This window comes from Vibrio sp. R78045 (assembly GCF_042466085.1).
Taxonomy (GTDB): domain Bacteria; phylum Pseudomonadota; class Gammaproteobacteria; order Enterobacterales; family Vibrionaceae; genus Vibrio; species Vibrio cyclitrophicus.
The window spans coordinates 1095761-1153431 of the sequence record NZ_JAXHBS010000018.1 but is presented as its reverse complement, the minus strand read 5'-3'; the positions used below and the strand labels follow the sequence as shown (position 1 = coordinate 1153431).

At 43.2% G+C, this 57671-nt stretch carries 45 protein-coding genes, 1 other RNA gene and 1 riboswitch (2 of these 47 running past the window's edge); of the genes, 27 read left to right on the top strand and 19 right to left on the bottom strand.

Going from position 1 to position 57671, the window contains the following annotated elements; all coding sequences use genetic code 11:
- The 5 genes from SJY39_RS26995 to SJY39_RS26975 form a co-directional block, all read left to right on the top strand.
- Positions 1-10 carry the 3' portion of a DUF2787 family protein gene (locus SJY39_RS26995; RefSeq protein WP_098413489.1) on the top strand. 434 nt of this gene lie to the left of the window's left edge, so 10 of the gene's 444 nt are visible here — the last part of the coding sequence; its start codon lies beyond the left edge, outside the window; it ends in the stop codon at positions 8-10.
- 127 nt (positions 11-137) lie between these two features.
- A complete protein-coding gene (locus tag SJY39_RS26990) occupies positions 138-698 on the top strand; it encodes a tyrosine-type recombinase/integrase (protein WP_372275480.1) in 561 nt (186 codons plus the stop codon).
- Positions 699-1025: 327 nt separating this feature from the next.
- Positions 1026-1586 carry a DUF3223 domain-containing protein gene (locus tag SJY39_RS26985; protein WP_372275478.1) on the top strand — a complete coding sequence of 187 codons (561 nt, stop codon included), beginning with the start codon at positions 1026-1028 and terminating at the stop codon, positions 1584-1586.
- Between the two features lie 21 nt (positions 1587-1607).
- Positions 1608-2528, top strand: coding sequence for a DUF1837 domain-containing protein (locus tag SJY39_RS26980; protein ID WP_372275476.1), 921 nt, complete (start codon positions 1608-1610; stop codon positions 2526-2528).
- A gap of 8 nt (positions 2529-2536) precedes the next feature.
- Positions 2537-5065, top strand: coding sequence for a DEAD/DEAH box helicase (locus SJY39_RS26975; RefSeq protein ID WP_372275474.1), 2529 nt, complete (start codon positions 2537-2539; stop codon positions 5063-5065).
- 49 nt (positions 5066-5114) lie between these two features.
- On the opposite strand, the gene SJY39_RS26970 is transcribed toward SJY39_RS26975, so the two are convergent.
- Positions 5115-5789: an inovirus Gp2 family protein gene (locus SJY39_RS26970; protein ID WP_372275473.1), complete on the bottom strand. Its 675-nt coding sequence runs from the start codon at positions 5787-5789 to the stop codon at positions 5115-5117.
- 337 nt (positions 5790-6126) lie between these two features.
- Positions 6127-7584, bottom strand: coding sequence for a LysR family transcriptional regulator (locus tag SJY39_RS26965; RefSeq protein ID WP_372275471.1), 1458 nt, complete (start codon positions 7582-7584; stop codon positions 6127-6129).
- 169 nt (positions 7585-7753) lie between these two features.
- Between SJY39_RS26965 and SJY39_RS26960 the strand changes: the two genes are divergently transcribed.
- Positions 7754-8377, top strand: coding sequence for a hypothetical protein (locus SJY39_RS26960; protein ID WP_372275469.1), 624 nt, complete (start codon positions 7754-7756; stop codon positions 8375-8377).
- Positions 8378-8410: 33 nt separating this feature from the next.
- On the opposite strand, the gene SJY39_RS26955 is transcribed toward SJY39_RS26960, so the two are convergent.
- The 3 genes from SJY39_RS26955 to smpB form a co-directional block, all read right to left on the bottom strand.
- Positions 8411-9661 carry an integrase domain-containing protein gene (locus SJY39_RS26955; protein WP_372062799.1) on the bottom strand — a complete coding sequence of 417 codons (1251 nt, stop codon included), beginning with the start codon at positions 9659-9661 and terminating at the stop codon, positions 8411-8413.
- Positions 9662-9857: 196 nt separating this feature from the next.
- Positions 9858-10224: a transfer-messenger RNA gene (gene ssrA, locus SJY39_RS26950) on the bottom strand.
- A 66-nt stretch (positions 10225-10290) separates the two neighbouring features.
- Positions 10291-10776 carry an SsrA-binding protein SmpB gene (smpB, locus tag SJY39_RS26945; protein WP_004735156.1) on the bottom strand — a complete coding sequence of 162 codons (486 nt, stop codon included), beginning with the start codon at positions 10774-10776 and terminating at the stop codon, positions 10291-10293.
- A 119-nt stretch (positions 10777-10895) separates the two neighbouring features.
- On the opposite strand from smpB, the gene SJY39_RS26940 reads away from it, so the two are divergent.
- Complete coding sequence (locus SJY39_RS26940) at positions 10896-11324, top strand: SRPBCC family protein (RefSeq protein ID WP_010438915.1); 429 nt, start codon at positions 10896-10898, stop codon at positions 11322-11324.
- A gap of 3 nt (positions 11325-11327) precedes the next feature.
- Positions 11328-11639, top strand: coding sequence for an RnfH family protein (locus tag SJY39_RS26935; RefSeq protein ID WP_010438916.1), 312 nt, complete (start codon positions 11328-11330; stop codon positions 11637-11639).
- A gap of 199 nt (positions 11640-11838) precedes the next feature.
- Here SJY39_RS26935 and bamE read toward each other — a convergent pair whose 3' ends face one another.
- From bamE to nadK, 3 genes are all read right to left on the bottom strand, one after another.
- The gene (gene bamE, locus SJY39_RS26930) at positions 11839-12198 is read right to left on the bottom strand and encodes an outer membrane protein assembly factor BamE (protein ID WP_010438918.1); all 360 of its coding nucleotides are present in this window, start codon (positions 12196-12198) and stop codon (positions 11839-11841) included.
- 167 nt (positions 12199-12365) lie between these two features.
- On the bottom strand, positions 12366-14030 hold the full coding sequence (gene recN, locus SJY39_RS26925) for a DNA repair protein RecN (RefSeq protein ID WP_010438921.1): 1665 nt from the start codon (positions 14028-14030) through the stop codon (positions 12366-12368).
- A 282-nt stretch (positions 14031-14312) separates the two neighbouring features.
- On the bottom strand, positions 14313-15197 hold the full coding sequence (gene nadK / locus SJY39_RS26920; RefSeq protein WP_010438923.1) for an NAD(+) kinase: 885 nt from the start codon (positions 15195-15197) through the stop codon (positions 14313-14315).
- 143 nt (positions 15198-15340) lie between these two features.
- Here nadK and grpE point away from each other — a divergent pair, with 143 nt between their 5' ends.
- The 5 genes from grpE (at position 15341) to dnaJ (ending at position 22593) form a co-directional block, all read left to right on the top strand.
- Positions 15341-15922: a nucleotide exchange factor GrpE gene (gene grpE / locus SJY39_RS26915; protein ID WP_010438924.1), complete on the top strand. Its 582-nt coding sequence runs from the start codon at positions 15341-15343 to the stop codon at positions 15920-15922.
- Between the two features lie 359 nt (positions 15923-16281).
- Positions 16282-17556: a dicarboxylate/amino acid:cation symporter gene (locus tag SJY39_RS26910; RefSeq protein ID WP_010438926.1), complete on the top strand. Its 1275-nt coding sequence runs from the start codon at positions 16282-16284 to the stop codon at positions 17554-17556.
- Between the two features lie 259 nt (positions 17557-17815).
- Positions 17816-18853: a polysaccharide lyase family 7 protein gene (locus tag SJY39_RS26905; protein ID WP_390243147.1), complete on the top strand. Its 1038-nt coding sequence runs from the start codon at positions 17816-17818 to the stop codon at positions 18851-18853.
- Positions 18854-19224: 371 nt separating this feature from the next.
- The gene (dnaK, locus tag SJY39_RS26900) at positions 19225-21138 is read left to right on the top strand and encodes a molecular chaperone DnaK (RefSeq protein WP_010438931.1); all 1914 of its coding nucleotides are present in this window, start codon (positions 19225-19227) and stop codon (positions 21136-21138) included.
- A gap of 306 nt (positions 21139-21444) precedes the next feature.
- A complete protein-coding gene (dnaJ, locus tag SJY39_RS26895) occupies positions 21445-22593 on the top strand; it encodes a molecular chaperone DnaJ (protein ID WP_372264258.1) in 1149 nt (382 codons plus the stop codon).
- A 129-nt stretch (positions 22594-22722) separates the two neighbouring features.
- On the opposite strand, the gene SJY39_RS26890 is transcribed toward dnaJ, so the two are convergent.
- Complete coding sequence (locus SJY39_RS26890; protein WP_010438935.1) at positions 22723-23154, bottom strand: type IV pilin protein; 432 nt, start codon at positions 23152-23154, stop codon at positions 22723-22725.
- Positions 23155-23256: 102 nt separating this feature from the next.
- Between SJY39_RS26890 and SJY39_RS26885 the strand changes: the two genes are divergently transcribed.
- The 7 genes from SJY39_RS26885 (at position 23257) to tadA (ending at position 30020) form a co-directional block, all read left to right on the top strand.
- Positions 23257-23757, top strand: a complete 501-nt coding sequence (locus SJY39_RS26885) for a GspH/FimT family pseudopilin (protein WP_010438937.1) — start codon at positions 23257-23259, stop codon at positions 23755-23757.
- Positions 23735-24337, top strand: a complete 603-nt coding sequence (locus SJY39_RS26880) for a PilW family protein (protein ID WP_010438939.1) — start codon at positions 23735-23737, stop codon at positions 24335-24337. The genes SJY39_RS26885 and SJY39_RS26880 overlap by 23 nt, the downstream gene beginning before the upstream one ends.
- Complete coding sequence (locus SJY39_RS26875) at positions 24334-25629, top strand: hypothetical protein (protein WP_102305939.1); 1296 nt, start codon at positions 24334-24336, stop codon at positions 25627-25629. Before SJY39_RS26880 ends, SJY39_RS26875 begins: the two co-directional genes overlap by 4 nt.
- Positions 25619-26029 (top strand): prepilin-type N-terminal cleavage/methylation domain-containing protein, encoded by a 411-nt coding sequence (locus tag SJY39_RS26870; RefSeq protein WP_016768353.1) that lies wholly within the window; start codon positions 25619-25621, stop codon positions 26027-26029. The genes SJY39_RS26875 and SJY39_RS26870 overlap by 11 nt, the downstream gene beginning before the upstream one ends.
- A 270-nt stretch (positions 26030-26299) precedes the next feature.
- Positions 26300-27862 carry an AbgT family transporter gene (locus SJY39_RS26865; protein WP_010438945.1) on the top strand — a complete coding sequence of 521 codons (1563 nt, stop codon included), beginning with the start codon at positions 26300-26302 and terminating at the stop codon, positions 27860-27862.
- 208 nt (positions 27863-28070) lie between these two features.
- Positions 28071-29360 carry a hemolysin family protein gene (locus tag SJY39_RS26860; RefSeq protein WP_010438948.1) on the top strand — a complete coding sequence of 430 codons (1290 nt, stop codon included), beginning with the start codon at positions 28071-28073 and terminating at the stop codon, positions 29358-29360.
- A gap of 87 nt (positions 29361-29447) precedes the next feature.
- On the top strand, positions 29448-30020 hold the full coding sequence (gene tadA, locus SJY39_RS26855; protein WP_371956769.1) for a tRNA adenosine(34) deaminase TadA: 573 nt from the start codon (positions 29448-29450) through the stop codon (positions 30018-30020).
- A gap of 83 nt (positions 30021-30103) precedes the next feature.
- On the opposite strand, the gene SJY39_RS26850 is transcribed toward tadA, so the two are convergent.
- Positions 30104-30238, bottom strand: a complete 135-nt coding sequence (locus tag SJY39_RS26850; protein ID WP_010438952.1) for a hypothetical protein — start codon at positions 30236-30238, stop codon at positions 30104-30106.
- Between the two features lie 352 nt (positions 30239-30590).
- A complete protein-coding gene (gene mltF / locus SJY39_RS26845; RefSeq protein ID WP_102305938.1) occupies positions 30591-32159 on the bottom strand; it encodes a membrane-bound lytic murein transglycosylase MltF in 1569 nt (522 codons plus the stop codon).
- Between the two features lie 329 nt (positions 32160-32488).
- Here mltF and purL point away from each other — a divergent pair, with 329 nt between their 5' ends.
- Together purL and SJY39_RS26835 are read left to right on the top strand one after the other, a co-directional pair.
- Positions 32489-36385 carry a phosphoribosylformylglycinamidine synthase gene (gene purL, locus SJY39_RS26840; protein WP_016784799.1) on the top strand — a complete coding sequence of 1299 codons (3897 nt, stop codon included), beginning with the start codon at positions 32489-32491 and terminating at the stop codon, positions 36383-36385.
- A gap of 253 nt (positions 36386-36638) precedes the next feature.
- Positions 36639-37172, top strand: coding sequence for a DUF3332 domain-containing protein (locus SJY39_RS26835; RefSeq protein WP_010438960.1), 534 nt, complete (start codon positions 36639-36641; stop codon positions 37170-37172).
- A gap of 98 nt (positions 37173-37270) precedes the next feature.
- Here the strand turns inward: SJY39_RS26835 and dapD are convergent, their stop codons facing one another.
- Positions 37271-38302, bottom strand: coding sequence for a 2,3,4,5-tetrahydropyridine-2,6-dicarboxylate N-succinyltransferase (gene dapD, locus SJY39_RS26830; RefSeq protein ID WP_010438963.1), 1032 nt, complete (start codon positions 38300-38302; stop codon positions 37271-37273).
- 505 nt (positions 38303-38807) lie between these two features.
- Between dapD and ushA the strand changes: the two genes are divergently transcribed.
- Positions 38808-40508, top strand: a complete 1701-nt coding sequence (gene ushA, locus SJY39_RS26825) for a bifunctional UDP-sugar hydrolase/5'-nucleotidase UshA (RefSeq protein ID WP_016792172.1) — start codon at positions 38808-38810, stop codon at positions 40506-40508.
- A gap of 71 nt (positions 40509-40579) precedes the next feature.
- On the opposite strand, the gene SJY39_RS26820 is transcribed toward ushA, so the two are convergent.
- The 5 genes from SJY39_RS26820 to SJY39_RS26800 form a co-directional block, all read right to left on the bottom strand.
- The gene (locus SJY39_RS26820; RefSeq protein WP_010438967.1) at positions 40580-41221 is read right to left on the bottom strand and encodes a MarC family protein; all 642 of its coding nucleotides are present in this window, start codon (positions 41219-41221) and stop codon (positions 40580-40582) included.
- A gap of 232 nt (positions 41222-41453) precedes the next feature.
- Positions 41454-42443 carry a GGGtGRT protein gene (locus tag SJY39_RS26815; protein WP_016790314.1) on the bottom strand — a complete coding sequence of 330 codons (990 nt, stop codon included), beginning with the start codon at positions 42441-42443 and terminating at the stop codon, positions 41454-41456.
- A gap of 24 nt (positions 42444-42467) precedes the next feature.
- Positions 42468-43160, bottom strand: coding sequence for an iron-sulfur cluster assembly scaffold protein (locus SJY39_RS26810; protein WP_016768344.1), 693 nt, complete (start codon positions 43158-43160; stop codon positions 42468-42470).
- A 194-nt stretch (positions 43161-43354) separates the two neighbouring features.
- Positions 43355-43438, bottom strand: a riboswitch (Fluoride riboswitch).
- 155 nt (positions 43439-43593) lie between these two features.
- Positions 43594-43887: a YebG family protein gene (locus SJY39_RS26805; RefSeq protein ID WP_010438976.1), complete on the bottom strand. Its 294-nt coding sequence runs from the start codon at positions 43885-43887 to the stop codon at positions 43594-43596.
- An 88-nt stretch (positions 43888-43975) separates the two neighbouring features.
- Positions 43976-44872 (bottom strand): LysR family transcriptional regulator, encoded by an 897-nt coding sequence (locus tag SJY39_RS26800; protein ID WP_016796884.1) that lies wholly within the window; start codon positions 44870-44872, stop codon positions 43976-43978.
- Between the two features lie 207 nt (positions 44873-45079).
- Between SJY39_RS26800 and SJY39_RS26795 the strand changes: the two genes are divergently transcribed.
- The 4 genes from SJY39_RS26795 to recD all read left to right on the top strand — a co-directional run bounded on the left by SJY39_RS26795 (position 45080) and on the right by recD (position 55973).
- Positions 45080-46030 carry a TDT family transporter gene (locus SJY39_RS26795; protein WP_016796885.1) on the top strand — a complete coding sequence of 317 codons (951 nt, stop codon included), beginning with the start codon at positions 45080-45082 and terminating at the stop codon, positions 46028-46030.
- 127 nt (positions 46031-46157) lie between these two features.
- Positions 46158-49634 carry an exodeoxyribonuclease V subunit gamma gene (recC, locus tag SJY39_RS26790; protein ID WP_016796886.1) on the top strand — a complete coding sequence of 1159 codons (3477 nt, stop codon included), beginning with the start codon at positions 46158-46160 and terminating at the stop codon, positions 49632-49634.
- 427 nt (positions 49635-50061) lie between these two features.
- Positions 50062-53736 (top strand): exodeoxyribonuclease V subunit beta, encoded by a 3675-nt coding sequence (gene recB, locus SJY39_RS26785; RefSeq protein WP_016799451.1) that lies wholly within the window; start codon positions 50062-50064, stop codon positions 53734-53736.
- Positions 53733-55973, top strand: a complete 2241-nt coding sequence (gene recD / locus SJY39_RS26780) for an exodeoxyribonuclease V subunit alpha (RefSeq protein WP_029189382.1) — start codon at positions 53733-53735, stop codon at positions 55971-55973. Before recB ends, recD begins: the two co-directional genes overlap by 4 nt.
- A 105-nt stretch (positions 55974-56078) precedes the next feature.
- On the opposite strand, the gene SJY39_RS26775 is transcribed toward recD, so the two are convergent.
- Positions 56079-56270, bottom strand: a complete 192-nt coding sequence (locus SJY39_RS26775) for a hypothetical protein (RefSeq protein ID WP_008223046.1) — start codon at positions 56268-56270, stop codon at positions 56079-56081.
- 279 nt (positions 56271-56549) lie between these two features.
- Positions 56550-57671 carry the 3' portion of an amino-acid N-acetyltransferase gene (gene argA / locus SJY39_RS26770; protein ID WP_010438993.1) on the bottom strand. Its footprint extends 216 nt past the window's final position, so only the last 1122 of its 1338 coding nucleotides appear in the window; its start codon lies beyond the right edge, outside the window — the gene reads right to left on this strand; the stop codon is at positions 56550-56552.

The following is a 57671-nucleotide window of genomic DNA, read 5'->3' as shown; positions in this document are numbered from 1 at the left end:
TAAGAGCTGAAAAGCATCCAAGTTCCCATTTTAGCAATTTGGGAACTTGCCACCCCTTATGGAACAAGGCTTTTCGTTTCTGGCCTGCTTTGAAGTTCCTCTAATCATCATTTTCATCGAAAAAAGGAAGCTGCGTTATGGCAGAAGTTCAAGCGGTGAAAAACCGTGACACAATCCAGCTCATCGGCCACTTATTAGAAATACGGCATAGTAAGCAAATGTCAGACATCTGGAACGTTGGTATCAATCTGGCTTTACGGATTTCTGATTTACTGGCGATTAAGTTCAGTGACATCGAAGAAGACCGTTTAACCATTCGTGAGTCTAAAACGGGCAAAGTGGCCCAGATAGCACTAAACCCTAGAAGCTTAGAAATCATCCACCGCATTAAAAAGGAAAATCCACACCACATCTACTTATTCCAATCTTACCGAAACCAACAAGCGATAAACAAAGCTGCCAGCCCATTGAGTCGTCGGGCTGTTAGCCAAGCGTTTTCATCGATTGGTGAAGAGATTAGTTTTCCTTTGGGGACTCATTCGATGCGAAAGACCAGAGGCTATCACCTATACAAAAGTACTAAAGATATTGCACGAGTGATGCGGATGCTTCGCCACAGTTCAGAAGGCGTCACGCTGCGCTACATTGGTGTGACACAAGATGATGTTGACAATGACTTTAGGGAGTTAGTGTTATGAATATAGAAAATATCACAGTTGTATTATTGAGTTGAGAAATGAACAAGAAATTTAGGTTTGGATAGTAGATAAGATTTAACAGCTTAGTCCTTAGTTAAGGTAGGGGTTATCTAACCTCTTTTTTTTGTTACTTTCCAACACTTCTTGAATGTATTCTTGTAAATCATCACCTTAATTTATAGGTAATTACCACGCCAGAGTATAAACAAAGCGACTTATCTGAGACAACTTCGACAACCTGAAGAATAACCACTCGTTATATGCAGCTATTGACTTTATTATGCAATAATATCATGCGCTTTTAGTTGCACACTGTGGAGGCTGGCAATGGCAAAACCTGTAGATCTTGAAAATGGTACTTGTTTTAAAACTCAATCTCAGGCGATTGCGTACTTTAAAGGTATCTTGAATTCAGAAAAAAAACAGGAAACTCGATATTCCAATGCACATCCATTGTTTTCTGATTTGCTCGCTCTATATAGAAGACACCCTGAATTCTCAATGAAGAGTGGGGGATTAGAAGTTCAAGAGTTTATTGCGAAAAATTCAGGACAATATAATACCAGGTGTTTTCATGCACTACATATCGATGGTTCGGAAGCAGACTGGAGTTATAAAGCCGCAGTTAACTCGCAAGGTAAATCTCGTTTTCAATGCTTTACTGATGCTGCTAGGTATCTTTTGGAGTCTAGTTCGTCTAATTTTCGAGACTCAAACTTCAGTTTAAATTGTAAAAAGTTCCTTGAGTTTCGCTGTGTTACACAAGATTCGATTCCTGATGATTGGGTATCTTCACCGGAGAAGCTCCAATACCGTTCTACACTTTCAAATCATATCTCTAAAGACTTTATTCAGTGGTATGAAAAAAATACAGAAACTAGTTCTTAGTGTCGGAGAAAAGACCAATAAATGAACATTAACCTTAACAATTATGTTTCTGTTGACAAAGCATCTTATGATTCTTGCATCGGCTGTATTGAACATAATTTCCCAATAGACGGGTTTAATACCAATGTCAGGTTACACTACCTAAAGTTTAACGGTAATGGGCAGCCAATGGTTAAAGCTTTAGCTAATTTACTTTATGAGTACATTATTGACTATTGTATTTCTTCAGCTAATCGCCCCGAAGTTTTGACTGCTCGTGATTCAGCAAGACTTACAAAAGAGGCTAGAAAGCTTTTTAGACACCCAAAAATAGATGATAGCAATCCAGATAGGACGGGGGAGGCTGGCGAGTTACTTCTATTCTTTCTCATAGAAGCGATTCTAGGTGCACCACAAATGGTATCGAAGATGGAGTTGAAAACCAATCATAAAGATGAGGTTAAAGGCTCTGACGGTATACATGCAAAATACGACTCTCACCAAGACATAGTCGATTTTTATTTTGGGGAAGCAAAGCTATATGTTGATGCCAAGTCAGCAATTCAATCTGCAATGAGTAGTATTGATGATTTTCATAGGGTTGACATGCTTGAGCACGAATTCACTATGGTTACCAAACATTTTAAATACTCGAATGCAGAAACACAAAAGGCCATATCTTCTTTAATCATCAGTGGTGAACCTGGACCTAACGCTAGGTTGAATCATGCTTGCCTAATTGGCTATAATTTCAAAGACTTTAGGAATCTTGATGGCTCAACCCCAAAATTAATCACTGAAGACTTTACTGAAAAATTCAAACAAGACGCTCAAAAACTGATCAAGTCGCTTCAATTGAAAATCAATCGTATGGAATGTAATCACCTTTCATTTGAGGTGTTTTTTCTTCCTTTCCCTTCGGTTGACGAATTCAGAAATGCTTTTAACAATGCTCTCGACTAAGGATTAGCATGAGTGACAAAATCGATATTCAAACTCTAGCTAAAAGACTAGAAAAAGCCAGCATATTAAATCAATTTCCGAAAGTTTTTGTACATAACGAAACTATAGATTTTACGAATAAAGAAGTTTCTGCGCTTGTCAGCTATGCATCAATTTTGTCTTTGGGTGAAGCCGAGAAGGTCAACAGGTCTTACAAAGTTATTACTCAGTTGTTGGAGCATACTAATGGTCGTGTCGAACTTGTTAAGGCTGCTGCAGAAGTAATTCTATCCCGAATTGGCAACTTTCCGGGTAGAGAGTTATTAAGACAGAGATACTCTCTTAATCGGAACATCCCAGCTCCGCTTCATCTAGAGATTATTGCCCGTGAAGCTGAAAATACGATCTGTGATGATAGAGGAGGTGAGATACAGTTAACTGATTTTCAAGTTCAACTATTCAATTCTTTGAGACAAGAACAGAATTTAAGCATTTCAGCACCCACGTCAGCAGGAAAGTCATTTGTTTTGAATCTATCTCTATCAGAACAAATAAATAGTCGAATTGGAGAAAGTATCGTATACGTTGTGCCGACTAGAGCTCTAATATCTGAAGTGTCGACACGAATAAGGGACGCGATAAAAAAAATTGGCGAGAATAAAGCTGTTATACGCACAACGCCTTTCCCTGTCGATCGTGACAAAGTTAAATCAAATGTCGTTTACATTTTTACGCAAGAGAGATTACTAAGTTTCCTTAGTGCTAAAGAAACTAAGCCACATATTGATACATTGATTATTGATGAGGCTCATGAGATTCAGAATGGGAAAAGAGGGATTATTCTTCAAACTGCTATTGATGCATCATTGACAAAATTTAATAACGTAAAGCTATTGTTTGCTAGTCCATTGATCGATAACCCAGAGTACTTCCTGTCCTTGTTCAATCGAACATCGAATGGTAAATACTTTACTGAGATTGTTTCCCCCGTAGCACAAAACATCATACTGATAGACCCTGTTGCGAAAAAAACAAAAATGTTGTCTGCTAGCATACTAGATGAAAATAACACAACAGATATTGGTGTGTTTGAGATACCGTTTAAGTTAAGGGGAAGTGGTGCTGAACAGATCGGTAGTTTTTCTCAAGCATTATCTAGTAGTGATACCGCCGTTATTTCTTTTTCAAACACTCCCAAGAATGCAGAAGACCGGGCTATTGCCGCAGCGAAAAGTGCGAACAGTATTGACATTAGCGCAAACCTGAAGATGTTTATTAGCTTTGTAAGAAGTGAGATTCACCCTAATTATGCGTTAATTGATTGTCTTCAAAAAGGAATCGCGTTCCATTATGGAAACATGCCCTCGTTGTTGAGGACTGGCGTTGAAAACCTCTTTAAAGCCGGAGACATAAAAATTATTTTTTGTACAAGTACTCTTCTTCAAGGTGTCAACTTACCAGCTAAGCATATTATTATAGAAAACCCTAGGTCAGGCGACGAACCAATGACAAGAGCTGACTTCCTTAACTTAGCAGGTAGGGCCGGAAGGCTATTACATGAATTTCATGGGAATGTTTGGTGTATTCGTCCGAATGAATGGGACAGTGAGTGCTATAAAGGAGATAAATTACAAACAATATCGTCCTCAATTAGTAATCTAATGGAAGATGGGGGAGTCGAACTACAAAAAGCAATGACCTCATTCGACTTAGAACTCTACAGAGATGATAATAAAAGAGATGAAGCTAACGTAGCTATAGGGAAATTGTACAACGATTATCTAGAAACAAATGATGTCACGTTTGTGGAAAAGTATCGTACCGATTCTAATTCAGAAGTACTAGATCGTACGGTAGACATTGTAAAGTCAATGAGTATTACTCTCCCGAATGAGATAATTAAAAACAACCGTTCTCTTAGACCTGATCATTTAGAGAGTTTATATTGCTACCTTAACCAACAAGATGCTTTGGAAGAATATTACCCTATAAATCCTTATTTTTCAGGGTCTAAAGCTAGGGTGGAAAAGATACTAGACATCTTACAAGAATGTTTTGAATGGAAAATACATGAAAACTATAAGCCATGGTTAAGCTTTTTGGCATATCAATGGGTATGGGGCAAACCTATTGGTCAAATCCTAAAGGAAAGGATTTCCTACCTAGAAAAAAATAAACCAAATCAATCAATTAACCCCTCAACTGAAATACGAAATTGCCTTAGATCTCTTGAATCAGATGTTCGGTTTAAAATGGTTAAATATTATTCTGCCTATGTAGAAGTTCTAAGGTACATAGCGGAAAAGCGTGTAGGAAAGCCAAGTGAAGATATAGAGGCGTATCATATATACCTTGAGTTTGGTTCATGTAAAAAGAGCGTTCTAAATCTTATGTCAATTGGTTTATCGAGGTTTACTGCTCTCCATTTAGACAAGAGTCTAAATTTTAATGATAACGAAGAACCTGAAAGTTATATTACACTTTTAAAAAAAACTAATATCCATAGCCTTAAGATACCTAAACTATGCATTGATGAAGCTATTTATCTGATTTCGTAGTTGCAATGTCCAGAGTCAGAAATCAGTTTCTGGCTCAATTCCAACTATGCTAAATCAATCCCTTCTTCGGATTACTGCATCCAAAGTTACGGCGACCATCACCAAGTATCTTGGTCTCATTTTTTGCCAAGTAAGCCAGCCTAACCGCTACTTCACCTAAATCTTTCTGAAATCGTGCTGGTGGGTGATTACGGTTCAACGTATACATTGGACGCTCAGGGATATGAACTAACCCTTTAATCTCATCTACGGTAAGCCCTAACGCACTAGCCCATGCTTTGTTTACCATACAAGCAAGAGTCCCCTCATAATGAAGCTTGCCTAATGGATAGTAAGCATCCTGATTGACCACTAATGCCACATGGTAATGTTCATTGTGACTCGTACTACGTTCCCTTACCCAAACGTAATTTAACGGACACGGGTGGATACGCTTCCCTTGTTTGGCTTTATTCATCTGATCTGTAGCGATCTGAGCATTTAGTGAAGCTAAAAACCGTTTCATCAAACCAACACCTATATTCACAAAACAGGTTGGTACATCACGTTCTAGTGGGTTATCAGAGTACCCCCCATTGTTAAGTATACGTAGATCAATTCGAGCGATGAGTACTCTTGGGTGGTTCGCTAGGGCTCCCATAACGGTGTCATTGATACGGGCAAGGTAGCGTTGGTTTAAAGAACCATACTGAGGTGGGATTTGAGCAAATTGAAACATGTTCATGAAAATCTCTCCTGTGTTGTTTGATTTCACATAGAAAGAGAATGATGCGTAACAATTTACATAAAACTGTTCTGTCGTAGCAGTGAGTGAATCTCTATTGCCTATAGCTAGAGATCTTAACTGACTAATCAACATGTACTGCATGCATCAGTAGTGTGGCTACTGAGTGTAGTACTGCTAGTAATGCTCATATAAAGATTGTTTGTTAAGTAGCTATATTACTAATCCACTGAGAGCATTGTTTCTTTCAAGGCTGTAGTACCTGAGTCATACCTATGGATAGTCGAAGATTGGATCTAGCTAGGGAGATTAGAACGGAAGTCACTCTGAAGTTATGTTACTGCAATGCCATTATGGAAAAGTAATTAACTGGTCTTGGCTGATCGAACTGTGTTGTTTCTTCACCAACTACAATGAGGCTCTCTTTTATCGGTTCTTCTGTTAGAACAGAGTCACTGAAGGGAATACCAATGACATAATATCCCAGAATTCCATCAGTCATTGTTCTAGGACGGATGCTGTATCTCCAAGGCTGGTCAATAGGATCTCCAACATGTTGCTCGATGAACTTGTACGCTTCCACAGCTTTAGCCCAAGAAATATAGGCGATAGCTAAAAGTAATGGGTTATTTTTCTTATCCTTATCCTTATCCTTATCCTTATCCTTATCCTTATCGTTTACCTCTTCATCAAGGCTGACCTCATATCCTAATGCTTCACTCGCCCAATGTAACTCTAGATGCCGCTGTTTATTTAAAGCTCGCTCAGTGATTTCAGAATACTTAAATACTTCAGGAAAAAAGTGTTCACTTTCAATAAGTGCCCGAAAAATTAGATTGCTATCAAGTGGTATTGGTAAAGAATCCAATTCATTGCCTATGACGCTTAATTCCTGTCTGTGATTATTCAATAGATGGTTGGCTAAGTGATCTGTTTTCGTAGCTAAGTGCACAGGTGAGTAGTTAGAAAGAAACTGAGCTAACTTTGTATCGCTTGATTCTACTTGGGTGCTTTTAATGCCTACATGATCAAAGCTCACGCTCATAGCTAGATTATAGGCATTCCTTTTTTTACTATTCTTAAGCTTATTGATGACATCGATTTCAAAATGATAGAGATCTTTTATGCTGTCGATTGCCCATAGGTGAGTGCATTGAACTCGTTGAGTAAAGGCTGGATGCCAAAGGTTCAAATAGTATTGGCTACAAATCTTTTTAGCCATTCCATTCATTACTGAGCCATTTACAACTAAATCTAGAAAGCCAAAATTATATAATTTTTTTTGATGGCTCCTTACTCGAACCGGACTCATTCCTGCGAGTCTTCCAATCTTTTTTCTACTGAGTGTATCAACGTAACCAAAGTCATCAGAGTGATAAATTAGCAATAGTAAAACTAATCTATTAGCGAGGTTGATTTTGCTTGGGAAATTTGTGCCCGATATGATTTGAGGTGCTAGTTTGCAGAATGGTGAGCTTTTATCGATGTTGTTAACTCTATCGATAGGCGGCGTTACTTTATAATGATAACTGTGACTACCCTTTGGTGTCTTCCTATCCCTCCTTACCAGAAGTTCTCCATACTCAAGTTCCTCGATAGCTTTACTTAACGTGCTCTGGCTTAGACCCAATGAAAGCCTTATTTCCTTAGTTGTGCTCTTTAGCTCAAAAGAGGAGGTGTTTGAGTATAGAAGCAGCTTAATCCAAACCATTTTAGCTTCAGGTGTTAAGGTTGTGATGTTGGAATTATTATCAAGACTTAGTAAGAAGTTTAGTATCAATTTGAGGCTGTTCATTAGGTAAATCCAGCAATAAAAGGGATTGGTAGTAGGTATTAAATAGAGATTGAATACTACGTATTTTACATGGTATTTAAAGCAGTACTCAAAAAACCTGATGATACTGTCACGTTAAAATTTCCTAAGTAAGTTAAGATGATGTGCTATGAATAATTGAGGGATGAGTATGAATGGTAAAGATGACTTACAATCTTGGTTAACCAAATCTAAGACTCAAGAACAGTGGGCTAAGGGGTACTTGCTAAAAAAGGCCAAAGGGCTCTCTGGCGTATATGGGGTTGATGTTGCTAGATCATGGTTAGAAGGAACGAGTGCGCAGGAGTTCCTTAAAGGGTTGAGTGTTAGTGATATATCCCATCGAGAGCTATTGAGAAGTGCTCGAAGTGCATGGCGAACGAAAGTAGCAAGGAAGAAGGTAAAACCAAAGTCTGTATCTATATCAAACGAGACCTACTCATTAGTAGAGTTAATGTCAAAAAAGCGTAATTCATCAATAAAAAACGTAGTTGAGAATCTATTAAATAGGTCGGTAAATGACGTGCACATGATTCAACAAGCGGAGTCGATTAAGGATAAGTTTGACAATATGAATCAAGAAATTGAGCGATTGGATAAACTTGTTGAAGAGTTAGAAACAAAACATGCAAAAGAAATTAGTGTTAAAAATTCTGAGATTAACGAGCTAAAGTTAGCAATAGAAAAAATGAAGAATGGGAATCAATCGTTAGATGTTGAAGAGCCGAAAGCTATCTATGCAAACAAACATAGAAAGGCTGTCGGTCAGTTTTAATCAGTTTATTAAACTGTGATTGAAGCTATAAAGCTAAAAGTTTTCACCAACAACTTTAATGGCTTTCCTACCCGTTAGTGAGCCAGTTCCTTGAGCTGCTGTTTCGATATGTTCACTCCACCAGTGCATCATAGGACGGCGGCGCTCTAGGTAATCAGTTCGATTGTACGTAGCACGTACTTCATTTTTATCGATATGAGCTAAGGCCGCTTCAATTAAGTCGGACTCAAAGCTTTGTTCATTGAGAGTTGTAGAGGCGAGGGCTCTTAGTCCATGAGCGTGAAGTTTTCCTGCATAACCCATACGTTTAAGTGCCATGTTTGCAGTTTGGCTATTCATCGCTTTCTTGGGGTCACTAGCACTAGAGAACACGTAGACGGAGTGACCAGATAATGCCTGCATGATTGTTAGGATTGCCAACGTTTGGTCTGTTAGTGGTATTCTATGTTCTTTGCGCTTTTTCATTCTTTCAGCAGGAATAATCCAGAGATTGTTTTCAAAATCAATTTCGTCCCAACGTGTACCACTGGCTTCACTTGGTCGCGCTAAAGTATGTAGTTGCCATTCAATAAGGCACCGTGTTTGGATTTTAATACTCGCTTGATTTAATGCGCTCATTAAGTCTGGAAGCTCAGCAGGTTCGATGGTAGCCATGTTCTTTTTGGATGGTGTATCGAAAGCTGCGCGAATTCCAGCAAGAGGGTTGGCGTGTACTAGGCCAGTGTTCACAGAAAAAATCATCACTTCATTGAGTCGTTGAGCGACTCTTTTTAGTGTTTCTAAGTTGCCTTTTATTTCTAGTGGGCGTAGTACTTTTATCACCATTGGTGCAGATATTTGGGATACCGGAGTTTTTCCCAAAGACGGGAAAAGGTGCAGCTCGAATGAGCGCCAAATATCATCAGCGTGATCCGGGGTGACTTTCTTCTTTTTCTTGTCAAACCAGCTCTCAGATACATTGCGTAATGTATGCACAGTGATGGCAATATTTTCTTCTTGTTTCTTTTGCCTATGTTCTTTGGGGTCGATACCTTGGCTAATCAATTCACGATGTTCTGCTGCAATTTTTCTTACTATCGCAAGTGATAGATCCGGATAGTTGCCAAGAGTCATACGAATTCGTTTTAGTGATACGGGGTGTTTATAGATCAGGCACCAGACTTTATTGGCGTTCTTCCTCACTCGTAGCTGTAAGCCGTTACCATCGTAAAGGTCGTAATCTTTATCTTTCGGTTTGGCTTGTTTTACTTCTGTTGCAGTTAGTTGTGTAACTCTTCTTGCCATAATCAACATCCCCATACAAAAATAGACACCCAAGAATGGCACCTTTTTGTTTTGGGTGTCTATCTGGGTGTTTATTATCTTGAGCTGTTACCGAACAAAAGTAAACCTCAGTGGATAGTGGTGGATTGTAAGTTGTTGATTTTAATAAGTTACAGGCACAAAAAAAGACGCCCGTGGACGTCTTTAAATGTTGAATTGGTGGAGCTGGCGGGAGTTGAACCCGCGTCCAAAAATCATTCATCATTGGTACTACATGCTTAGTCGATCTTTAATTTCACCAGCAACCTGCGAACCGACACGCTAGTTAAAGGCTAACCTGAATTATAATTCGCGCTTTTCCTCTCAGGTGGGAGAATCCGCGCTAGCTAGTTTGGGTTTGATCTCTTATTGGTCCCCGTCTTACGAGCGGAAGCTAGGGTAAGAGAGCTCTGAGCAGGTTATTAAGCTGCTAGTGCGTAGTTTTCGTCGTTTGCGACTATTTTTTTGCGGCTTTTAACGTGGCCAACCGCCCCACGGCATGCACCTCAGACTTCAAAATTCCTGTCGAATCCTAAATCAGCCCCAAGTGTTATTTGCATAGTACCAGAAAAGCTTTGCCTGTCTAGCACTGTGCGTTTAAGTGCTTAAAATTAACGCAAATTACTCTTCATAATTCGTGCTTTATCTCTCGCCCAATCTTTTTCTTTCATATCAGTACGTTTATCGTGCAGCTTTTTACCTTTCGCTACGCCAACTTTAATCTTCGCCCAAGAGCGAGACCAGTAAAGTGCGGTTGCGACAAGTGTCATGCCTTCACGGTTAATACGACCGATAAGGTTGTCGAGCTCTTTTCTCGACATTAATAGTTTACGGATACGTGTTGGGTTCGCCACGATATGAGTACTCGCTTGAGTTAGCGGAGTAATCGTCATACCACTGATGAATGCTTCGCCATCTCGGATGTATACGTAGCTTTCTGCGATATTGGTTTTGCCTTCACGTAGGGATTTTACTTCCCAGCCTTGTAGCTCAAGCCCCGCTTCTATCTCATCATCGATGAAATATTCGTGGCGAGCTTTCTTATTAAGCGCAATGGTATTACTACCGGCTTTTGATTTTGATTTATTCTTTGCCATAATGGCCTCATTATACGGAATGCGCCCTAGATGGGGAATCCTTTTTATTTGCGCTCTGGCCCAATACAATTAAAATTGCAGTTTGTGTTAATGTAACGCTGTCTTTAACAGGAGTCTATATGCCAAAGGTTACTCGTTCAGCATTAGTGTCTTTTAGTGCCGACCAGATGTTCAGCTTGGTCAATGATGTTGCTCGTTATCCTGAGTTTTTGCCAGGATGTTCTGGTTCTCGTGTGATCGAATCTTCAGATTCCGCGATGGTGGCTTCGGTTGATGTCTCTAAAGCTGGTATCAGTAAAACATTCACTACGTCGAATCGAATGGCGGATGGTGCTGAAATTTTAATGGAGCTGGTAGATGGCCCGTTTAAGAAGCTGGAGGGGGGCTGGTATTTCACTCCTCTAGACGACCAAGCATGTAAGGTTGAACTTAAACTAGAGTTTGAATTTTCTAGTCGAATGATTGAAATGGCATTTGGCAAGATTTTCAATGAACTGACAAGCAATATGGTCAGTGCTTTTACTCAACGAGCGAAACAGGTTTACTAAGCCATGACTATTGAATCAGATATGATCCACGTAGAAGTTGTGTTTGCGCTTCCACATGAGCAGCGTGTATTTACCTTAGTGGTAAATAAGAACGCGACCGTTGAAGAGATTATTGCGCAGTCTGGTGTTTTAGAGTTGTATCCAGAAATCGACTTGGCGAAAAATAAAGTTGGCGTATATAGCCGCAACGTTAAGTTAGATGCGACGGTTCGCGATAAAGACCGTATCGAAATCTATCGAGCATTGTTAGCTGATCCCAAAGAGATTCGCCGTAAGCGTGCTGAACAAGCAAAAGCGGCTGCAGCTAAATCGTAATGCTAAACAAATTTGAGTAAGAAGAGAGCTCGCTATATTGGCGAGCTTTTTTGTGTCCGTTAGCCTGAAAATGAAGATTAATTTGTTACAGGATATTAAAAAGCCTGCTCATGTGAGCAGGCTTTTGCGATTCTTACTTTGTCGGCTGAGAGCTTTGTCGACTGATAGCTTTTGACTGGAAAGCTTTGTTGGTTGAAAGCTAGCGAAGGCTTTCGAAGAATTCATCACTGGCTTCAAAATCACCATTGATCGTCACTAAGGTGCCCGTTGCATCAAAGTTAACAACAAGATTTTTTTGAATCGAGTCTTCATGGCCTTTTGTGTGGTGGTAAATGTAGTACCACGTATCTGGGTAGCCATTTTCGATAAGCATAGGTGAGCCCATAACGTAACGAACTTGTGTTTTTGTCATGCCAAACTTCAGCTGATCGACAGCTTCTTGTTCAACATAGTTACCCTGATTGATGTCAATTCGATAAACCAACTTCTCTAGTAGAGAGCAACCGGTCAACATTGTTAGTGCAAGTGGAACTGCAACTAACCACTTTTTAATTCGCATAGTCTGAGATCTTTCTTCGCTAAAATACTGCCTGATAATAAACAAGCTCCAGCAAGAAGTAAAAAGCTCCTTGCGCTTTGAGCTTGTTATGACTGGCAATTTTGAATTAAGTTGCAAAATTGCCAAGATTTTTCGGTAAATTATCAGAAAGTTGCTGAATATGTAACCTAAGCAGCGATTAATAACTCTTTTGCGTTGGCCAGTGTCGATTCGGTTATCTGGCTGCCACCAAGCAGTCGAGCAAGCTCTGAGACGCGTTGTTGCTCATCAAGCGTGTGCATTTGGGTCTCGGTTTTACCTGATTTCGTGTTCTTCGCTACAAACAGTTGTTGGTGACCGCAACCGGCAACTTGAGGTAAGTGCGTCACACACATTACTTGTGTCGATTCGCCCAGCTTACGTAGCATTTTTCCGACAACTGCTGCTGTTGGCCCACTGATACCCACATCGACTTCATCGAAAATCAGGCTTGGTGTGTCCACTTTTTGCGCTGTGATCACTTGGATCGCTAATGAAATACGTGAAAGTTCACCACCAGAGGCTACTTTAGCAATGGGCTGCATTGGTTGGCCTGGGTTGGTCGAAACAATGAAGGTCACATTATCCATACCCAATGGAGAAGGGTGTGTGTTGGTGTTGTTCACTTCAATGGCAAACTGTGCTTTTTCCATGCTCAGTTCGTGCATGCTTTGCGTGATCAGCTTGTTGAGCTCTTTTGCGTAACGAGTTCGAGATTTATGAAGCTTCTCTGATTTAGCAACGAACGATTGGTATTGGTTTTCTACCTCGTTTGCCAATTCATCCAATTTTTCATCGGAACAATCAAGCGCTTCAACTTGTTGTAATAAATCTTGGTGATGCTTGTAAAGCTCTTCTGGCAACACGTGATGCTTGCGAGACATCGACATCACTTTTGAGAAGCGTTCTTCAACGTAAACCATACGACCTGGATCGACATCAATGCTGTCTAGGTAGGTTCTTAGTTCACTGTTGGTCTCTTCAATCTGAATGATGGCTTCAGAGAGTAAGTTGGGCAGATCAACTAACCTTTCATCAAGTTCAGCTAATTGAATTAGGGAGTGATTGGCCGATTGCAGAATACTAAGCGCATTAACTTCTTCGCCTTCGTAAATAAGCTCGATAGCCTGCTGGCAGGTTGAGGCCAATTCTCCGCTATTGGAGAGGCGCTTATGCTCTTGTTCGAGGTCTTCATATTCTTCCTCCCCAATAGATAGCTCATTTAACTCTTTGATTTGATATTCTAGAAGCTGTTTTTGAGCTTGGTTTTGCTGGCTATTTTCACGTAACTCTTTTAAGTGGTTATCGGCTTGTCGCCATGCTTGGTAAGCATTACGTGTCGATTTCAATAGGTTTAAGTGGCCTGCGTATTGATCAAGCATGGCCATTTGGTGGTCGCTTTTCATCAGCTGGTGGTGCGCGTGTTGGCCATGAATGTTGATCAACAACTGCCCTAGTGATTTCAATTGTGAAAGAGGGACAGGACTACCGTTGATGAATGCACGAGAGCGACCTTCTTTGGAGATGGTTCTGCGTAGGATGCATTCACTGCCATCAAGCAGTTCATTGTCTTCTAACCAGCGTGTAGCGTGCAGATTGTTCTCAAGTAAAAAAGCGGCACTGACTTCGGTTTTATCTTCTCCTTGTCTTACCATTCCTGCATCAGATCTTCCCCCAAGACATAAGCCTAAAGCATCGATAGCGATAGATTTACCCGCACCCGTTTCACCGGTGATTGTTGTCATGCCTTTAGAGAGTTCTAGCTGTAAAGACTTAACAATAGCGAAATTATTAACACTTAAATGAGCCAGCATTTTTATTTACCTGTATAACTGAACAATACTGTATATAAGCTCAGTATATACTGTTTCTTTATACAGTAAAGTCGACAGGTGAAATTTTTTTGTGACAGATCTCAGAATTGAGGTTGCCTGTAGGCTACTGAAACCGCTATAGATTCCCAACTTAGTCTGGGCGTGAAGGGATGAGGTACATTAGGGCTATGAGGACTTATAAGGTTTCGACGGGCAAAAAAAAGGCTGACGAACATCGTCAACCTTTCAAATTCTCGTCTACTGCCAGAGTCGCTAATTCAATTAGAACAGCTTACTTGACCAGCCTAGTTTGTTACGTAGGACATGGTAGTAGTTGTAGTCTTTAGGGTGAATCAGCTTGAGTACATTCGGGCTTTGGTAAATGTGGATCTCATCGCCAGGAGAAACAGGCAGTGAAATTTGACCATCGCAGCTTACTTCCTGAGTGCCGCGGTTATCAGGCGATACGATAAGTTTAATACGACGTTTGCCATCAACCACTAATGGACGACTTGAAAGCGTGTGTGGGAACATTGGCACTAGCGAGATTGCATTGAGGCTTGATGACAAGATAGGGCCACCACCAGAAAGCGAGTAAGCCGTTGAACCCGTTGGAGTCGATACGATCAAACCATCAGAACGCTGTGAGAACGCAAAGCTGTCATCGATATACACTTCGAACTCGATCATGTGTGCGACTTGACCTGGGTGAAGTACGGCTTCGTTGAGCGCTGCGTTATGACTTTTTATTTGGCCATGACGATGAATTTCAGTCTCTAGTAGGAAGCGTTCTTCTTCCATGAACTCACCTTTGAGTACATCGATAAGTGCGCTTTGGAAGTTTTCAGGGTTGAGATCGGTTAGGAAGCCAAGGTTTCCTCGGTTCACACCGATGACTGAAATATCGAAACGCGACAATATTCTAGCCGCACCGAGCATATTTCCGTCACCACCCACAACAATTGCGAGATCGGCTCGTTTACCTAACTCAATCAGGCTAGAAAAATGTTCTTGTGGGATATCGTCCAAAATACTGGAGAGCCTATCATCAACAAATACTTGATAACCCTCAGTACTTAACCACTGATAGAGCTCTCTATGAGTCTGAATTGCTTGCTGATCTCGAGGTTTACCAATAATAGCGATGACTTCAAATGGCTTTTTCATAACGTTTCCAAACGAATTAGGCTTGAATCAAAATTCTTCATCCCCATAATAAAGGCAAGTTGAACGTCTATGCGAGTGTTTTATATCAATTTGAGGCGCAAACACGCCTGTCACTGGCATTGAAAACGAATTCTGGAGATATCATGAGCAACGAAGAAAACAAAGTAACCGAAGAAGAACTAGATCAGATCATTGCTGAAGCTGAGAAAGTTGAAGAAGCTGAACTGAATGAAGACGCGGCTGATGAGCAGGAATCAAAAATTGCTCAACTAGAAGCGGCACTGCTTTCTAGCGAATCTAAAGTGAAAGAGCAGCAAGATTCTGTTCTTCGCGCAAAAGCTGAAGTTGAGAACATGCGTCGTCGTAGCGAGCAAGAAATTGATAAAGCGCGTAAATTCGCTTTGAACAAATTTGCTGAAGGTCTACTTCCTGTGATCGACAACCTAGAGCGTGCAATGCAAGCTGCAGATGCAGAAAACGAAGTGGTTAAACCATTGTTTGAAGGTGTTGAGCTAACGCATAAAACATTCGTAGATACTGTTGCTAAATTTGGCCTTAAAGAGATTAATCCTGAAGGTGAAGTGTTCAATCCTGAATTCCACCAAGCGATGTCTATTCAAGAGAGCCCTGACCACGATTCAAACACGGTTATGTTCGTGATGCAAAAAGGCTACGAGCTAAACGGTCGTGTAGTTCGCCCTGCTATGGTAATGGTTGCTAAGTAATTTATCGTTAAGTGACTTTTAGCGGTCGCGAAATAATTCACTAATTAATGTGAAATGAGAAGAGAGGCTTATGCCTCTCTTTTTTTATGCCTATCACTTGAGAATCCACGTAAATAGTCATCATTGGTGCATTAAGAATGTCGTTCCTTTAATTTTACCCAGATTATTAATTTAGAGTTTTATATTATGAAACTAGTTGATATCTGTGAAATGTTTTGATGTCACATTTGTAATGTTTTTGTAAATAAATGCTTTTAATTGTTATCGTTGTATGTAAAATCCACTGCAATATAGCGATTTTGGTCGCATATATAACTATAAAAGTACAAATTTCAAACACAACAAACTGGAGAAGAACGATGGATAAATCGCTCTCAAGTAAGATTTTTGTAGGCTTGTTTGCTGGCCTACTTATTGGTACTGCTATTCAGTACCTATTCAGCGGTATTGCGGTATTCGATACTTACCTGCTTGGTTTAGCAGAAGGTGTCGGTGGGATGTTTGTCTCTTTGATCAAACTATTGGTTGTTCCGCTGGTATACGTTTCTATTGTATGTGGAATCGTTGAATTGAAAGACATCCGTTCTTTCGGTCGCCTAGGTGGTAAAACTTTTGCTCTTTACATTATCAACACCATCATCGCGATTTCTGCAGCTCTCACTGTTGGCCTTATTTTCCAACCAGGTGCAGGCGCAGACTTAGCGGGTACGATTTCAGAGACAGTTCAACTAACAACAACTGAAACTCCAGATATCTTCTCTCTAGTTGTAAATATCGTTCCTAGCAACCCTGTTCAGGCGTTTGCAAGTGGCGACATGCTACAAATTATCTTCATGGCAATTTTGACAGGCCTTGCTATTCAAGCGCTTGACTCACGTGGTGGTCCAGCGATCAAAACGTTCAAGATGGCTAATGAAATCATGATGAAGCTTATCGGCCTAGTAATGAGCCTGGCTCCGTTTGGTGTATTCGCACTGATGATTCAACTAGGTGCAACACTTGATGCAGACACGCTAATGTCGGTAGCTGGTTATGTAGCACTGGTTGTTGCAATGCTAGTGTTCTGGATTTTCTTCTTCTACCCAATGATGGTTGGCATCGCGACAGGTATTACACCTAAGCAATTCCTACGTGCAATCCGTGAGCAAATCCTTTTCTCACTATCAACAGCAAGTTCGAATGCGACAATTCCTGTAACAATGCGCACTCTAACTGAAAAGCTTGGTGTATCTAAATCAGTGGCTGGTTTCGGTGTTCCACTAGGCGCGACAATGAACATGTCTGGTGTATCTATTTACATCGCACTAGCGACAATGTTCGTAGCAAACGCATTCGGTCAACCAATCAACACTGCTGACATCTTTACTCTTGGTCTAACTATCTTGCTACTGTCTATCGGTGCTGGTGGTGTTCCGGGTGGCGGTGTTGTAATGGTCGGTGTTCTTTTGCACCAACTAGGTTTACCACCAGAAGGTCTAGCTATCATTGCTGCAGTAGACCGTATCAACGATATGTTCTGTACTTCTTCTAACGTAGTAGGTGATACAGCGGTTAACACTATCGTTGCTAAGTCTGAAGGCGCAATCGGCGTTGAAAAGAACGAAGAAACTGAACTACAGAAAGCAGAAGCTTAATACCTAATTAAGATTTGATAATTGGAAGCCTCGCTCAATGAGAGCGGGGCTTTTTTGTGTCTGTCATAAAGTGCGTCGGATCTGTTGAATTGGTTAGTCAATCGATAGGGAGTATCTGGTGTAAGTCTCATTTTTTATTTTTTCTGGCACCGTAATAGGCCATCAATTTTCAATATTTAATCTTGATCACATATAATAATACAATATTATTTTATTGTTTTGACAACCTACATTCTGACGACATAAAGGAAACCCAATAATGAAGTTGTCTTACCTTAGCTTACTGACGGCCACTCTTTTAGCTGTTCCAGCTCTCGCTTCAAATATCAATGTTGGTCAACAATTTGATCTTGACCCTGCAAAAGCACCAGCACAAAACTTTGATTTATCTAAATGGAAAATTAACTTACCTGAGTTAACGACCGAAGGATCTAGAAAAGGCAAAACGCTAGAGATCGGTAAGAAAGAACTGTCGAATGTAGACACACCTTACGTTCACCCGAAATGGTTCTACACTGATGCAGAATCTGGGGCGATGGTATTTGTGGCTCCGAATACGGCACCAACGACACCAAACAGTAAGAACACTCGTAGTGAGCTAAGAGCAATGCTGGCGGATAGTTACTCAGCTCCGAGTAACAACTTTGCTATTTCGAGCCATAAGAATGCAGAAGAGTTTGGCTCTATTGGCGGCCAAATGACGGCGACGCTTTCTGTCGATCAGGTGAGTACCAGTGGTAACTACAATAAAACAGGCGCATTTTCAGTCGTCATCGGGCAAATTCACGGCTCGGACAATGAACCTCTTAAAATTGTTTACCGTAAACTACCAGAGCATGAGCATGGTTCATTAACATGGAACTACGAGCTCAACCCGCCGAAAGAATTGAAAAACGCGAAAGATGAAAATGGAAAGAAACTTCGTAAAGACATTCGCCATGATGTATTTGGTCAATACAATTTGAAAAAGGGCAGTTCTGACCCTAGCGATGGCATTAAGTTAGGTGAAGTTTTTTCATATGATGTAAATATTAAAGATAACATCATGCACTTAACGTTTACTAAGAATCCAAACTCGTCGGATCCAATTGTGAAGACATATGATGTTGATCTGGCGAAAGGTAAATATCAAGGACACGACGTTGATCTTGGCTATGGTCAAGATCGGATGTACTTCAAAGCGGGTGCATACAATCAATGTAACACTAAGAAGTCGAGTTCGGCATGTGAGTGGCGTGGTATGGAAGCGGGTGACTACACACAAGCGAGCTTCTACCAGTTAATTCTCAATCAATAATATTGCGAATCCATAACTAACTGAACAAGCGTTATTTGAAAAAGACCTTCCTAGTGAAGGTCTTTTTTTATGTGAAATAGAATAGGGCGACTATTTTATTGCTGAAGGTGAACGCATGAATGTGTCAACTTTGGCGCCTTAAACCGTAAGGGATGAGCTACTTTTTCTTCTTAAGCAGAAAGATAGGGAAAAAATCAGATTTTTTTTACTTTTTCCCTTGAAAACCAGTTTGCAGCCCTTATCTATGGTGCATACGAAAGCAAATTACATTTGCACTTTAATTTTGTGTATTAGGGTTGATTCCCTGATTACCACCCCCACATATGTGGGTATAGCAAAAAACTAAATAATATATATTCGGAGATGGCCTGATGGGTAAAATCATTGGTATTGATTTAGGTACTACTAACTCTTGTGTTGCTGTTCTTGACGGCGACAAACCACGCGTACTAGAGAATGCTGAAGGCGAACGCACAACAGCATCGGTAATCGCATACACTGAAGGCGAGACGCTAGTTGGTCAACCTGCAAAACGTCAAGCTGTTACTAACCCTCAAAACACACTGTTCGCTATTAAGCGTCTAATCGGTCGTCGTTTTGAAGATGAAGAAGTTCAACGCGATATCGAAATCATGCCTTTCAACATTGTTAAGGCTGACAACGGTGATGCATGGGTTGAAGCGCAAGGCCAAAAAATGGCTGCTCCTCAAGTATCTGCTGAAGTTCTTAAGAAAATGAAGAAAACAGCTGAAGACTTCCTAGGTGAAGAAGTAACTGGTGCAGTTGTAACTGTTCCTGCTTACTTCAACGATGCTCAACGTCAAGCAACGAAAGATGCTGGTCGTATCGCTGGTCTAGATGTTAAACGTATTATCAACGAACCTACTGCTGCTGCTCTGGCTTACGGCCTAGACAAGCAAGGTGGTGATCGCACTATCGCTGTATACGACCTTGGTGGTGGTACATTCGATATCTCTATCATCGAAATCGATGAAGTAGAAGGCGAGAAGACTTTCGAAGTTCTTTCAACTAACGGTGATACTCACCTTGGTGGTGAAGATTTCGATAACCGCATGATCAACTACCTAGTAGATGAGTTCAAGAAAGAGCAAGGTATCGACCTTAAAGCTGATCCACTAGCAATGCAGCGTGTTAAAGAAGCAGCAGAAAAAGCGAAAATCGAGCTTTCTTCTACTACTCAAACTGACGTAAACCTACCTTACGTTACTGCTGATGCGACTGGTCCTAAGCACATGAACATCAAAGTGACTCGTGCGAAGCTTGAGTCTCTAGTTGAAGACCTAGTTCAACGTTCTCTAGAGCCACTAAAAGTAGCTCTAGCAGATGCTGACCTATCTGTCGGCGAAATCACTGACGTTATCCTAGTTGGTGGTCAGACTCGTATGCCTATGGTTCAAGCTAAAGTAACTGAATTCTTCGGTAAAGAGCCACGTAAAGACGTGAACCCTGACGAAGCTGTTGCAATGGGTGCTGCTGTTCAAGGTGGTGTACTAGCTGGTGACGTTAAAGACGTTCTACTACTAGACGTTACTCCTCTATCTTTCGGTATCGAAACGATGGGTGGCGTAATGACTAAGCTTATCGAGAAAAACACAACTATCCCTACTAAAGCGGATCAAGTGTTCTCTACAGCTGAAGACAACCAAAACGCAGTAACTATTCACGTTCTTCAAGGTGAGCGTAAACAAGCGACTTACAACAAGTCTCTTGGTCAGTTCAACCTAGAAGGTATCCAACCAGCACCACGTGGCATGCCACAAATCGAAGTAACATTCGACCTAGATGCTGATGGTATCCTGAACGTATCTGCTAAAGATAAAGCAACAGGTAAAGAGCAAAAGATCACTATCCAAGCATCAGGCGGTTTGTCTGAGGAAGAGATCGAAGCGATGGTACAAGAAGCAGAAGCTAACAAAGAAGCGGACAAAAAGTTCGAAGAGTTAGTTACTACACGTAACCAAGCTGACCAAATGATCCACGGCACTAAGAAGCAAGTAGAAGAAGCTGGTGAAGCTCTACCTGCTGACGAGAAAGAGAAGATCGAAGCGGCTATCACGGCACTAGAAGAAGTTAAGTCTGGTAACGACAAAGAAGCTATCGACGCTAAAGTTCAAGAACTTATGCAAGCTGCTCAAAAGCTAATGGAAATTGCTCAACAGAAAGCTCAAGCTGAACAAGCAGGTGCTGACGCTGGTGAACAATCTAAGCAAGACGACGATGTTGTTGACGCGGAGTTTGAAGAAGTTAAAGACGACAAAAAATAATTTTTCGTCGCTATAACACGTGATTTCTGCGTCGAAGGTACTCACTTACACTTACCTTTTGGTTGGTTAAGAAAGTCCGTGCCTTCTCCTTGAACTAACGTGTTTTAGCTTAGAAAAAGTCGTTTTTCGATTTCTAAATATACGGGCGTCAGAGGTAACTCTAACGCCCGTAAATTTGTATTTAGACTTGTCTATCTAGATAATAGCTTTATTCGGTATTTCAGCCGACAGAACTTTTATCTAGATTGATACACAGACTACTGAAGTGATCATTCGGTAGTAGCAATTATTTTGGTGACCTAGAACATGTCAAAACGTGATTTTTACGAAGTATTAGGCGTAAGCCGCGATGCATCAGAGCGCGATATTAAAAAAGCGTACAAACGCTTAGCGATGAAGTTTCACCCGGATCGTAACCAAGGTGACGATACTGCGCCAGAGAAGTTTAAAGAAGTAAAAGTAGCGTACGAGATCCTGACCGATCCACAAAAGAAAGCAGCTTATGACCAATACGGTCATGCCGCTTTTGAACAAGGCGGTATGGGCGGCGGCGGCGGTTTCGGCGGCGGTGGTCAAGGTGATTTCGGCGATATTTTCGGTGACGTATTTGGCGATATCTTCGGCGGTGGTCGTCGTGGTGGTGGTCAAGCGCGTGCACAACGTGGTTCAGATTTACGTTACAACATGGAGCTTTCTCTAGAAGAAGCGGTTCGTGGTGTTTCTAAAGAAATCGAAGTACCAACACTTGTTGAGTGTGATATTTGTGATGGTAGTGGCGCTAAAGCGGGCTCTTCAGCACAAACATGTGGCACTTGTCATGGCCATGGCCAAGTACAAATGCGTCAAGGCTTCTTTGCGGTTCAACAGACTTGTCCTACTTGTAATGGTAAAGGCAAGATCATCAAGGATCCATGTAACTCATGTCATGGCCAAGGTCGCAAACAGAAGACTAAAACGCTTAACGTTAAGATCCCTGCTGGTGTTGATACTGGCGACCGTATTCGTCTATCTGGCGAAGGTGAAGCGGGAGAGCAGGGCGCTCCAGCTGGCGACCTGTACGTACAAGTTCACGTAAAAGAGCACAACATCTTTGAGCGTGACGGCAACAACCTTTACTGCGAAGTACCAGTTAGTTTCACCATGGCAGCATTAGGTGGTGAAGTTGAAGTTCCGACATTGGATGGCCGTGTAAACCTTAAGGTGCCAGAAGAGACACAAACGGGCCGTATGTTCCGTATGCGTGGCAAAGGCGTTAAAGGCGTTCGTGGCGGCAGTGTGGGTGATCTAATCGTTAAGCTAGTGGTTGAAACACCGGTTAAGCTAAGCTCTCGTCAAAAAGAACTACTGCGTGAGTTTGAAGAAACATGCTGTGGCGAAGCAGCAAGCAAACATAAGCCAAAGTCTGAAGGTTTCTTCAGCGGTGTTAAAAACTTCTTCGATGACCTTACTAAGTAATTAGATCGTGGTTTGAAAATTTTAAAGCCTGCCTATGTGCAGGCTTTTTTGATCTTCTCGTTTAGTTAAAAAATGCAGCTATGTATATGCTTAGTCATTCATTACTCATACCAAGGATATTAACGTCTATTAGTTCCAGCAATTTACAGGGGATTCTTCACCTGAAGATTTGAGCGTCATTGTTTTGGGAGTGCCTAGGCAAGAGTCACCACTTTGCCCCTTAGTTGACTGTGCCGTGGCGGTTATTGTATATGCCATGCTGCTTGAACTTGCGACAGAAAATACATAGCGGTCACTTGGTGATTCACATATAGCACAAGCCCCTCCTGAAATAATACTGCCCCAGTTATAGACACCGTTGTATGACTGCTCAAGTGTGAGTTGTATTTTTGCCATATCAGCTAATGCTGCTGTTCTATGCGATTTAATGACATGTTCGGTATAGCTTGGGTAGGCGATAGCGGTTAGCACTCCAATAATAGCCACTGCGACCAATAGTTCGATCAATGTCATCCCTTTGCAACTTAAGTTGTTGTTGTTGCATTTATTTTTTCGAATCATCACGAGTAGTTCCTTCTCTATATTCAGCCTATTTTTCTTCGGTGGTAGCATCCTTGCAAGATTAAATACGGTTACGTATCGGTTTACATAGGAATTTGGGAAATGTCTCGCGGGTTTACCTTCTTAGAGCTACTCATAACCATATCAGTGCTCTCTATATTATTGGCTGTTGCCGCTCCAAGTTTTAGTTCTGTCTCGGAAACAGTGAAGATGCAACGGTTAGCTACTGAGTTGAATGGTTTTATGATGCAGGCAAAATCTGAGGCAGTTATGAGAAATACTGATCTTTGGGCTCATTTTTTAATGAATGGTAATTCAAATGACACCGGTGATTGGAAAATTGAATTGACCGAATTCGATATTCCGAATACTGGTACGACAATTCTTACACTGGAAGGTGCTTCATTTCGAAACGTAGATTTCACCGTTAACTACAGTTCTGAACAAATTAAATTTAGTGGAGTAAACGGTAAAGCTAAAGATGGCCATCTCTTATTTGATATGAACTCTAAGCCTTTAAAGCTTATAACATATCGTACTTCAGGAAGAATGAGAATTTGTGGTGTAGAAGGAGACTTTTATGGTTATCAGATCTGCACTTAGGAGGCAGCAGTTCGGTGCAACATTAGTCGAATTTATGATCTCTTCCATTTTGGGAATTGTCGTTATTGGAAGTGTGGGGTCGGTATTTATATCCGGACAAAACATCGCATCCGAGAGAAGTAAAGAATTATTACTATTACAACAAGTTTCAGGAGCTCTTCAATACTTTAAAGAAGATATCCAGCGTGCGGGCTACGATGGAGGGACAGGTGTATCTCTAAAATTATCAGGCTCCACCGATACTTTATATATTTCTCCTGATTCAAAAACGGTTGCATATGCTTACACTCATCAATCAGAGATTCGAAATGTCGCTTTTGTATTTGATTCAGGTTTGGTCAAGGTGTGTGATAGCCCCTCCAGTATCGTAAAAACAGTATCAGCGGCGATTAGTGGGTGCTCTTCTATCTTTGAGCCGAATCAAATTAGAGTCGTTGATTTTCATGCGAATCAGTCAAGTATTGAATCTCAAGGGGTTAGTTCAGGTATTACAACCATTATGATTTCTGCTGAATTAGTAGGAGATACGTCCGTTAATTATTCATCAAGTGTGATTGTAAAAAATAGGAATTGGCGATGAATAAAAATCAACAAGGTGCGGTTGTTTTACTTACAACAAGTGTATTACTAGTTACTGCGTTAATGTTGACTTTTGGTAGTTATCGCTCTGTTTTTTATCAAATAAAAAGATCTCAGAATGAAGTAGAAGCGCGCAAGCAACATTGGGAAGCAGAGGGAGGTCTAGAGTGTGGTTTTACATATATTGTTAATCAAAAATTGCAATCAATACCCAATAATTTAGCGACAGTTTGTAACTCGTATAGTTTTTCTTCCTTAAATGCTGACTTTACAAACCCTGAAATTTTGCTTTCTCAAGTTGGTCATAGCAGTGTTAATAAAAAAATAATCTTTTCATCTTCAGTTGGTTATGGAGCTATGAAGTCGACTTCTGATGTTATTTCTTTTGGCTCAGCACTTTTTTCACCACCAGACCCTGGTGAATTTGACTCGGCTGCTGAAGCTTATGAGTGTATCGGGGCAGTGGTTAAATATAGGTTTATTGCGACTGGTATTACCAATCATGGCGTAAGTAGTTCTATTGAATCTCCAGGAGCCGGGCATGATCCCACTAAGGATTGTAAGCCTTCTCATAAGACATCGACAGCTGTTAAATCAGGGATATGGGAGAACTCCTTTGGAGTGATAAGTTCTCATAATGTTGGGTTAGATATTCAGCGAGGTGACACTATCGACCCTTTTAAAGATTTTTTCGGAGTCGATAAAAGTAAGTGGCAAGAGGTTCGTGATGATGTAGATAACGAATTTATTAAAGTTTCAATGCCTTCTAGTAGTGTTGATTGCTATAGCCAATTTTCTGATTCAATAGTGAATGGACAGCCCAATAAAGTTTGGATTGATGGCTCTTGCCAACTAGCGCCAGTTGATGTGACGAATATTGTAAATTTACAGGCTGCACACCCGGGAACCGATTTGTTTTTACTTGTTCATGACGGTGTTTTTGGGGTCACTGGTTCTGGCGATATTAGCGGTGTATTTTTTCATTTTAATAATACTTACTCTCCCACTCCTTCTCAATGGGACTCGATGACGGAAGTGAAACCTTTTGTAAATTCAGTATTTAGTGACCTAATTAATACTATGTATGGTTCTTCAAGTACTCTTACGCCATATCATGCAACTTATGCGCAAGCTGGCGCATTCAGTTTCACGGGGGGACAATTTTTTGATACAGAAGGGCAAATGGCGCTATTTAATAACTCTCTGAATTTTTCATTCAATTCAGATGTTATTGATGAGTTCGAATTTTCACCTAAGCCAAGATGGCAAAAAGGTTCATGGAATGATTTATAAGCAAAAAGGTTTTAGCCTAATTGAAGTACTCATTTCATTTTTATTGATAGGAGTCGGTTCGCTAGGGCTAATTAAGTTACAAACATATGTTGAGCAAAAGTCTGACTTTGCTATTCATAGTGTAGAAGCTTTGAATTTGGCTGAAAATAAGCTGGAATGGTTTAGAACTCGAGGCGCATCTGCCGCTTTATCGAGTATAACGCCTGCGGATTTTGCTACGGATATTGTTGATGGCATGGATCACTCGCATTTTAAATATCAACTTGATTGGACAGTGACGAACAGTTTATCCGGAGCGCTGAAGACCGTTCAGATAACAAGCTCATGGGAAGACCGGTTTGGTAATAATCAAGAGATCGAATTACATACCATGATTTCTAAATACAGCGAGTTCGATTGATTGGGTTTATAACTTCAATGTCGTGATAGTTTGCTCTTCTCGGACATTCTTTATGTACCAGTTAAAACTCTGTATATGGAATGGTATGTTTTGTGTTTTTATATTGTTGCTGTTGTATGGTATTTTTGCAAAATATGTCTCCATTTATGGAAAATAAGATGGAATCTTGTGCTTTTTAATGACGACTTTAATAGAATATGTGCTGCACCAATAGGCCATGGTCCAAACTTATATTAGGCCTAAACAAACAACATCACATATGGAGTTACCATGAGTAACCAAGCCGTAAAAAAAGCACCATCGACTGAGAAGATCAGTGGAATGGACCGCTTTCTAAACTTCATTGAACGCGCCGGCAACAAAATTCCAGATCCAGCAATTCTGTTCTTCTGGGCTCTAGTTATTGTATGGGTAGCATCTGCACTTTTGTCGAATCTTTCATTCGATCTAATCAACCCTCAAACGGGTGCTGCTCTAGAAGTTAACAACCTACTCACTGGTGAAGCGCTTGCTAGCTTCCTCGCGAATATGGTTACCACGTTCACAGGTTTCGCACCTCTAGGCATCGTACTTGTTGCTATGCTAGGTGTTGGCGTTGCTGACTCTTCAGGCTTCATTACGACTGGCCTTAAGAAGATGCTTAATTTCACGCCAGCTAAGCTATTAACGCCAATGCTAATCTTGGTTGCTATCGTGTCTCACACAGCAGCAGATGCAGGTTACGTTCTAGTCATTCCTCTTGGCGGCATCATCTTCCACGCAGCGGGTCGTCACCCTCTAGCGGGTATTGCAGCAGCGTTTGCTGGTGTATCAGGTGGTTTCTCAGCGAATTTCATTCCTTCAGGTATTGATCCGCTACTAGCAGGTTTCACTCAAACCGCGGCAAACGTTCTTGACCCTGCATACGTGGTTAACCCTCTAGCGAACATCTTTTTTACTGGCCTATCTTCAGTTCTAATCGTTGGTATCGGTTGGTACGTAACAGAGAAGGTTATTGAGCCTCGTCTTGCTAACACACCTGTTGATGAAGATGCAGAACAGGCACCTGACCTAGGTACATTCACAGCGATTGAATCTAAAGCATTCAAATTTGCTGGTTGGGCAATGGTTGCGGGTATTGGTCTACTTATCGCAGCTTTGGTTCCTGAAAACTCAGCACTTCGTTCGCCTGAAGGTGAACTAACAGCGTTCTCAGCGCCAGTAATGAAGTCTATTGTTCCTCTGATCTTCATCCTGTTTATTATTCCAGGTATCGTCTACGGCCGTGTAGCGGGTACTTTCAAGAATAGTAATGATGTTATCAAAGCAATGTCTGAGACAATGGCAACGATGGGCGCGTACATTGTAATGTCGTTCTTCTGTGCTCAGTTCCTATCTGCATTCGCTCAATCAAACATCGGTACTATGCTGGCACTTTATGGTGCAGAAGGCTTGAAAGCGATGGACCTTCCAGGTGAAGCAACGGTTGTTGGTATGATTCTACTAACGGCTGCAGTTAACCTTCTTGTGGGTTCAGCTTCAGCTAAGTGGGCTCTTATTGGTCCTATCTTAGTTCCTATGCTAATGGTTGTGGGTATCTCTCCAGAGCTATCTCAAGCGGCTTACCGTGTTGGTGATTCAGTGTCTAACATCATCTCTCCATTGATGGTGTTCTTCCCACTGGTTGTTGTTTACTGTCAACGTTACGTTAAGTCGACAGGTATCGGTACTCTAGCTTCTCTAATGATGCCATTCTCGATTGCTATGCTAATCGGTTGGTCAATCTTCTTGCTAGCTTACTGGGCTCTTGGTATCCCACTAGGTATCCAAGCTCCTTACACTTACACAATGTAAGCTAAGTAAGAAAAGCAAAAAGTTAGTAAGATAAAATCATCGAAGCCTGCACCAAAATGTGCGGGCTTTTTTTTTCGCTATTTTTGTCTATTTTTTATATCTAAGACTTTTTATATCCACAACTTTTTATATTCAAAATCAAGACACTCAGCTTATACTCCGGATTACGGCTAATTGTTGGTCGGTAAAATTAGGAAATCCAAGCCACATGAAGATTCTGCTTTTAGTGGGGTTAATTGTTTTAAATGGTCTGTTTGCCATGTCAGAGATTGCACTGGTAGCAGCAAAGAATAGTCGGTTGAAACGCTTAGCCGAAAAACATCGCTCCGCTCAGGTTGCTCTCGAGCTTAAAGAAAATCCCACTCGTTTCCTTTCAACCATTCAGATTGGTATTACAGTGATAGGCCTACTCAGCGGTATTGTGGGTGAGGCGACCCTATCTGCGCCACTGGCCGTTCAACTTGAACTCTGGGAATTCGACCCTGCACAAGCAAATATCCTGTCTACTGCGATCGTCGTTGTTGGTATTACTTATTTCGCGATTGTTGTGGGTGAGTTGGTGCCAAAGCGTTTTGCTCAATCCCAAGCTGAAAACATCGCCGTGTTAGTCGCATTGCCTATCTTCTGGTTATCTAAAATCGCGACACCATTTGTGTTTGCGTTGTCTGCTTCAACCGAAGGTATTCTCAAATTAATGGGACGTGGTGGTGAAGAAGATAGTGTCACTGAAGATGACATTCATGCCCTAGTGAAAGAAGGCTCTGAATCTGGTGTGATAGAACGTGGCGAGCAAGAGATGATTCGTAATATCTTGCAGCTTGATGATCGTCTTGTGAGCTCGTTGATGACCCCACGGCGAGATGTCGATTTTCTGGATATTGACCAACCTGTTGAGCAGTTGCTGAAGAAGCTGCGTTTATCAAAGCACAGCGTATTTCCACTTTGCCAAGACCACCTTAATCAAGTCGTCGGTACGGTGTCAGCCAAAGCTTTGCTGAATCAGGCGGGCAATTTAAGTATTCAAGTTATTATGGGGCTCTCTAAATCCCCAATCTATGTTCCAGAGTCGATGAAGGCGTTGCGCTTACTGAGCTACTTTAAAGGTTCAGGTGCTGAGATGGTCTTTATTGTTGATGAATATGGCGATGTGCAAGGCCTTGTGACGCACTATGACATTCTTGAAGCGATCGCCGGTGAGCTGTCTAATAACCCTCAAGACCTGTGGACTGAGGAAGTCGAAGACGGTTTACTGGTGGATGGATTGATCCCGCTCAGTGAACTAAAGAATCGCTTAGAGCTATCAGAGCTAGAAGTTGAGAAAGAAGGTTTCCAGACGTTGAACGGCTTAATCTCTTGGTTAATTGGTCGCTTACCTGAGGTTGGCGAGGTTGTCGAATATCAGCAATGGCAGTTTGAAATTACCTCGGTTGAAAACAATCGAATTGTCAGCGTCAAAGCGACTCCGATAACCAACGACTTTAGCGACGCTAGTCGTTAGTGACTCAATGAACAGGCCTGCCGTTAATATCTTTAATCTCGCTATTGTTCGTTGTCTCGCTATTGTTCATTATTACTAAGATTAGGTATGCTTCACGGCATACCTATTTTTTGCTTTACCTTTTTGGAGTTCCCTTTGTCAGATCATCAATTTAGCCCTCAAGATGAAATCTTCATGCGACGCGCCATCGAGGTAGCGAAGCAAGCTGAGAAAGAGGGAGAGGTTCCCGTTGGTGCGATACTGGTTAAAGGTGGAGAGATTATCGCTGAAGGGTGGAACCGTTCGATTGGCAGCCACGATGCGACAGCACATGCTGAAATCGAAACCTTACGTAAAGCGGGCCAAGCTTTGGAAAATTATCGCTTACTTGATACTACGTTATACGTCACTTTAGAACCATGCCCTATGTGCGCAGGTGCTTTGTTACACAGCCGCGTAAAACGAATTGTCTTTGGAGCGCCAGACTTAAAGGCGGGAGCTGCAGGTACAGTACTTAATTTGTTTGAAAGCCAAGCCTCATACCACTATGCCGACGTTGAACATGGCTTGCTAGAAGCTGAGTGTCGTGAGCAATTGCAGGCGTTTTTCAAGCGTCGTAGAAAAGAGATCAAAGAGAAAAGAAAGCAAGAGCGCTCAGAGGAAGAATCGAGACAGAAATAAGGCCCATCTAAATAGGCACTCTATCTTTTAGGAGTGCCTAAGTGCCTAAGTGCCTAAGCAAACTTACTTGGTCATCATGGCATTTACTCAGCAATCATCTGCATGAAAGCACGGTTGCGCCAAATGATCTTTTTCTTATTATTTGAAAGCATACGCTTACGACGGTTTGCAGCAACAGTCTTATCAAGGCGTTTCGATTTCAGCTTGTTCTTCATCATTTCAATGACTTCCTATTTGTCGTCTGACTTTTTAATTTGGACTAACGATTTAATTATAGTGTTATTCGTTTATTTGGCCTGTCGTACGCTTGGCTTACTTAGAAGAGCAGTTCTAGTCTAAAGCCAGCATCGAAGTTCAACAGAGCATAATCTTGATTGTGGTGTGCCGTTATAAGGTTCGATTGTTACTGCAATATGACATTCCTAATTTCACAACACAGTTTTATGGTGAGAATCCCCAGTTGCTTAGTTGCTAGTTACTTAGTTACTCAGTCAGAGATTCTGCTATTTTGCTTCTTATCTTGCAGACAATAAAAAAGAGCAATGCTAATTGGCATTGCTCTTTTGGATTTTACTGCAAGGATTCTGAACTGCTGACTGTCGGCTGAGCTGCGCTGATAGTCGATTCAGCACCTGAGATTTCTAGAGGTGGGATCACCACCAAATCTTCAAGGTTAGCCTCTTGTTCTTTATTTCGCTTATTTACATGACCAATAATGCTTTGGTAATAACGGCGAATGTTCTCTACGTAGTTCCTAGCTTCATCACCACGTGCATACCCGTACCGAGTTTGGCTGTAATATTTCTTTTGTCTTAGCAGAGGTAACCTATCTTTTACATCACCCCAAGCGTCAGGATCGCCACCTTGCGCTTTGGTTAAGCGACGAGCATCCATCATATGTCCGTAACCGACGTTATATGAGGCTAGGGCAAACCAGATTTTTTCGTGTTGGGTGATTGAGTCTGGAACTCGGTTAACGATACGACGCAAGTATTCAACACCACCTTGTACCGACTGTTTAGGGTCAAGACGGTTAGTCACGCCAACGCTTTTCGCTGTGGGTAGCGTCAGCATCATCATGCCACGTACACCGGTTGGTGAGCGAGCAACAGGATTCCAGTGTGACTCTTGGTATGCCAAAGCGGCAATCAAGCGCCAGTCAAACTCTTGAGAGTATTCCTGAAAGAGTGGCGACCATTTTGGCAGTTTGCTATCCAGTGCACGGATAAAGGCGCGAGTATCAACGTAATCAAAGGTACCAATGTGACCTATATACTTCTCTTCGAGTGATGCGAGCTCACCAGATTGTTTTAGGTTGCCGAAGAATTCAATCAGTAAAGCATACAGGCTTTCGTCTTCAGATTTCTGTAAGTACCAAGAGATAGGTTGGTCTTCTGTTAGCTCAAAAGCGAGAGCGACCTCTGGATACAAACGTTGCGCCAATGAAAGCTCAATTGAATCTGCAACGGTAAACAGTCGCTCTCCTGTCGAGACTTCTTTTAGTAGGTCGTTGACGTCCGCATTACCGACCGCATCGTAGGTAAAGTCATCATGTGTGTTCTGTAGCTGTTTTAGTGTTGGCTCGAAGTGTGAGTCTTTTACTACAATTAAAGAGGGGGTCAGTGTTTCGCTTGATGACGCCTCTTCTGATTCAGTTTGTGCTTTTTCAAACTCAGCCTGACGTTCATTTTCAAACTTGATCAGTTGCTCAAGGTTTCTTGGTCGCCACTGGCCTTTTTTGTACACGACTTGTTGGCTTACATAATAATAAGCTGGCGCAGCGCGATAAGCGCGTGTCAGGTTACTATTTTGCGTTAACCCAGTTGCGATAAGATCGATTTCGCCTTTCTGTAACGCTGGGAATAGGCCGGATAAACGGTAAGCGGGTTTAACCTCAAGCTTTACACCAAGCTCTTGCGCAAACTCACGAGCTAATTCGTAATCCAAGCCTGCTGGGCCATCTGGACCGATGTAATAAGAGAGTTGGTTATTCAAGGTGCCGACACGAAGAACGCCACGGTCTCGTATCTGCTCAAGAACACTTTTAGGTTCAGATTCAATCTGGCATCCCGCTAACCCAAACAGAGCGATAGCGATCAGAAGGAATTTAGACGAAAAGATGAGCGTAAATTTAGGCATCAAAATGAAATCTCAAAAAGTAGAAGCTCCTTTATACCAAACCCCGCAAGACTGGCAAAGCTGCTTTAATTAAACAGTTGTAAAAGTGCTGATAAATGCAGCAAAAGTTCCATTTGAGCAGAAAGATAAAAAAAATAACGCAAACGGTTGCTTTTGGTGTTACGTCACAAAAAGAAATGCTTTATAATGCGCTCGCATTGAAGAGGTGGGATCGGCATAGGTTTGGCAACCTTCGGGAATAGCTTCGAAGAAAACAGTTAGGTTGTTCCTATAACCCACTGAATTTATTCCAATACTACCTTAATCAACTGCATAAGAGACCTAAGCACATGAGAATTTTGCGTGGCTCCCCAGCTCTATCTGAGTTTCGTGTTAACAAGCTTTTAGAGCTTTGTCGTGAATTAAGCTTACCTGTAACAGGTATTTACGCTGAGTTTGCCCACTTTGCTGATCTAACGGCAGACCTAGACGAGTCTGAAGTTGAGAAGCTAGAAAAGCTACTGACTTACGGTCCAACGATTGAAGAGCATGAGCCTGAAGGTTTATTGCTGCTTGCAACGCCACGCCCAGGCACTATCTCGCCTTGGTCTTCAAAATCAACAGATATCGCACATAACTGCGGACTGGCTAAAGTGTCACGTCTAGAGCGCGGTACTGCTTTCTACATTGAAACCTCTTCTGAACTTTCTGAGCTTCAACTTGTTGAGCTGAAAGCAATCCTGCACGACCGTATGATGGAAGTGGTTTTCACTGACTTCGAATCAGCGGCTGCACTATTTACAGTTGCTGAGCCTGCTCCATATGCGGAAGTTGACCTATTAACTGGTGGGCGTAAAGCGCTTGAAGAAGCAAACGTTACCCTAGGTCTAGCACTTGCAGAAGATGAGATTGATTACCTTCTTGAAAGCTTTACTGAAAAGCTAGGTCGTAATCCGACTGACATCGAGCTAATGATGTTTGCACAAGCGAACTCAGAGCACTGTCGTCACAAGATCTTTAACGCTGATTGGACTATCGATGGCGTTAAGCAAGAAAAATCATTGTTCAAGATGATTAAGAACACCTTTGAAACGACACCAGAACACGTTCTGTCTGCTTATAAAGATAACGCAGCGGTAATGACCGGTTCTGAAGTGGGTCGTTTCTTCCCAGATCCAGAAACTCGCCAATACAACTACCACCAAGAAAAAACACACATCTTGATGAAAGTTGAAACGCATAACCACCCAACGGCAATCTCTCCATGGCCGGGCGCATCAACAGGTTCAGGCGGCGAAATCCGTGATGAAGGCGCAACCGGTATTGGTGGTAAGCCAAAAGCTGGCCTTGTTGCTTTCTCTGTATCTAACCTTAAGATCCCGAACTTCGTTCAACCTTGGGAAACTGACTTTGGTAAGCCGAGCCGTATCGTTACTGCTTTGGATATCATGCTTGAAGGTCCTCTTGGTGGCGCAGCATTCAACAACGAATTTGGTCGTCCAAACCTATTAGGTTACTTCCGTACATACGAAGAGAAAGTAAATTCTCACGCAGGCGAAGAAGTGCGTGGGTACCATAAACCAATCATGCTTGCTGGTGGTCTAGGCAACATTCGTGATGATCATGTTCAGAAGAAAGAGATCCCAGTAGGTGCAAGCCTAATCGTTCTTGGTGGTCCAGCAATGAACATCGGCCTTGGTGGCGGTGCTGCATCTTCAATGGATTCGGGTTCATCTTCTGAAGACCTAGATTTCGCTTCTGTACAACGTGAAAACCCAGAGATGGAACGTCGTTGTCAGGAAGTTATCGACCGTTGTTGGCAGCTTGGTGATGCGAACCCAATCGCATTCATCCACGATGTGGGCGCGGGCGGTATCTCGAATGCTCTTCCTGAGCTAGTCGACGACGGCGAGCGTGGCGGTATCTTTAATCTACGTGACGTACCAAACGATGAGCCGGGCATGAGCCCACTTGAGATCTGGTGTAACGAATCTCAAGAGCGTTACGTTATGGCGGTTGCTGATAAAGATATGGCAACGTTCGACGCGATTTGTAAACGTGAACGCGCACCATATGCAGTGGTTGGTAAGGCAACAGAAGAGCGTGATCTGAAACTAGAAGATTCACACTTCGACAACACGCCAATCGACATGCCTATGGACATCCTATTAGGTAAAACACCTAAGATGCACCGTGACGCGAAGACGCTAAAAGCAAACAATCCTGCGATTGACCGTTCTGGTATCGAACTAAACGAAGCGGTTGACCGTATTCTTCGCCTACCAACAGTGGCAGAGAAAACATTCCTAATCACTATCGGTGACCGCTCGGTAACGGGTCTTGTAGCTCGTGACCAAATGGTTGGCCCATGGCAGGTTCCAGTTGCTAACTGTGCGGTAACGGCAGCAAGTTACGACTCTTACCACGGTGAGGCGATGTCTCTTGGTGAGCGTACGCCAGTTGCACTACTTGATTTCGGCGCGTCAGCTCGTCTAGCGGTTGGTGAAGCAATCACTAACATTGCAGCGACCAACATCGGCGATATCAAACACATTAAACTGTCGGCTAACTGGATGTCTCCAGCAGGTCACCCTGGTGAAGATGCAGGCCTTTATGAAGCGGTTAAAGCCGTGGGTGAAGAGCTATGTCCGGCACTGGGTCTAACTATCCCTGTGGGTAAAGACTCAATGTCGATGAAGACTAAGTGGGAAGAGAACGGCGAGCAGAAAGAAGTCACGTCTCCGCTATCTCTTGTTATCACTGCGTTTGCACGTGTTGAAGATGTTCGTAAAACGATTACTCCTCAATTACGTACAGACAAAGGTAATACAAGCCTAGTTCTTATCGATTTAGGTAACGGCAAAAACCGCATGGGTGCAACAGCACTTGCTCAGGTTTACAAGCAACTTGGTGATAAGCCAGCAGACGTAGACAACGCGGCACAGCTAAAAGGCTTCTACGAAGGCGTTCAAGCACTTGTAGCGAACGACCAAGTTGTCGCTTACCACGATAAAGGCGATGGCGGTCTATTCGTAACGCTAGCTGAAATGGCGTTCGCAGGTCACTGTGGTGTTAATGCTGATATTGCAGCGCTAGGCGAAGATGCTCTAGCAGCACTATTCAACGAAGAACTGGGTGCGGTAATCCAAGTTCGTAACGACGACCTAGACACAGTACTTTCAACTCTTGCAACAAATGGCCTAGAAGCGTGTTCACACGTAATCGGCTCTGTTGAAGCTTCTGATGAGCTAGTGATTAAGTCTGGCGAGTCTGTAGTGATTGAACGTAACCGCACTGAATTACGTACTATCTGGGCTGAAACCACGCACAAGATGCAAGGTCTACGTGATAACCCAATCTGTGCAGACCAAGAGCACGAAGCGAAGAAAGACAACTCAGATCCAGGTCTGAACGTGAAACTAAGCTTTGACGTAAACGAAGATATTGCAGCGCCATTCATTAACACGGGCGCTAAGCCTAAGATGGCGATTCTACGTGAGCAGGGGGTTAACTCTCACGTTGAAATGGCAGCAGCATTCGACCGTGCAGGCTTCGAAGCGACGGATATTCACATGAGCGACATCCTAACGGGTCAAGCGGTATTAGAAGAGTACAACGGCCTTGTGGCTTGTGGTGGCTTCTCTTACGGTGACGTACTAGGCGCAGGTGAAGGTTGGGCTAAGTCGGTTCTATTTAACGACTCGACTCGTGATCAATTTGAAAACTTCTTCAAGCGTGAGGATACCTTCTCTCTAGGTGTGTGTAACGGTTGTCAGATGTTGTCTAACCTACGTGAGCTTATCCCTGGTGCCGAGTACTGGCCACGTTTCGTTCGTAACGAATCAGAGCGTTTTGAAGCTCGTTTCAGCCTAGTTGAAGTTCAGAAGTCTGATTCTGTATTCTTCAACGGTATGGAAGGTTCTCGTATGCCTATCGCTGTTTCTCACGGTGAAGGCCGCGTAGAAGTGCGTGACAACGACCACCTAAACGCGATTGAAAACTCAGGTACGGTTGCTCTACGCTACGTTGATAACAACGGTAACCAAACGCAGCAATACCCGAACAACCCGAATGGTTCGCCAAACGCTATCACAGGTTTAACGACTACCGATGGCCGCGTAACTATTATGATGCCTCACCCAGAGCGTGTATTCCGTACGGTTGCTAACTCTTGGTCTCCAGAAGGTTGGGGCGAGAATGGCGCTTGGATGCGTATGTTCCAAAACGCACGTAAGAATGTGGGTTAATCTGGTTCACTAAACTGAATCATTTGAAAAGCCAATAAAAGCGCAGACCGAAAGGTCTGCGCTTTTTTGTTGGCAACTCTTTAGGAACCAGAGCGAAACAATTAACGTTTGCAGTTTGCTGTTCTAAAAAACTCCACTACGCTAAATGTTATGGAATCAATTTGTTAGGCTCTGAATTTCTGTACGTGAACAGGAAGACTGCTGTTTGGCTATGCAAAAAACTGAATCAATCATTGTGGCATAAGAGGGAACTATGAAAACAACAATTACAAAAGCCGTTGCAGTAGCAGCGATTGTCATGTCGTTAGCTGGGTGTGTTGGTAGTAATGCGGTTACTGGGAAACTAATGAAGTTTAACGTTGAGGTTGTAGACAACCGTTACGCTCGTGCCGGGGTCAACTTCTTGCTTGCTCCAGTTTACGCTTTAACATTCGCAGCCGATTACATCGTATTCAACTCGATCGAATTCTGGGTAGGCAAAAACCCACTCACTGGCGCGCCTCACATCTTTGATAGCAAAGTCGACACCATGATTGATGTGAACGACAGCCTAGATGATTCGCTGAAAGAAGCCCCACTTGGTTTCAACAATCGTCATATCGAGCAAGGCGAAATGCAACAAATCGATGAAAATACGATACGTATGGACATTACCTATAATGATGGCCAAAAAGCTGTACTGATGGGTGTTCGTGATGGCGACAAGGTCAGTTACTACATGGATGGAACATTGGTTTCAGAAACTTCTATTCAGGCTCTTGAGCAGCTGGCAGCCGAAAAAGCATAATCTAGTTTGTTTATTCTTATAAAAGAAAAGCCGCTGGATTAAACCCCCAGCGGCTTTGTAGTTTTTAGTATCTAGTAATTTAGCGTCTAACGTTTAGATTAGTTGTTGCTGTGTAGCTCGCTGTTTAGTTCAACAGCAGACTTGTTCGCTAGGCACTCAATTTGACCTGTGATCGAGTTGCGACGGAACAGCAGATCAGAAACGCCAGCAAGGTCACGAGCTTTAATGATTTCTACTTCGTTGCCTTCTTTATCTAGCATGCGAACTTTAGTTCCCGCAGTCACGTAAAGACCCGATTCAACCGTACAACGGTCGCCCATTGGGAAGCCAAGACCTGCATTTGCACCTAGTAGACAGTTTTCGCCGATAGAGATAACCATAGTACCGCCACCTGACAGAGTACCCATGATAGAAGCGCCGCCGCCGATATCAGAACCGTTACCCACAACAACACCAGCAGAGATACGACCTTCAACCATGCTCACACCAGTTGTACCTGCATTGAAGTTGATGAAACCTTCGTGCATTACTGTTGTGCCTTCACCTACGTGTGCGCCAAGACGAACACGAGAAGTATCAGCGATACGAATACCCGTTGGTACCACGTAATCCACCATTTTAGGGAATTTGTCTACGCAATCTACAGTCAGAGCACGACCAGCTAGACGAGCTTCAATTTGACGCTCCGCTAGTTCAGGAAGGTCGATAGGGCCTTCGTTTGTCCATGCGATGTTGTGCAGTAAACCGAAGATACCGTCTAGTACCGTACCGTGCGGTTGTACTAAGCGGTTAGAGATAAGTTGTAGCTTTAGGAAGCCTTCAGCAACAGATGCTGGCTTCTCGTCAGTAGCAAGAATAACAAGAACAAGTGGCTGTTCAGACGCTGCAGCTTTTTCTGCGAAAGATGCGTTTGCTGCATCGTCGTTTGCTGCGAATGCTTTCGCTAGTTCTGCGCTTTGTGCAGCAGAGATTTCGATAGCTTGGTTGCCTTCAGAGTAACCTGATACTTCAGCCACTGCGGCCACAAGAGCGTCGCTTGGATTTAGAAGTGGATTAGGGAAGAACGCTTCAATAATTTTATTGTCGCGATTTGTGGTTGCCGTACCGAAGGCTAGTGAAAAGTAAGCCATGTTGAATCTCCATGTGTTGAGTCTTGATTTTGCTATTCAATAACAGAAGCTCGAATAACAAGCGCTGCCGTTAGCAAAGTTAATTTAATTGCGTTCATCATAAAGAGAGCGCCCTCGTTATGAAAGGGCGTATCGGGATAAAGTCTGTAAAATGATATTGCTTGTCTTTTTAGCGATAGTTTTCATTATCCGGATATTATACCTCGCTCTTAAACAGGGGCGTGCTTGCTTAAGTAGCGCTGTGCCATTTCATTTCCACACCTGACACTTATCTTTAGCCCATCCTCTTGTTAGCAGTATCAATAGAGTGAGTCACACTTTCTTTATAAATTCATGTTTATTATCAGAATTATTCGACTTCTGTTGATTAATCGCTTGTGCCTACAGTTAGGGTAAATACCCAATTTTCCAGAAGTGTAATTAAGAGAACGATCACTAAAACCCTGCAAGATGTCAGTATATTGCCTGCCATAACGACATTAAAACGATTAATAAAGGATCTTCTATGAATTTTACTAAGTCTTTACTGGTGCTCTCTATCGGCATAGCGATGGTTGGTTGTGGCTCGGATAGTGACGACATCACGGTAACGTGTGACACAGCTGCTTCTTGTACCAAGTTTACTGTGTTACATACTAACGATAATCACGGTCGTTTTTGGGAGAACAGTAAGGGTGAGTATGGGATGGCGGCTCGTAAGACGCTGATTGATAGTATTCGTGCAGAAGTTACTCAAAATGGTGGTGAGACGATACTATTGTCCGGTGGCGACATTAATACTGGTGTGCCAGAGTCTGATATGCAGGATGCGGTACCAGATTTTGTAGGTATGAATCTTCTTGGTTACGACGCGATGGCGTTAGGTAATCACGAGTTCGACAATAGCTTGGATGTGTTAGATATGCAGGCGGAATTGGCCGACTTCCCGATGCTAGCGGCTAATATTTATATCAAAGATGGAGACACAGTTACTGATGAACGCCTTTTCTCTCCATATAAAGTATTCACTATCAATGGCTTAAAGGTTGCGGTTATTGGCCTGACAACTAAAGATACGGCGAAATTAGTTAACCCTGACAACGTCGCGACGATTCACTTTGCCGACCCGCAAGTCGAAATCAAAAAAGCCATAAAAGAAATTGAGGCCAATGAAACGGTTGATTTGATTTTTGCTACGACTCATATGGGGCACTACGCAGATGGTCAGCATGGTAGTGAAGCGCCTGGCGATGTGTTGCTTGCTCGCTCTCTAGAAGAAGGTCAGTTAGATGCCATTATTGGCGGGCACTCTCAAAATCCTGTTTGTATGGAAGGTAATGAATATGCTGATTTCAATCCGGGAGATGACTGTAAGCCGGATCAGCAAAATGGTACCTACATCATGCAAGCTCACGAATGGGGTAAATATGTAGGTAGAGCTGATTTTGAGTTTTACGATGGAAAGCTGCATTTAGCGAAGTACGACCTGATACCCGTGAACTTAAAAGAGAAGGATGAAAATGGTGATTACCAATTTATCCAATCTGAAATTGAACCTAATTCAACAGTAATTGCTACTCTTTCCGCGTATCAGCAGCAGGGACAAGAGTTGTTAGATGTCATTATCTCTAAAACCGATGCGAAGCTTGAAGGTGACCGTAATGTGGTTCGATCTGAGCAAACTAACCTTGGTCATTTGTTAGGGGAAGCTTATCGCACTTATAAGTTAGTTAATGCTGATTTTGGTGTGATGAACTCTGGTGGTGTTCGTGACTCAATTGCGGCGGGTGATATTGCTTATCGTGATGTGCTGACGGTTCAACCTTTCGGAAACTTCGTGACTAAAGCAACGATGACAGGGGCTGAGGTTAAAGCATATTTAGACGTTGTTGCGACGATGACTGCAGGATCTGGCGCTTATGCCCAGCTCGACAATATTAGCTTAACCGTCGACTGTGATTTGAGTGATGTGACCATTCGAGATATCAATGGCAAAGGCTTTGATTTAGCGGACACCTACACGTTCTCCGTGATCAGCTTTAGTGCCGCTGGCGGTGATGACTACCCAATAATTGATGTTGATTCGACGCAGTTAACGGATGCCGCTGTGTTGCGCGAGTTCTTTGTTAATAACCCTAATGTCACTGCCGCGCAGTACGCACCAGCAGATGGTGATCTAATCTATATGAGTAATGGTTTAGAAGTGAAAGGCTGCCCAGCGAACTAATTCACAAACAAGCCTTAAAAAATAGCCAGCAAATTGCTGGCTATTTTTGTATTGGAATTTTGAGGTATTAACTAGATAAACAGCGCCTTGTAAGCCTGTTCTATCCCTTCAATCAACATCTGCATACCAATAACTGCAAGTATCAAACCCATCATTCGAGTAATTACGTTCAACGCACTTGGTCCGACAGCTTTAACAAAGCGCTCCCCGAATACAAACAGTATGTAGGTTAGGGTACATAGGAGGCCAAACGCCACAATGGTAATGATGGTCTCGTAAATCCCCTCTGTGCTGGCAAAGTTCATCGCAGTTGCAATGGTGCCGGGACCCGCTAGTATTGGCATGGCTAAAGGTGATACCGCGATACTCAATGCTGCATCTTGCTGCGCGTCTGAATTGACCTTCTCTTTTGCTTTGGCATGCGTCGAGTCACCTTGTAGCATGTGAAAACCAATCAGAAATACAAGAATACCGCCGGTTATGCGCAGTGCGTAAAGCGTGATACCAAACAGGTCAAAGATGAGCTTGCCGGAAATAGCAAAGGTACTCACGATGATAAAGGCGATGAACACTGAGCGGAAAGCGATCGACTTAACCATCTCTCTATTGCTATCAGCCGTTAAACCCAAAAATATTGGGGTATTGGCGATGGGATTCATGATGGCAAAAAAGCCCATGAATACGGTGATGGTATGAATGATCAACTCTTTCATATTATTCCTTTAAAAATATAAGGTTAAATACCTAGCGATAGGTGTATTTAATCTTATAGATAAATAACGATTAGGAATAGATAGTAGAGCAAATATGGATGAAAAACAGCCAGCTTCAAACTGGCTGTTTAGATTTAGTGATAGATGTCGAGGTTCATTTGCGCGTTATTGTCGGTTTATCAATTAACGGATTTCTTATGGAGCCTCTAATTAGATTTACTAAGTTCAGTCGTTAGGCGTTTTGAGCTTCACTAACAGCAACCGCGAGAGCGACTGTCGCGCCTACCATTGGGTTGTTACCCATACCGATGAAGCCCATCATTGCCACGTGAGCCGGAACAGAAGAGCTACCAGCGAACTGAGCGTCAGCGTGCATTCTGCCCATGGTATCTGTCATGCCGTAAGACGCAGGGCCTGCTGCCACGTTATCTGGGTGTAATGTTCGACCTGTACCGCCGCCTGAAGCAACTGAGAAGTAAGGTAAACCTTGGCGAGTACGCTCTGCTTTGTAGATACCTGCAACAGGGTGTTGGAAGCGCGTTGGGTTAGTTGAGTTACCTGTAATACTCACATCTACTTCTTCTCTGTGCATGATTGCCACGCCTTCACGTACATCATCAGCGCCGTAACACAAGATCTCTCCGCGAGGGCCTTGTGAGAAGCGGCGACGTTCTGTTTCAACAAGCTCACCCGTTTGGTAATCGTATTGAGTGCGCACGTAGGTAAAACCATTGATGCGAGAAATTAAGTAAGCCGCATCTTTACCTAGACCATTGAGTATTACCTTTAATGGGTTGTGACGTGATTTGTTGACGTTGAGTGCAATTTTAATCGCACCTTCTGCAGCAGCAAAAGATTCATGGCCCGCAAGGAAAGCAAAACAGTGGCTTTCTTCATTTAGAAGACGCGCAGCTAGCGCACCGTGGCCGATCCCCACTTGGCGTTGCTCAGCAACGCTGCCAGGTTTGGTGAATGCTTGAAGGCCTTCACCAATGATATTCGCAGCTTGTTCAGCGTTGCTTGCTTTGCGGAATAGAGCTAGTGCTGAACCAAGGATATAAGCATCGGCAGCGCTTTCAAAAGCAATAGGTTGGGTGTCCATCACCATGGCTTTTGGATCAACGTTGTGGGCTTTACAGTATTGGTTCGCTTGCTCTAAAGAGTCGAAGTTCATTTCTGCCAATACGCGAGTTACTGATTCATTAAATTGAGTGTTCATCATATCTTTCCTCTAAATTGGCAAAAATTATTGTTGGCGTGGATTAATGGTGGTTACAGCTTCATCGAAGCGACCGTAGGTTCCCATAGCAAGGTCTGCTGCTTCATTGGCTGACATACCTTGATTCATCGCCTTCATCATTTTGCCGAGGTTGAGATATTCGTAGCCAATTACTTCGCTATGGTCATCAAGTGCAAGCTTGGTCACGTAACCTTCGGCTAGCTCTAGGTAACGAACGCCTTTCGCTGAAGTTGAATAGCTAGTACCTACTTGGCTACGTTGTGTTTGACCTAGGTCTTCTAATGCCGCGCCAATTTCTAGGCCGCCTTCAGAGAATGCAGATTGAGTTCGACCGTAAACAAATTGCAGAAAGATTTCGCGCATGGCTACGTTAATCGCGTCACACACTAAGTCAGTATTCAGGGCCTCAAGAATGGTTCTTCCTGTGAGGATTTCGGCTGCCATCGCGGCTGATTGAGTCATGCCTGAACAACCAATCGTTTCGATTAGTGCTTCTTCGATGATGCCGTTTTTTACGTTGAGCGTCAGTTTGGCTGCACCTTGTTGTGGTGCACAAGTGCCTACGCCATGGCTTAAGCCAGAAATAGCGATGACATCTTTTGGGCTAACCATGGCGCCTTCAACTGGAATTGGAGCTGAAGTGTGAAGATCACCCCTTTGAATAGGGCACATTGATTGAATTTCTGAAGAGTAGTGCATAATGTTTTCTCATTGATAGAGCCATTTAAGACCTAGGGCGTTGAGAAAACAGGACGTGTTGGAAGAGGTGCGGCTAATTCACTACAGATCTTGAGTATCGATAATCCAAAGGTGTCATGAAGCTTGGTCTTAATAGACTAAGTCCATTTCAAAATGGAGGAATAGCGATACGTCCAACAGTATTACCTGTTTTCGATTCTGTAGGAGTCATTAGCACTGTTCGAAAGAACGGGCGGTTGAAGCAAAAGCTTAGGTGGAACCCCATCACCTGATGGCTATAGATTAGATCTTTATCACACTTTTGTGCAAGCGAATGTTTAGAGCGATTTCGACTATAAACAAGCTTTATTATATTTCAATAAGTATAAAAAAACGCCAATAACGGACTCTTGTTAGAGGTGTTATTGACGTTTTTTAGAAAGGGAGCAGCTAGTTATGCTGCATCTTCTTCTGCATCTTCAACAGCTTCAAGCTTCTTCGCTTTCTTTGGTACTGGTTTGCGCTTAGCGCCCAATGCGTAAAGAACTTCTTCTTTGTTCTTCGCTAGGTACATTGCAAGTTCTTCTTGCTTGCCTTCATCTTCAACTAAATCGCTTTTGCCTAACAGTTCAAAAAGCTCATCAGCCATATCCAGCATTTTGTCGTATGCGTCAGCTTCGGCTTTAGAGGTAAAAGTCATTTTCTCTTCTCCGTTGCGTTCCACCACGTACTTGACGATAACAGCCATGGTTAATCCTCTAAGTTTGATAAATTTTACTGGCTTTTTATACAGTTTCTGGTGCAAAAAGTCCAGTTGAGGGCCTAACTATGCGGCCTCAATCTTGATGTGTAGCCCAGTCTTCACAATAATCCATGAAAGATTTCAGCAGTGGGCTTTGATATTTGTCTTTATGGACCAGTATCCAAAATCGGCGTTTCATGTCGAGTGGTACATCAAGTGCTTTCACTCGGCCTGAATCAATCGCGCGTTGTGCCGCTAAACGCGATAAACAGGCAAAGCCAAGACCTGCAGAAACAGAGTTGATGATCGCTTCCGTGGTATTTAGCTCAAATGACTCATACCAATGCTCTATACGAGGAGCAACGGTACGCAGGAAGAACTCACGAGTTCCTGAACCTGATTCCCTAAGTATCCAGTGGCTGCCTTCTAAATCTCTCAAATTAACTTTGTCTTTTGCCACTAAAGAGTGTTGATTACTAACAATAATACACATTTCATCGCTACTGAATTGGCTTGAGAGCAGTTCTGGATGAAGTGTTTTTCCTTCAATTAGCGCAATATCCAGTTCATAATCCACCAACTTTTGACAGATCAGGGCACTGTTTGAAATGAACAAGCTTTGATCTTGATGCTGAGTTCGCTCACGGAAGCCTGACAAAATAAAGGGTGCCACTTGATTACCAATCGTGTCACTCGCACCGACCTTTAGATTGCCACTTAATGGTTGGTCATCACGGAACAACACATCGATGCCTGCCGCTCGGTGAAGTATTTCATCAGCTAAGGGAAGTAACTTTTGTCCTTCCTGATTGAGAATTAATCGGTTGTTGACCCGGTCAAATAGAGAGTGACCCAGTTGTTTTTCCATTTCACCTAGCGCCATGCTCACAGCTGCCTTTGATAAAAACAGGGCTTCTGACGCTGAGGTAAGCGTTGAGTGTTGGGTAATGGTGACAAACACTTTGAGTTGTTTGATTGAAATATTAGCCATCAGATTCCTATTTCTACACTGTTGGTGAAATAAATTTCGTTCAGAATTAATGAACGCTTGTTATATATAATTGGATATTGTTAAACGAAGCGCAAGCGTATTATGGCTTCAACAAGCTGATGAGTTCACAAATTGAGTGAATTAAGTTTAAGAGAGGCTGACATGATTCAACGTATTAAATATAGATTAACAGGAGCTCCAACACCCATGGCTGGGTTGGCACTAGCAATTGCAAGCTTGGGCTGGTGTTGGGATGGCGTTTTAGTCGCGCAAGGTATCTTATCCACTCCGGGTTTGGTGCAGTGGATCAGTGCTGGTATTGCTGCGGTATTACTTCTTGTTTTAGCCGTGAAATTTTTAATTCATGGTCACCTTTTGCGTGAAGATCTTGCTCATCCTGTTGTCGGCAGTGTTGTTCCTACATTCGCGATGGGTTGTATGGTGGTTTCAGCTTCGTTGGCCCCAATCTCTCAGTTTCTGCAAGAAGCAATGTGGTTAGCTTCAGTGGCTTTGCATGTTGTTTTCTTAGTGAGCTTTTTGTACCACAGAGCTAAAAACTTTGAGATACACCACATGGTACCGAGTTGGTTTGTCCCACCGATCGGTATTATCGTGGCAGACGTTTCTTTCTCTGGGAACCCTATTTTAGAACCAGTGGCACACGCAACTTTAGTGTTTGGCTTGTTGGTTTATGCTGTAATGCTACCGCTCATGATCTACCGTTTGATCTTTTCTCATGAAGTGCCAGATGCAGCAAAACCAACCATTGCAATTATGGCGGCACCAGCGAGTTTATCTTTAGCGGGTTACTTAACTGTTACTGCAACACCTTCACCAGTGATCATTGGTCTGTTATTTGGTATTGCGGTGTTAATGACGTTCATTATTTACGTGGCGTTCTTCAAACTACTTCGCCTGCCATTTAGCCCAGGTTACGCAGCGTTTACCTTCCCAATTGTAATCGGTGCAACAGCTTTGTTTAAATTGGCGGCTTGGATGCAAGTACAAGGTGTTGAAGCACAATACATTAGCCAAGTGTTCAATCTAGCGTACCTAGAACTGATTGTGGCAACCTTGGTGGTCGGTTATGTCGCTGTTCGTTACTACATGAACTACAAACCTCATCGTGTTTTAGGTGCGGTAGCGGGTAGACTGTAAGAAGCAATAGTTCAAAAGGTAAACAGAGCTTAAGCTTTCGGTATTTCATCAGCTTATATTCCTAATCCAAACTCAGCACTTATGCTAATCTGGCTTTATATTGTGGCAAGATTAGCGTGAGTGCACTTTGTTTACTGTTTACCATTCCAATAAAGTTGATACTTTAAAAATCCTTCTCGTTCACTTAATTAAAAGTGACCCTTTAGCCAATCCTTTCGAAAAAGAGCAGATCTTGGTTCAGAGCCCAGGCATGTCTCAATGGCTTAAGATGGAACTCGCCAAAGAGTTTGGCGTAGCAGCAAATATCGATTTCCCACTTCCAGCAACCTTCATTTGGGATATGTTTACCCAAGTGCTTCCTGATGTACCTAAACGCAGTGCTTTTAACAAAGAAGCGATGACGTGGAAGCTGATGAGTTTGCTACCCGCTAAGCTTGACCACCCTGGTTTTTTACCTCTACAACGCTACCTTGAAAACGACGAAGATGATTCGAAGTTGTACCAATTGGCAGAGAAAATTGCCGATATCTTCGATGGATACTTGGTGTATCGACCGGAGTGGATGGCGATGTGGGAAGCGGGAGAGCCCGTTGCCGAGTTAATTGATGATGAGGGGCAACAAGAACATCCTTGGCAGCCAACTTTGTGGAAGACACTCTATGAGCAAACCCTGTCTCAAGGCCAATCGAAGTATCACCGTGGTAACTTGTATCACGACTTTATTGAAGCGTTAGCCAATCAACAAGGTCAGCTACAACACTTACCTAAGCGTCTGTTTGTGTTTGGTATCTCTTCGCTGCCTCCTCGTTATATGGACGCGTTGAAAGCACTTGGTGAGCAGATTGATGTTCATTTGATGTTTACCAATCCTTGCCAACATTATTGGGGCGATATTCGCGATCGTAAATACTTGGCAAGAGTTGAAGCGCAGCGTCGTAAGCAGTTTGCGTTGGTTGATGGTTTACCTCAGCTAGAAGGTGAAGTATCACCTTTGAAAGATAGCATTGAAGCCAACGTTGAAGATGAACTGCATACTAGCCAAGCTGTCGGTAATAGCTTGTTGGCGTCTATGGGTAAATTGGGCAGAGATAACCTGTTTTTGCTATCTCAATCAGACAGTGAAGAGCACGAGTTCTTTATTGATGTAGAGAGAGACAGCCTGCTCCATCAATTGCAAGCCGATATTCTCCAGCTAGAAGAACATCAAGATGATCACATCTTAGATTCCAGTAATCATAAACAGGTGGTTGAGCTTGGCGATCGTTCACTGACTTTACATGCGTGTCACAGCCCAATGCGTGAGGTGGAAGTCCTCCACGACCAACTGTTGGCAATGTTTGATGCAGACCCGACACTGAAACCACGCGATATCATCGTGATGGTGTCTGACATTAATGCTTATAGCCCAGCGATTCAGGCGGTATTTGGTAATGCTCCGGGTGAGCGTTATATCCCTTACTCGATCTCTGATAGAACGGCTGACCAAGAAAGCCCAATTCTGACCGCCTTCATGCAGTTGGTCGCGCTACCGAACACGCGTTGTTTAGCTTCTGAGTTATTAGAGTTATTAGAAATTCCAGCGATGATGGCACGCTTTGGTATCGATGAATTTCAATTCGAGCAAGCTAAGCTGTGGGTTGAAGAAGCGGGTATTCGTTGGGGCGTCGACTCGTCTACCGCAACGGAGTTTGACTTGCCTGCTACTGAGCAAAACACTTGGCTATTCGGTATCCAGCGCATGCTCTTAGGCTATGCGATGTCGGATTCCGCAGGTTTGTTTGAAACCGAACACTCTCCGATTGCTGCTTATAACGAAGTTCAAGGCATTAACGCCGAACTTGCTGGTAAGTTAGCGCACTTTATCGATCGTATCGCACATTACCGTCAACGCTTAACTGAAACCCAATCTATCGATATGTGGCGTGAAACCTTGCTGCAAATGATTGATGATTTCTTTGCGGTTGAACTGGAAGGCGAGGTGGTGCTCAAATCGATTCGCGATGCACTTTCGCAACTGAATGAACAGCTTGATGATGCCTTGTATGAACAAGAACTGTCGCCAAGCATTATCTACCAGTACCTCAATAATAAGTTATCTGGCGCGCGTATTAGCCAGCGATTCTTAGCTGGCCAAGTTAACTTTTGTACCTTGATGCCGATGCGTTCTATTCCGTTCAAAACCGTCTGCTTGTTAGGCATGAACGATGGTGTTTACCCTCGCTCAATGCCGCCAGAAGGTTTTGATCTAATGAACGGACGCACACGACCTGGCGATCGTTCTCGCCGTGATGATGACCGCTACCTATTCTTAGAGGCGATGCTGTCAGCGCAAGAATGTTTATACATCAGCTATGTCGGCCGCTCGATTCAAGATAATACCGAGCGAGTGCCGTCGGTATTGGTTTCAGAGTTGATCGAGTACTGCCAGCAGAACTACTGCTTAAGTGAAGACCAAGCGTTGCCAAGCGATGATTCTGGTATCAACCTGACTCAAGCGATCAGCTTTGAACACACCATGACACCATTCAGCCCTGCGGCGTTTACTCAAGGTGACGCAAACCATGTGCTGAGTTACGCCAAAGAATGGCTTCCTGCGGCTAACCGTTCCGGTGAACGTAGTGGTGAATTCAATCGTGCCTTGGATGACTATTTGTTGGGTGCAACGTACCCGTTGGAACTCGACTTGGTTGAGTTACAGCGTTTTTGGCGTTTGCCAGTGCAGTACTTCTTTAATCGCCGTCTAAAAGTGGTGTTTGAACCGCCACTTCCTGTGATGGAAGACGATGAGCCGTTCGTACTCAATGGACTAGAGAGCTTCCAGCTTAAAGATGCGCTGCTGCAAGTGTTGCTGGACCATCCTGAAGGTGCAGATGAAGCGGTGCGCCTGTTTGTCTCTGAGCAAAAAGCACAGGGTCGATTACCGGTCGGCGCCTTTGGTGATATCGAATTTGAAACCAACCGTGTTCAAGCGGAAGACTTAGCCAAAGAAATTCGATTTGTGAGCGGATCACCGCAGCAAGATCTCGAAGTGAATATCGAATTTGATGTGTTAGGCGAAGGCAAACCTGTTCGTTTGATGGGTTGGTTAACTAAAAACTATCAATCGGGTCTAGTTCGTTTCCGTAGCGGTAAAATACGCTCTCAAGATTATTTGGCAGCGTGGATTGATCATCTATGTTGTGCAGTGATGGGACATGGAAAAACGACCCATATTATTGGCTACGACAGAAAAGAAGGCGTGGTTCACCAAACGCTACAACCTATTGGCGATGCGCTTCAGGCGAAGAGTTTGCTGGCTGAGTTAGTACGACTGTTTTATCAAGGCATGACAGCACCACTGCCTTACTTCCCGAAAACCGCGTTAGCTGGTGTTGAAGCGGGCTTTAGCCGCGGTAAATGGGTTGATGACGAAGAAAAGTCCCTAAAGAAAATGGCTGATACCTTTAATGACAGCTTCGCCTTTACTGGCGAGGGTCGAGATACTTACATCTCACGTATTTGGTCTAAGTGGGATGATGCTCTGGCTGCTGAGTCGCGAATGTATTCAACGCTTGTGCTGCAGGCCGCAAGACTCGCCGCTGCCGATCTTGAAGATCAGGAATAATCGGCAGTGATCAGCAAGATCACCAACAATATGCTTATCAAAGAGATGCGTTTGAATAAAAGCATGGGAAATAAAGAGTTAGATGTAAACTTGGTGTGCAGGGCTTATAAAATGACGAGAGGAAGTCGTTTATGAGGAATCAAGGTACAGGAAATAAAGTGGCCGCCAGTAAATCATTATTAGTGTAGGGCGTTCGCTGTACGGCCACAGGTCAGAGGGACCATTATTCAGTGGTTCAAAGTAACGCATGAGTATAAAACTCGTAGGCGCTCCTGAACTCGTGGGCGCATAGTAGCGAGGCGATCTGAATTGATCCGTGAGAGAGATCGCACTAACTATTAACAAATTGGCGTAGGACGTAAATTGAATGACATTTTCTACGCTAGGTCACATTTGTAACAACACATTTATCAGAAGGCAGTAAGGCATGACGACTACAAGCAGTGCTCAGGTAATCGTTCCACAAACACTTGATACCATGACGTTTCCACTTCATGGCGCGCGTTTAATTGAAGCATCAGCGGGTACGGGTAAAACATTTACTATTGCTGGCTTGTATTTACGTTTACTGCTCGGGCACGGTACTGCTGCGCCGCAAGGCGATCTGACGGAAGCTACTCGACACCATGAGCCGCTGACCGTAGACCAAATTCTGGTTGTGACTTTTACTGAAGCGGCAACCGCAGAGCTACGCGATCGTATTCGTGCGCGAATCCATGATGCACGTATTGCGTTTGCTCGTGGTCAAAGTGACGACCCAGTGATTGCTCCTCTCTTACAAGCCATCGATGATCATGCTGGTGCGGCGAAAACTCTGCTCAATGCTGAAAGACAAATGGATGAAGCGGCGGTATACACCATTCACGGTTTCTGTCAGAGAATGTTGACTCAGAATGCCTTCGAGTCTGGAAGCCGCTTTGATAATGAATTTGTGACCGATGAAAGCCATCTGAAAGCACAAGTGGTTGCCGACTACTGGCGTAAACAGTTTTATCCGTTACCCATTCAACTTGCAGGTGAGGTGCGAAATATTTGGGGTTCTCCCGCTTCGTTACTTGCCGATGTAAATCGCTATCTGACGGGCTCTCCGCTGAAATTGACGGTAGATGCGATGTCGGGAGACCTGCAAACTCTGCACAATCAAAACTTAGATAAAGTGAAGCAACTTAAGGCGTTGTGGTGTGAATCCGAAGCGGACTTTTTGGCTTTGATTTCTGGATCGGATGTGAATAAGCGCAGCTACACTAAGAAGTCTTTGCCGACTTGGTTAGAAGCCGTCACAGCATGGGCGCAAAGCGACACTCATGATTACCAGTTTCCAGATAAACTAGAGAAGTTCTCACAAGCAACGTTAATTGAAAAAACACCAAAAGGCACTGCACCTCAACACGCAGTTTTCGAAGCGATTGAAGACTTCTTAAATTCTCCAGCAGATCTAAAAGCTCCTTTGCTGGCACATGCGATTATTCATTGTCGAACTATGTTGGCTAAGGCTAAACAGCAGAAGCAGTGGTTATCGTTTGATGATTTGCTGACTCAGTTATCCGCGTCAATCGATGTAGATGAGCAATCACTGCTGGTGGAGAGAATTCGCACCTTATACCCAGTAGCGATGATTGATGAATTCCAAGATACCGATCCGTTGCAATACAGTATTTTTAGCCGAATCTATTTAGATAACCCGCAATGCGGTTTGTTTATGATCGGTGATCCGAAGCAGGCAATTTACGGCTTCCGTGGTGCGGATATCTTTACCTACATTAAGGCGAGAAACCAAGTTAGTGCTCACTACACGCTGGGGACTAACTGGCGTTCGAGTGCTGACATGGTCAGTGCGGTAAACCAAGTGTTTATGAATTCGGATAGCCCGTTTATCTACGATCAAGATATTCCATTCTTACCTGTCGCAGCCAGCCCATCGGCTGACAAACGCCAGTGGGTGATGAATGGTGAAACTCAGCACGCACTCACCTTTTGGCTGCAAGAGGCTGAAGACAAGCCGTTACCAAAGGGCGAATATCACAAAGCCATGGCTGAGGCGACGGCGAGTCAAATTCAAACTATTCTGACCGCTTCTCAAAATCAACAAGCCTATTTTGATAACGGCAAAAAACAACATGCTGTGAATGCGGGTGATATTGCAGTCTTGGTTCGAACTGGTAGTGAAGGTCGCCTGATTAAGAACGCGTTGTCTGAACAAGGCATTGCAAGCGTGTATTTGTCTAACCGAGATAGCGTTTTCACCAGCTTGGTCGCACAAGATATTCAGCGTTTACTACAGGCGGTGCTGACACCTGAAAATGACCGTGCATTACGCGCCAGTTTAGCGTCGGAGTTGTTTGCTCTGGATGCCGCCTCATTGGATGAACTCAACAACGATGAAGTGGTTTGGGAAAACGTCGTTAACGAATTTCGAGAATATCGTAAGTTGTGGCTGCAACGTGGTGTGTTACCAATGCTTCGCAGTGTGATCAGTAAACGACATCTCGCGGAACGTTTACTGGAAGAAGAAAATGGTGAGCGCTCACTCACTGATTTAATGCACATTGGCGAATTGCTACAGCAAGCAAGGCAGGAACTCGACAGTGATTATGGCTTGCTGCGCTGGTTAGCAGAAGCGATTTCCGATGCTCAAAATGGTTTAGGTGGCAGTGAAGACGACATTCAACGCCTTGAATCAGAAAGAAACTTAGTTCAAATTGTTACTATTCATAAGTCGAAAGGCTTGGAATATGACCTCGTATTTTTGCCGTTCGTGGCGAGCTACCGAGAAGCGAGTGAAGGTAAATTCTACGACCATGACTCAGATACCACGGTACTTGATATTACGGGCAGTGATAGTGCTTTAGCACAAGCGGATAAAGAGCGATTGGCAGAAGATCTACGTTTGATTTACGTGGCGCTTACTCGTGCGGTTTATGGCTGTTTTATTGGTATGGCTCCTTTACGTAAAGGGCGCTCAACCAAAGAGCCGACCGGTGTTCACTTAAGTGCTATGGGCTACTTGATTCAAAACGGACAAGAGCAAGGCATTGCTGAGTTGCATCAAGCTTTGTCAGCGATTGAGGGTAAGAATTCAAGCGTATTACTGTCTGAAACTCCGACAGCTCACGAGCAAGTGTTTGTACAAACAGAGCAAGTGAGTGACGAGTTACAGGCTAACGAACTCAAGGCTTCAATTGACCGAGCTTGGCGAATCACCAGTTATTCGGGCTTAGTCAAACAGGGCAGTCACGGCGCGAGCCATGATGCGACCATTGAGGTGTCTGGTTTCGATATCGACTCAGCGGATGAACAAGACGAGTCGGAATTGATTGAACCGGAACGTTCTATATTTTCGTTCCCTCGCGGTGCTCGCCCAGGTACCTTCTTACATACCTTGTTTGAGGATGTTGAATTTACCGAGCCAGCAACCAGCGAATATAACACGCAAGTAATCACTCACTTATTAGAATCAGAGCAATACGAAATAGAGTGGTTACCTGTACTTCAACAACTTGTCGATACGGTGCTGAACACCGCGTTAGATGGTAAGGACTTAAAGCTAAGCAAGAAAGACTCAACGCAACGATTGGTCGAGATGGAGTTCTTGTTGCCGATAGAAGTGTTGGCCGCATCTGAGCTGAATCAAACCATTCAGTATCATGATCCCTTGTCGGCCAAGGCGGGCGACCTAGGTTTCCAAACCGTGCAAGGCATGCTGAAAGGCTTCATCGATTTAGTGTTTGAGCATCAAGGTAAATACTATGTACTCGACTGGAAATCGAACCATCTAGGTGATGATGTTGCCGTCTATCATGGTGAGGCATTGAAATCGGCGATGGCCGACCATCGCTATGATCTGCAATATCAAATCTATGCGTTGGCATTGCATCGCTTTTTACGCAGCCGCGTTGCTGACTACAGTTATGAGCAACATTTCGGTGGGGTTTATTACTTGTTCTTAAGAGGAATGGACGGACAATCTCAACAAGGTATTTTCTCGGCTAAACCAACCTTGGCTTTGCTCGATGAAATGGATCAATTGATTGACGGTAAAGTGATAGACAGACGTTTAGCACAATTGAATGACGATGAAACTGGACAGATGGGGCTTTTATAATGACAACGACCACTAATACCAGCATAGAGACAGCGAACTCAGTTAAGCCAGTTTCACTTATCCCTGAGCAACTCATGGATGTATTAAAGTTCCTCGCTGATAAGGGCTCAATTCGTCAGTTGGATTATCAATTTGCCCGTTTTATTGCTCAGCAAGCCGCGGCTCACTCTCAAGAAGTCGGTTTTCTCGCAGGGGTGGTGAGCCATGAATTAGGCAAGGGGCATATCTGTACTCAGCTTATACAGCAGTATACGGTAGGCCCTGAACAAACGGCGGATCTTGCTCAGTTACTTGGGTTGTACGGTGAAACGGCACTGCAACTGAATCAAAAGTTATTAGGTATTGATTGGGTGGCGGTACTTCAATCGTCAAACCTAGTTGGCACAACTAATGATTGCGTTAAGCCGCTGATGTTTGATGGACAGCGAGTTTATTTACAGCGCTATTGGAACTACGAAGTTGTGTTGGCTGAAACGTTAAACCGTTTAAGTAAGCCAGTAGAGTTCAATATTGAACAGAAGAAGGCGCTGACTGAAACGCTGAATCAGTTATTCGCACGCAGTTATCACTTTTTGTTTAACGCATTAGCCAAGGCTGGTTCGAGTCAACAAACCTCTCAGGTGTTACGCCAACAGTTGGTGTGTGACCATCTCGATATCGTTGATGAACAGGCTCTAGATTGGGGCGCGATCGACCAAGTGATTGTTCAAGCCAAGCAAGTAATGGATCTAGAGGTGTTGGATAGCCTAGTGCCGTTATCCGTCTGTTTGAACTGGCAAAAGGTCGCAGCAGCAGTGGCGTTAAGTCGTCGTTTTGCTGTGATTTCTGGTGGGCCGGGTACTGGTAAAACGACCACGGTAACCAAATTACTGTCGGCTATGGTCGAGCAATCGTTAAGCCAAGGTAAAACACCGACGATCAAGCTAGTGGCACCGACAGGTAAGGCGGCGGCACGTTTAACAGAGTCGATTGGCAAAGCGATTGAGCAGCTGCCTTTAGCGCCTGAAGTAAAAGCCAACATACCAACGGAATCGAGTACTTTACACAGATTACTCGGCGCGATCCCTAATCGAGCGGAATTTAGACACAACCGACGTAATCCACTTCACCTTGATATCTTGGTGGTGGATGAAGCTTCGATGGTCGACTTATCCATGATGTATAAGCTGGTGGATGCACTCCCTGAACACGCAAGGCTTATCTTGTTGGGGGATAAAGACCAACTCGCTTCAGTTGAAGCGGGCGCGGTGTTAGGTGATATCTGCTCGTTTAATTCAACAGGCTACAGCACAGCGCAAGGTAATTTGATTGCGGAGATGACAGGCTTTGACGCGATAGCTAATACAGGGCAGGTCAAAGCTGGATCGGTTAACCCTCCTGCGATTGCAGATAGCTTGTGTATGCTGCAGAAGAGTTATCGTTTCGATGCTCGTTCAGGTATCGGGCAGTTGGCAAAAGCAATCAATAACGGCTCTGCTAATCAGGTCGATCAAGTGTTTGCTAAAGGATTTGGAGACATTGAAAATCACCCGCTGTCGAGTGATAGCTATAACTTGATGCTGCGTACCTTAGTTAATGAGTATGGTGAGTATCTCAATAGAATGAATGTTCCTTTAAACGAGCTAGAGACTCAAGAAGCGCGAGCTAAATCGGTTCTCGATTTGTTCAGCAAATGTCGATTGCTGTGCTCCGTTCGTGAAGGCGATTTTGGTGTTAAAGGTTTGAATAACAGGATCGAAAGGGCGCTAGCAGCAAGACGTTTGGTGAATCCGCACAATGACGAATTGTGGTATCACGGGCGACCAGTAATGGTAACGCGTAATGACCATGGTTTAGGTTTATATAATGGTGATATTGGTATCTGCATGCTTGAGGCCGATTCCAGTAGTGCTTCTTATGATATTTCCCATTCAATAGCTGCGAGTTCTGCGCCTAGATTGAAGGTGTATTTTGAATTGCCGGATGGCAGCGTGAAAGCGGTGCTTCCAAGCCGAGTTCCCGATCATGAAACGGCTTATGCGATGACGATTCACAAATCTCAGGGTAGCGAATTTGATTTGACCTTAATGATCCTGCCGCCAGATTTTAGCCCCATTCTAACGCGAGAGCTTATCTATACCGGTATTACGCGTGCAAAGAAACGATTGATGATGTTCAGTGATACCAATGTACTAAAACGTGGTATTAAAGTGAAAACAGAGCGAGTTAGCGGTTTAGGAAGTCGTTTAACCGGCTAATGAGTTGTTCACTTTAACTGTTAGTGGGTTCTAGTGAGGGGTAACGCAGCTAAATGGCTAAAAGGTAGTACATAAAGCAACCATCCCTGGTCGCTTTGAGCGTTATTAAGAATCTGTTCCTAAAAACGCTCGAGTAAATGATATATGGTTTATCTTGTATTTGGCTTGGCAGTTCAAGATAAACTCTTTTAGATTCTCGCTCACAGGGAAAACGCAGTGTACGTCTAAACCTTCTAAGAATTGGTTATCAGCCATATCCCAAAAACTTTGCAGCGAATTACAAACAATGGTTCTCATATCAATGTTGCTCTTTTTGCTGTTTATATTAACGCTCAACATATTGATGTCGTGCTAAACGTTAACGGGGATAGCAATCCGTGCAGTGACCTCCTCAATGTTACAGGTTCAAACATTGGGGGTATTCCAATAAAAACGTTTGTTTATATCCATAAAACGTGCAAATTCTATACAATTATTGGTGTGAGTTAAAGTGCATACTTGATAAAACTCATATAGTAAACGATTACATTTGCAATTATTTTTGGAACAAAGTGAGATTTCGATCTAAATTTTTAATTATACGTTCAATGCTAAGATTTTTGAATTTCGTTGATAGTTATAAAGCCCCTGCTTTTCCATCGGTAATTCATCAACCCCAATCTCGTAAAACCCTTGTTCGCGGAACCAATGAAGGCTGTGCGTGGTAAGAACAAATATCTGGTCGATATCTCGAGACTTGGATTGGTGACGCATGTAATCCAGTAGCAATTGACCACGGTTCCCATCTCGATAATCAGAGTGGATAGCGACGCACGCCATCTCTGCCATGTGATCTTCTGGATACGCATAAAGCGCAGCGCACCCAATAATAAGCCCGTCTTTTTCAATAATGGTAAAGCGATGGATCTCCTGTTCTAACTGCTCTCTTGAGCGACGAACTAAGATACCCTGTTCTTCCAGGGGCCGAATGAGATCAAATATGCCACCAATATCATCAATCTGAGCTTGTCTTACTTGCTCAGCACTTGCCATCACGACTTGGGTACCAATACCGTCAAAAGAGAACAGCTCTTGGATTAACGCGCCATCGACCTTGTAACTGATTAAGTGGCAACGTGGAACACCGGCTCGACAAGCGGAGATAGCACCTTTTAGGAAGCGTAGTGTTCCCGTGCTCATATCTTCGGTCGGATTCTGAGACTCCGTTAAGCGTTCTAGGATTTGTTTAGCGTCTTTAGGGAACAGTTCGGCGAGTACATTACCGCTTTCGTCGGTTACCCCTTGTTCGGAGCAAAATCCAATCAGCTTGTCTGCCTTTAAGCGAATCGCGACTTGTGTTGCGACTTCTTCAGAAAGCAGGTTAAAACTTTCTCCTGTCACGGAGCTAGCAATTGGACCTAACAGGACAATAGAGCCTTGATCAAGTGTGCGATTAATCCCTTCGATATCGATTCGACGAATACGTCCGCTGTGGCAATAATCCGTACCGTCATCTACGCCTAGCGGCTGAGCCGTAATGAAGTTACCACTCATCACATTCAGTTGAGTGCCTGCCATTGGGGTGTTATTAAGGCTCATCGAAAGACGAGCTGTAATAGCCAGCTGTAATTGACCTGCGGCTTGCATCGCTACCCCTAAAGAATATTCGTCAGTGACTCTAATGTTCTTATGGTAAGGCGTATGGCAATCTTGCTTTGC

Coding starts and splice junctions, on each gene's coding strand:
- dapD (WP_010438963.1), bottom strand. CDS start 38,302: ATGGCTTACTTTTCACTAGCCTTCGGTACGGCAACCACAAATCGCGAC.
- grpE (WP_010438924.1), top strand. CDS start 15,341: ATGAGCAACGAAGAAAACAAAGTAACCGAAGAAGAACTAGATCAGATC.
- SJY39_RS26795 (WP_016796885.1), top strand. CDS start 45,080: ATGGCTGGGTTGGCACTAGCAATTGCAAGCTTGGGCTGGTGTTGGGAT.
- SJY39_RS26870 (WP_016768353.1), top strand. CDS start 25,619: ATGATTTATAAGCAAAAAGGTTTTAGCCTAATTGAAGTACTCATTTCA.
- SJY39_RS26775 (WP_008223046.1), bottom strand. CDS start 56,270: ATGAGAACCATTGTTTGTAATTCGCTGCAAAGTTTTTGGGATATGGCT.
- SJY39_RS26985 (WP_372275478.1), top strand. CDS start 1,026: ATGGCAAAACCTGTAGATCTTGAAAATGGTACTTGTTTTAAAACTCAA.
- ushA (WP_016792172.1), top strand. CDS start 38,808: ATGAATTTTACTAAGTCTTTACTGGTGCTCTCTATCGGCATAGCGATG.
- SJY39_RS26970 (WP_372275473.1), bottom strand. CDS start 5,789: ATGAACATGTTTCAATTTGCTCAAATCCCACCTCAGTATGGTTCTTTA.
- SJY39_RS26815 (WP_016790314.1), bottom strand. CDS start 42,443: ATGATGAACACTCAATTTAATGAATCAGTAACTCGCGTATTGGCAGAA.
- SJY39_RS26935 (WP_010438916.1), top strand. CDS start 11,328: ATGACTATTGAATCAGATATGATCCACGTAGAAGTTGTGTTTGCGCTT.
- SJY39_RS26880 (WP_010438939.1), top strand. CDS start 23,735: ATGGTTATCAGATCTGCACTTAGGAGGCAGCAGTTCGGTGCAACATTA.
- SJY39_RS26910 (WP_010438926.1), top strand. CDS start 16,282: ATGGATAAATCGCTCTCAAGTAAGATTTTTGTAGGCTTGTTTGCTGGC.
- recN (WP_010438921.1), bottom strand. CDS start 14,030: ATGCTGGCTCATTTAAGTGTTAATAATTTCGCTATTGTTAAGTCTTTA.
- dnaK (WP_010438931.1), top strand. CDS start 19,225: ATGGGTAAAATCATTGGTATTGATTTAGGTACTACTAACTCTTGTGTT.
- smpB (WP_004735156.1), bottom strand. CDS start 10,776: ATGGCAAAGAATAAATCAAAATCAAAAGCCGGTAGTAATACCATTGCG.
- SJY39_RS26940 (WP_010438915.1), top strand. CDS start 10,896: ATGCCAAAGGTTACTCGTTCAGCATTAGTGTCTTTTAGTGCCGACCAG.
- SJY39_RS26835 (WP_010438960.1), top strand. CDS start 36,639: ATGAAAACAACAATTACAAAAGCCGTTGCAGTAGCAGCGATTGTCATG.
- SJY39_RS26820 (WP_010438967.1), bottom strand. CDS start 41,221: ATGAAAGAGTTGATCATTCATACCATCACCGTATTCATGGGCTTTTTT.
- SJY39_RS26965 (WP_372275471.1), bottom strand. CDS start 7,584: ATGAACAGCCTCAAATTGATACTAAACTTCTTACTAAGTCTTGATAAT.
- nadK (WP_010438923.1), bottom strand. CDS start 15,197: ATGAAAAAGCCATTTGAAGTCATCGCTATTATTGGTAAACCTCGAGAT.
- SJY39_RS26980 (WP_372275476.1), top strand. CDS start 1,608: ATGAACATTAACCTTAACAATTATGTTTCTGTTGACAAAGCATCTTAT.
- SJY39_RS26800 (WP_016796884.1), bottom strand. CDS start 44,872: ATGGCTAATATTTCAATCAAACAACTCAAAGTGTTTGTCACCATTACC.
- bamE (WP_010438918.1), bottom strand. CDS start 12,198: ATGCGAATTAAAAAGTGGTTAGTTGCAGTTCCACTTGCACTAACAATG.
- purL (WP_016784799.1), top strand. CDS start 32,489: ATGAGAATTTTGCGTGGCTCCCCAGCTCTATCTGAGTTTCGTGTTAAC.
- tadA (WP_371956769.1), top strand. CDS start 29,448: ATGCTTCACGGCATACCTATTTTTTGCTTTACCTTTTTGGAGTTCCCT.
- SJY39_RS26905 (WP_390243147.1), top strand. CDS start 17,816: ATGAAGTTGTCTTACCTTAGCTTACTGACGGCCACTCTTTTAGCTGTT.
- SJY39_RS26955 (WP_372062799.1), bottom strand. CDS start 9,661: ATGGCAAGAAGAGTTACACAACTAACTGCAACAGAAGTAAAACAAGCC.
- recB (WP_016799451.1), top strand. CDS start 50,062: ATGACGACTACAAGCAGTGCTCAGGTAATCGTTCCACAAACACTTGAT.
- mltF (WP_102305938.1), bottom strand. CDS start 32,159: ATGCCTAAATTTACGCTCATCTTTTCGTCTAAATTCCTTCTGATCGCT.
- SJY39_RS26960 (WP_372275469.1), top strand. CDS start 7,754: ATGAATGGTAAAGATGACTTACAATCTTGGTTAACCAAATCTAAGACT.
- SJY39_RS26885 (WP_010438937.1), top strand. CDS start 23,257: ATGTCTCGCGGGTTTACCTTCTTAGAGCTACTCATAACCATATCAGTG.
- SJY39_RS26850 (WP_010438952.1), bottom strand. CDS start 30,238: ATGATGAAGAACAAGCTGAAATCGAAACGCCTTGATAAGACTGTTGCT.
- SJY39_RS26990 (WP_372275480.1), top strand. CDS start 138: ATGGCAGAAGTTCAAGCGGTGAAAAACCGTGACACAATCCAGCTCATC.
- SJY39_RS26805 (WP_010438976.1), bottom strand. CDS start 43,887: ATGGCTGTTATCGTCAAGTACGTGGTGGAACGCAACGGAGAAGAGAAA.
- SJY39_RS26865 (WP_010438945.1), top strand. CDS start 26,300: ATGAGTAACCAAGCCGTAAAAAAAGCACCATCGACTGAGAAGATCAGT.
- SJY39_RS26975 (WP_372275474.1), top strand. CDS start 2,537: ATGAGTGACAAAATCGATATTCAAACTCTAGCTAAAAGACTAGAAAAA.
- SJY39_RS26810 (WP_016768344.1), bottom strand. CDS start 43,160: ATGCACTACTCTTCAGAAATTCAATCAATGTGCCCTATTCAAAGGGGT.
- SJY39_RS26875 (WP_102305939.1), top strand. CDS start 24,334: ATGAATAAAAATCAACAAGGTGCGGTTGTTTTACTTACAACAAGTGTA.
- SJY39_RS26860 (WP_010438948.1), top strand. CDS start 28,071: ATGAAGATTCTGCTTTTAGTGGGGTTAATTGTTTTAAATGGTCTGTTT.
- SJY39_RS26890 (WP_010438935.1), bottom strand. CDS start 23,154: ATGATTCGAAAAAATAAATGCAACAACAACAACTTAAGTTGCAAAGGG.
- dnaJ (WP_372264258.1), top strand. CDS start 21,445: ATGTCAAAACGTGATTTTTACGAAGTATTAGGCGTAAGCCGCGATGCA.